The following is a 57,671-nucleotide window of genomic DNA, read 5'->3' on the forward strand; positions in this document are numbered from 1 at the left end:
CATGACTTACCGCCGACTCGCAGACGGCGAAGGCGGAACCGGTCGCCGCGGCGGCCGTCCGCACGCTGGCGCTCGGCGTCGAGCGGTAGCCGGGCGGGGCGGCCCCGGCGCCAACCGGGGCCGCCCCGACGGGAGTTACTTCGCCGGGCACTCCTTCCACGCGACGTGGTAGATCGTCGAGAGCTCGCCGTCCGTCGAGTCCATGGTCATGAAGCTGACCTTGCCCGGCGACTGCGACCCGGCGGTCACCCGCACCTCGGTGTTGACGTTGAAGTTGCGCTGGACCCCACAGGGCGCCCACACGAGTTGAGCCCACTCGGTGGAGTCGGTGGCCTGCCAGTTGTCGGTGAGGGCGCCGTTGAAGCTGTGGCTCTTGGCCACCGTCTGCGGGGACCCCTGGAAGTAGTACGAGGCCCGCTGCATGCCGCTCGCGCCGGGCTGAAGGGACGCGAAGCCCCGGTAGTCGACGCTCGCGATCGCGTAGGTGAAGCCGCCGGGGACGTGGACGACCATGCTGAGCTGGCAGTTCTTGCGGAACGCCGTCGGGTCGGAGTTGCCGCCGGCCTGCGCGAGGTAGTCGCTGTAGGTGACGGTGAAGGCGGTGTTGTCCTCGGAGACGGCGACGGCCGCGGTGCCCGCGGGGCAGCCGGAGCCGTTGATGGTCGCGAGGTTGATGACGATCTTGTCCGGCGGCGGGTCGACGAACACCGGGTCCGCCTGGGCGGGGAGCGCCGTGGCGAGGAGGGCGGCAGCCGCGCCGCCGAGCAGAAGTGCACCGGTTCTCATGGGGTCTCCCGTGAAACGGTCCGTGGGGGGTGGTCGCGCCCCGGCCGGAATCCTGTGGAGAATCTGTGCGCTTTCCGTGAAGGCCGGGGCGAACGCATCGTAGGGACTGGGGAGTTCGGCGCCTACGTCGAACTCCGGCCATTCACAGGAGTCCCGTTCACATACGGGTGCTACGTGAGTACTACACGGTTACGGCTCAAGGGCTACGCGGAGCTGTCCCGGGGGGGGCGGCGTCTCAGGGGTTCTCCCAGGCCGCCGGTTCCGCCGCCAGCGCCCGTACCGGACCCGGCAGCGCGTCCCGCGCGAGGTCCGCGATCGTGACCCCCTCCAGGATCCGCCGCACGTTGGCCCGCAGCGCGATCCACAGCGGGAGCAGGGGTTCGGCGGTCCCCTTGTACGACAGCTCCGTCGGCCGCTCCCCCCGTACGGAGACGATCGGCCCGTCCACCCCCCGGATGACGTCCGCGACGGTGATCGCGGCGGCGTCCCGCGCGAGCCGGTAGCCCCCGCCCCCGCCGCGCCGGCTGTCGACGACGCCCGCGCGGCGCAGATCGCCGAGGATCCCTTCCAGGAACTTGTGCGGAATGTCCTGCGCGAGGGCTACGGTCTCCGTCTTCACCGGGTCGTCCCCCTGGCGTACGGCGATCTCCAGTACCGCCCGTACCGCGTAGTCCGCCCGTGCCGAGATCCTCATGCGCCCATTGTGGGGGCAGTCTCCGGCACGGGCGGAACGGGGCGGGCACGCCTCACGCGAGGCGGATGACGTTCCAGGAGAGCGGCTCCAGGACGGCGGTGAGGGTGCCGTCCGTCAGCGCGGTGCCCTCGGCCGCGTGCGGGGTGACCCGCTCGGGCTCGGTGAGGGTATTACGCGCGTCGGGGTCGGCGTCGGCGAGGACGCTGTGCTCGACGACCCGCTCGACGCCGAGCCCCCCGAGAGCTACTTCCAGCGGTAGCTCCTCGGTACGGCTCCGGTTCACCGCGAACACGGTCACCGACCCGTCCTCCCCGCGTACGGCGGTGGCGTGCAGCAGGTCGGTCTCGCCGAACTTCTGCGTGTCGTACGTCGGTGAGTCCACCCGTACGTCGAGGACCTCGCCCCGCCCGTACCGCGCGGCCTGCGCGAACGGGAAGAACGTGGTCTGCCGCCACGCGGGCCCGCCCGGCTCGGTCATGATCGGGGCGATCACGTTGACCAGCTGGGCGAGGCAGGCGACGGTGACGCGGTCGGCGTGCCGCAGCAGGGCGACGAGCAGGGAGCCGAAGACGACGGCGTCCATGACGCTGTAGTTGTTCTCCAGGAGGCGGGGGGCCTCGGCCCAGTCGCGCTCGCCGGAGTTCTCGATCTCGTGCCACTCGGAGATGTACCAGACGTTCCACTCGTCGAAGGAGAGGTTGATCTTCTTCTTCGACTTCAGCTTCGCGCCGATGTGGTCGGCGGTGGCGACCACGTTCTCGATGAAGGACTCCATGTCGACGGCGGAGGCCAGGAAGGAGTCGACGTCGCCGTTCTCGGGCTGGTAGTAGGCGTGCAGGGAGATGTAGTCGACGAGGTCGTACGTCTCCTCCAGGACCGTCGCCTCCCAGGCGGCGAAGGTCGGCATGGACTGGCTGGAGGAGCCGCAGGCGACGAGTTCGACGCCCGGGTCGATCTGGCGCATCGCGCGGGCGGTCTCGGCGGCGATCCGGCCGTACTCCTCGGCGGTCTTGTGGCCGGTCTGCCAGGGGCCGTCCAGCTCGTTGCCCAGGCACCAGAGCTTGATGCCGAAGGGCTCCTTGTCCCCGTGCGCCACCCGTAGCTCCGCGAGGGTAGTACCTGAGGGGTGGTTGGCGTACTCCTGGAGTTCCAGTGCCTCGGCCACCCCACGGGTACCGAGGTTGAGGGCCATCATCGGCTCCGCCTGGGGGCCGAGCTTGCGCAGGAAGGCGATGTACTCCGAGAGGCCGAAGCGGTTGGTCTCGGTGGAGCGCCAGGCGAGGTCGAGGCGGCGGGGGCGGTCCTCCACCGGGCCGACCGAGTCCTCCCACTTGTAGCCGGAGACGAAGTTGCCGCCGGGGTAGCGGATGGTGGTGACACCGAGTTCGCGGACCAGGTCGAGGACGTCCTGACGCAGGCCCTCGGCGTCGGCGGCGGGGTGGCCGGGCTCGAAGATGCCGGTGTAGACGCAGCGGCCGAGGTGTTCGACGAACGAGCCGAAGAGCCGGGGGCTGACCTCGCCGACCGTGAAGGCGGGATCGAGTGTGAAGCGGGCGGTGCGCATGTCTTCCTTTCGTGCTGCGGTGCTGTGGGCCGGGGCGTGCAGTGGTGCTGTGGTAGTGCGGTACTGGGCCGGGAGGGCTAGACGACGTGCGGCCAGCCGTCCCTCGTCCAGTCCAGCCGGTTCAGTCCCAGCTTCGGAACGCCGTTGTCGTCGGCGTCGTAGTAGTGGTACGCCAGCCAGTCCCGTCCCCGGTCCCGGAAGACCGACTCGCCCCCCGTACCCACGTACCTCCCGTGGCTCTCCAGTACGAGGTCGCCGCCTCCCTCCAGCATCGGACGGCCCTGGCTGTCGGTATAAGGGCCGGTCACCGAGGTGGCGCGGCCCACCCTGATCTTGTACGTGGAGTTCACTCCGGCACAACAGGCGTCGTAGGAGGCGAAGAGGTAGTAGTACCGGCCGTGCCGGACGATGGACGGCCCCTCGACCGCGTACGGCGCGTCGGGGCGGGTCGCGAGGTGGTGGACCTCGGCGCCGGGGACGGCCCGGCCGGTCCTGCGGTCCAGTTCGACCATGCGGATGCCGGTCCAGTACGAGCCGAAGCTCATCCACAGCTTCCCGCCGGCCCGGATCAGCGCCGGGTCGATGGCGTTGAAGGTGTCCGTGCGCTCGGAGGTGAACGCCTTGCCGTGGTCGGTCCAGGTGCCGGGCAGACCGGAGGGGGAGGTCGCGAAGCCGATCGCGGAGTGGTTGGTGCCCCAGGACGAGACCGCGTAGTACAGCCAGTACGTGCCGCTGCGGTAGGTGATGTCGGGCGCCCAGGGGTCGCCGGTGTCGTTGTACTCGTACCACCAACTCGGGGGCGTCGCGAAGGCGTTGCCCGCGTCGGTCCAGTGGACGCGGTCCTTGGAGAGGCGGGCGCCGATCACGCCGCCGGTCGAATAGGCCGCGTATCCGCCGGACTTGAGTCGGATGACGGTGGGGTCGTGGATGATCTGCTGGCCGGTGACGGGCTGGGGGTCGGGGTAGACGGGGGCGGCGCTCGCCGTCGTAGCGGTGGCGCTCGCCGTCGTGGCGGTGAAGGCGAGCAGCGCGGCGGCCAGAAGTGTCGCCATCCTCAGGCGCATGGGAGCCCTTCTCACTGTCCCGCCAGACCGGTGTGGGCGACGCCGCGCACGATCTGGCTCTGGAAGAAGACGAAGACGATGATCAGCGGCAGTCCGGCGATGAGGCCGCCGGCCATGAGCTGCGGCCAGACGATGCCGAACGCGTTCTGGACGGTGGCGATGCCGTTCGGCATGGTCATCAGGTCGGGGTTGTTCGTCACCATGTACGGCCACAGGAAGTTGTTCCAGGACGCGATGAACGTGAAGATGCCGACCGCCGACAGGGACGGCTTGGACAGCGGCAGCACGATCGTGAAGAAGATCCGCCAGCGTCCGGCGCCGTCGATGAACGCCGCCTCCTCCAACTCCCGTGGCAGGGACTGGAAGAACTTGTACAGGATGTAGACCATCGCGGCCGGCGCGCACTGCGGGAGGATCATCCCCCAGTACGTGTCGACCATGCCGAGGGACTGGACGGTCGTGAAGAGCGGCACGCCGAGGATCGCCGGGGAGAACATCAGGCCGGCCATGGTCAGCGCCAACAGGGCTGATTTTCCCCGGAATTCGGTGCGCGCGAACCCGTACCCGGCGAGGGCGGAGACGATCAGGACGATGAAGGTGACGCAGACCGACACCACCACCGAGTTCACGAACCAGTTGGGGATGTTGCCGGCCTCGAAGACCGCCTTCCAGGACTCCAGGGTGAAGTCCTTCGGAATCCAGTGGGGTGCGGCGACCGACTCCTCGGTGCTCTTGAGGGACGTCGACAGCGCCCAGACGAGCGGTGCGAGCCAGATCAGGGAGAGGCCGGCCGCGACGGCGGTCAGCGCGACCTGTCCGGGCGTCCAGGTGCTACGGGGCTTGCGGAGCACGGGAGTTGGCGTGTCGCTCATCGGGTGCCCGCCTCCTCTCGGTTGCGCAGCAGCCACATCCGGCCGAGTGCGACGGCCGCGACGATGACGAACAGGACCATGGAGATCGCCGAGGCATATCCCACGCGGTAGTTGGTGAAGCCCTCTTCGAGGGTGTACTGCACGAAGGTGCGCGTCGATTCCTCCGGGCCCGGCGTGAACTGGTACATGACCACCACCTGGTCGAACACCTGGAGCGAGGCGAGGACTTGGAGCGAGACGACGAGCCCGGTGATGTTCCTGAGGCTCGGGACGGTGATGTACAGCAGCCGCTTGAAGGCGTTCGCGCCGTCCAACTCGGCGGCCTCGTACAGGTGTTGGGGTACCGCCTGGAGCGCGGCCAGGTAGAGGAGGAAGGAGAAGCCGACCGTCCACCACAGGGTGGCGATCACGACCGCGAGCATCGCCGTGGACTTCTGGGTGAGCCAGGGGGTGTCGAGGCCGAGGACGTGGTTGACCATGCCGTTCGTCGGCTGGAACAGCCACCACCACAGGTTGCCGATGACCGCCGAGGGCAGCAGGAACGGGGCGAAGAAGCACAGCCGCCACACCCACTTGAAGTGCGCGGCGTGGTGCGCGATCAGGGCCATCAGGAGCGCTACGACAACGATGGCGGGGACGACGTACAGGGTGAACTCGACGCTGTGCCACAGCGAGGACCAGACGAGGGAATCCCCCAGCGCCTCACGGTAGTTGGCGAGCCCGACGAAGCTCGTGCGGTCGCCGGAGATGTTCGCGTCGGTGAGGCTGAGGTAGAGGCCGCGCACGACCGGCAGCAGCACGAACAGGCCGTACAGGACGAAGAAGGGGGCGACGAACCAGCCGCCGTGCTGGAAGCGGCGGCCCCAGCGGGCCCTGGCCGAGTCGGCGGCGGTGGCGGTACGGGGGCGCGCGGTGCGGGCGCCGAGGACGCCGGTGCTGCTCATGCGTCAACTCCCTTGCGGTATACGGCTCTCACGCGCCCTCCCCCTTCGCCTCCTGTGCGGCGGTCAGGCCGTCCATCGGGTTCTTCGACTCCAGCAGCTTCTCCAGCGCGCTCTTCATACGGCGGGCCGCAGCGGCGGGCTTCGTGGAGCCGAGGTTGGAGGCGGCGATGATCGGGCCGACCTTGTTGGCCAGGACGCCGGTCGACCCCGCGAACCAGATGTGCGGTTCGGTCGCCGGGTGGTCCATCGCGGGCCGGGAGTACTCGTTCTGCGGACTGAGCTTGAGGTACTCCGGATCCCTGAACGTCGGGAGATAGGCGGGGACATGGCCGCCGCCCGCCCACGCGGTGGCGTGTTTCACGAGGTACGCGGCGAGCCGGTGCGCCCCGTCGTTCGCGGCGCCGCCCCGGTCGGACTGGTGGGGCAGGACGAAGGAGTGCGACTCGACGTGCGTGGCGGGCCTGCCGAAGACGGGCGGCAGGGGCTGCGCCCCGAACTCGACCTTGGCGCTCCCGTAGTACGGCACGGACCAGTTGCCCTCCCACGCGAACGGCGACCCGGCGATGAACGCCTCGCCGTCCGAGGCGCCGACGGTGACGTACCCGTCGGTGACGTGCTTGCGGAGGAACTCCAGCACCTCGGTGGCCTTTTCGGTGTCGAAGACGGTGTCGGTGCGCGCGTCGTCGAAGTAACTCCCGCCGAGCTGCTGATAGAAGGCGACGAAGAACCACCAGGAGAAGTTCTGGTCGTTGGCGTGCAGCCCGAGCGTCTGGACGCCGGGCTTGAGCTGTTTCCTGGCCGCTTTGAGGACGTCGAACCAGGCGTCGACCGAAGTCGCCTCCGGCAGGCGGTCGTTGGCGTCCAGGAGCCCGGCCTTGCGGCAGACGTCCTTGCGGTAGAAGTTGAGCTGCGCGTGGATGTCGAGCGGCAGGGCGTACAACTCCCCGCCGACGAGGCCGCGTTGCCACAGCACCGGGTTGAAGTCGGCATCTTTCACGCCGTACTTGGTGAGGAGGTTCATGTCCCAGGGGTCGAGCAGCCGGCCCGGCGCGAAGCCGGGGACCCGGCCCTGGTGCATGATCCCGAGGTCGGGCGCCCGGTTGCCGGCGGCGGCCATGGCGAGCTTGGTGTAGTAGGGGCCGCCCCAGGAGAGGGTGGAGTCCTTGACGTCGACGCCGGGGTCGGCCTTGCGGAAGGCGTCGACCATGGCGACCATGTTGCCGCCGTCGCCCCCTTGGAAGAGGTTCCAGTAGCGCACTCGCGGCCGTGAGCCGGAGGCGAGTGCGTCGGCTCCGCTGCCGAGCGCGGCGAAGCCGAAGCTGCCCGCGACCACGAGGCCGCCGGCCGCTGCGAGAAGTTGCCTGCGATTCAGGTCAGGTCGTCCCATTGCCTGCCCTTGCTCTTCGAGTCCCGTTTATTTTGTCCGAAATATCGAATAATGCTCGTAACTTCGAACAGGGACCGTAGGTTCACTTCCGTCTCGCGTCAATGGGTGCGACGCGACTCGCACCGAACGTGAACACCGGGAGGAAACCTCGCCACCTCGTTGATCGTCTTGCAGTTCCCCCGGTTCAGAGAGGACCCTCACGATGCCCGACCTCCCCCCGGAAGCCGCGGCCCTGGCCCGCTTCCTCACGGCGTCCCCGGCCGACCGGCCCGCGCTGGCCCCGACCGTGGCCGAGGCGGTCGGCGCCGAGCGGCTGGAGGAGGTCGTCCGGGCGACCCTGGAGCGGATCGGCGGCTTCGAGGCCGTCGAGGACAGCCCCGACGGCCTGCTCCTGCGCGGCGGCGGCCCGGACCGGGTCCGGGCCTGGGCGGCGACCACACCCGACGGCGAGCTGACCGGCCTGCTCTTCGAGCACGCTCCCTACGCCCCGGCCCGCCCGGTACGACGCCTGCCCGCGCCCCTGACCTGGGCGTTTCTCCTCCTCCCGGTCGCCCTGTGGATCGTCCTGCCGCTCTGGGGCGCCGACGACCGCCTCACCTGGCTCGGCGACCTGTGCGTCCTCGCCGCGCTCCTCGTCCTCGCCGGCGGCTGGGGAGCCCCCGCCCAGCAGCCGCGCACCCCGCGCCGGCTCGCCGTCACGGCGGCCGTCGCCACCGCCCTCGCCTCCGCCGTACGCCTGCCGGACCTGCCCACGGGTAGTCCTGAGGTACCCCTGGTCCTGGGTACGGGTCTCCTGCTCGGCGCCGTGGCTCTGGTGACGTACGCGCGCCGCTACCGCTGGGGTATGAGCCTGTCGAGGCCGCTGCGCTTCCCGCTGGACGGCACCTGGTACGTGCTCCAGGGTGGCGGCGCGCTGATCAACCACCACGCGCGGGTCCCCGAGCAGCGCGGCGCCGTCGACCTCGTCGGCCTCGGCCCGCTCGGCACCCGTACCGGGCCGGGCCGTGACGCGTCCGCGTACGCCGCGTACGGGCGGGCCGTGCACGCCCCCTGTGACGGCCGGGTGGTCTCCGCGGCCGGCGCGATCGGCGACCAGCGGCCCGGCGAGATCCGCTACCAGCCCCTGTACGGCAACCACGTGTTCCTCGACACCGGGCACGAGATCGTCAAACTCGCCCACCTGCGCCCCGGTTCGGTCACCGTGCGCCCCGGCGACATCGTCCGCACCGGCCAACTCCTGGGCGAGGTCGGCAACTCGGGCAACACGACCGAGCCGCACCTCCACCTGCACGCCGAGCGCGACGGCGTCGGGTTGGACCTGGTCTTCACGGACGTTCCCGGCCGGCTGTACCGGGGGCGGACGATCCGCCGGTAGGGCAGCGCGATCCGTCGGTGGGGCCGCACGATCCCCCGGTGGGACCGCGCGATCCGCCGGTGGGGGTGGCGTCGATTTCCGCCGTTCCCTCATGACGCGGACACATCCACCCGCGTAGTCTCGGACCGGCTGCCGCAGGGCAGTCAGAAGGGGGCACCGATGGACATCGCGGGCTCGGCCCGGTTCACCTCCGCGCTGCGGCGGGCGAGGACCGGCTCGGCCATGCGCGGGCTCACCTCCGACCTGCTGGAGGGGCTCGGCCGACGCGACCGACGCCCGTCCGGCGCACGGGAGTTGTGCCACGCGCTGTGCGAGGAGATGACCGCGCGGCGGGGCGGGCGGCGGGTCGAGGTCCGGTTCGAGCGCTTCCCCGACGAGATCGACGTGACCGGACTGTGGGTGGAGTTCCAGGAGTCCGACCTGGTCATCGTCGAGGAGCGGGCCGAAGAGGTGCAGCAACTCGTCATCCTGGGGCACGAGTTGTGGCACCTGCACGCCCGGCACCGGCATCGGCACGCCGCCGTGGACGCGCTGTCCGGCTGGGAGGGCGTCCCCCTGACGGCCGCCGCCCGTGACGGCTCCCGCAAGGTCGACGAGGCCGAGGCCGACGACTTCGGCCACCGGCTCGCCGCCGCCGTACGCCCCTATCTGCGCCCGGAGGGCGGCGAGTTGGAGCCCGGCACCGTCCAACGGCTGCTGGGATACCCCGGGTTCGGGGGCCGGAGCCGATGAGGGTCGATCCGGTCGCGGTCTCCTTCTGGGTGCCGACCGTCATGCTGTGCGCGGCGCTCGCCATCAAACTGCCGACGATCGTACGGCTGTGGCGCGACCCCCTGCTGCGCGCGGTCGGCGGTCTGCTGCTGCTCGCCTGCGCGGTGTTCGTGTTCGTGGCGCCGTCGACGATCCGCTGGACGAACCGGGTCACGGGCGTGCCCAACATCTCGGCGCCGTGGTGCTATTCACTGCTCACCGCGTTCGCCGGTTCGTGTCTGCTGCTCATCATCGCCTGGCGCAACGGCCTTTCGGACCTGACGCCCTCGACGCGGCGCGCCATGCGGTGGGTGATCGGCGTCTACTCGGGGGTCATCGCCGCGCTGTGGGTGCTGTTCCTCCTCGCGGACGTGCCCGTCGAGCGGGTCCGCGACCTGGACACGTACTACGCCAACACCCCTTTCATGCGGGAGGAGATCGTCCTCTACCTCCTCGCGCACTGCGTCGCCGTCCTGGTCACGAGCCGGCTCATCTGGAACTGGGTGCGCACCGAGGGCCTCGACGCGTGGCTGCGCTCCGGGCTGGTGTTCCTGGTCATCGGCTACGCCCTCAACCTGGTCTTCGACGCCCTCAAACTCGCGGCGGTCGTGGCCCGTTGGACCGGCAACGACCTGGACCGGCTGAGTACGACGGTGGCGCCGCTCGTCGCGTGTCTGTCGGCGGTGCTGGTCGCCCTCGGCTTCATCCTCCCGCACACCGGCCAATACCTGGGCGAACGCTGGCTGTTGCACCGCACCCGCATCGAACTGCGCCCGCTGTACGTGCTGTTGAAGCGGGCACAGGGGTCCGGTGTCCCGTTCACCCTGCGCGCGGGCGCCGAACTGCGCCTGATCCGGCGGGAGACGTTCATCCGGGACGTCCTGCTCACGCTGACCCGCCGGCTGGACGGGGCCCGGGCGGGCCGCGCCTACGAGGCGGCGGTGGCGCTGGGGCACCCCGCCGAACGGGCCCGCGCGCTGGCCGCCGCCGTCGCGATCGAGGACGCGGTGGCCCGCCCGGCGGACGGCGCGTGGTCCGAGGCCGCCGACCATCCCGACCCGACCGGCCTGCTCCAGGCCATCCTCGACGTCTCCCGCGCGCTGCGCCGGCCGGACGAGGTCGCCGCGGTGCGCGCCGCGGCCCGTCGGACCCGCGATGCCCAGGAGCCCGCCGCGCCGGAAGCCTTCGGCTCCGCTGCCGGTCAAGAGCCCGGCGCCGCCCGGACCCCCGCCGCTTCTCAGGAGGCCACCGCCTCCGCCGCTCCGCAACGACCCGCCTCCGCCCGGAGACCCGCCGTCTCCGGGAAGCCCGCAGAAAGCAACCGCCCATGACCAGCACCGCCGTAGTCCTGGGCGGCTCCCTCGCCGGGCTTCTCGCAGCCCGCGCCCTCGCCGAGACGGCGACCGAAGTCACCGTCGTGGAAAGGGACTTGCTCCCCGACGGCGCCGCTCCCCGCAAGGGCCTCCCGCAGGCGCGCCACGCCCACCAGCTCTGGTCCGGCGGCGCCCGCGCCCTCACCGACCTCGTCCCCGGCATCGCCTCCCGCCTCGCCGAGGCAGGCGTACGGCGCCACCCGGTGACCGCCGACATGGTGGTCCTCTCCCCGCACGGCTGGTACCGCCGCTGGCCGGAGTCCCACCACATGCTGCTGGCGAGCCGGGATCTCCTGGACGCGACGGTCCGCGAGGCGGTCCTCGCCCATCCCCACGTCCAACTCCTCCAGGAGACTGAGGTGTTGGGGCTGACGGGGACACGGCAGGCGGTCACCGGCGTCCGGGTCCGCCACCGGGACGGCACCGAACGGGCCCTGGAAGCGGCCCTGTTCGTGGACGCGACCGGCCGAGCCTCCCGAACTCCCCACTGGTTCACGGAACTCGGCCTCCCCGAACCGCAGCGCCGCGAGGTCGACTCCGGTGTCGCCTACGCCACCCGCCTCTTCCGCGCACCCGAGGCCGCGCACGGGCCGTTCCCCGTGGTCAACGTCCAGCCCGACCCGCGCACCCGCGAACCCGGCCGGGGCGGGGTCCTGCTCCCCATCGAGAACGGCACCTGGCTCGTCACCCTGTTCGGCAGCCGGGGCGCCGAACCCAGCTCCGACACCGAGGAGTTCAGCGCCTACGCCCGTACGCTGCGGCACCCGGTCATGGCCGACCTCATCGCGCGAGCGACCCCGCTGACCGACGTCTCCTTCACCCGGACCACCGCCAACCGGCGCTTCTTCCATGAACGTTCCCGGGTCTGGCCGGACAACTACGCCGTGCTGGGGGACGCGTTGTGCGCCCTCAACCCGATCTACGGTCACGGCATGTCGGTGGCCGCGCAACAGGCCGTGATCCTGCGCGATGTGACACGCCGTCATGGTCTGGGCGCGCCGGGCCTGTCCCGCCGGGTCCAGAAGGCGGTGTCCCGCCCCGCCTCGGCGGCCTGGGACCTGGCCCTCGGCATGGACGTCTTCTACCCCGGGGCCACGAAGACGGGGCCCACCCTCAGGGACCGCGTCCTCGCGGCGTACGTGGGCCGGCTGCTCCAGACGGCGACGGGCAACGGGCGGATCGCCCGGGCGGTCACCGACGTGACCGCGCTGGAGCGAGGGGGCCATGTACTGCTGGCCCCCTCGGTGCTGCTGGCCGCCGCGATCGGCCCGCTCCAACCACCGCTGACGGACGCTCCGTTGACGACGGAGGAACGGAAGCGGGCGGGGTTGGAGTAGCGGGAGCCTGGAGACAGGGGGCGCCCGGCGGAGGTCGGAGACACGGGCAGCGAAGGCCGGGAGAGGCGAAGGCAGGGCGCGCGATGCCCGCAGTCCCGGGTTCCGCCGCACGCCCCGCCATCAGCCGCGCCCCGTCACCCCGCGAACGCGGGAAGCGCCAGTCCCTTCCCCGCGCCGGGCACCACCAGCAGCGATCCGGCGACCGGGTGCGGGTCCGTGAGGCCGATCCGCGCGGTCGTGATGTACAGGTCGCTCAGGTCGGCCCCGCCGAACGCGCAGGCGGTGACGCGCGGTGTGGGCAAGGAGATCACCCGGTCCAGTTTCCCCCCGGGGGTGTAGCGCCGTACCGCGGCGCCGTCCCACAGGGCGACCCACACGCAGCCGTCCGCGTCGACCGTGAGGCCGTCCGGGAAGCCGGCGCCGTCCTCGATCGTCACGAACTCCCGCCGCCCGCCGACGTGTTCGCCGTCGTAGTCGAAGACGTCGACGCGGCCGGTGGGCGAGTCGACGTAGTACATGAGCGTCCCGTCGGGGCTCCAGCCGGTGCCGTTGCTGACGGCGACGTCGTCAAGGACCGTCTCCAGCAGGCCCGTTGGGCCGAAGCGGGCCAGCGTGCCGCCGCCCGGTGCCTCGTCGTAGCGCATCGTGCCGGCCCACAGCGTCCCGTCGGGGGCGACGGCCGCGTCGTTCGCGCGCCGGCCGGGGACGACCTCGCGGTGCAGCCAGCGGAAGGTGTCGTCGGGGTCCAACAGGCCGACCCCGTCACGGAGGTTGAGGACGAGCCCGCCGCCGGCCCTGGGTTTGGCGGCGCCGACGTGCTGGTCGGTCGTGCGCAGGGTCTGCCGCCCGCTCGACGGGTCGTACGTGTTGACCCGCGACCCGAGGATGTCGAGCCAGATCAGCCGGCCCGCGTCCGCGTCCCAGGTGGGCCCTTCGCCGAGGGTCGCCTCGGCCCGTACCGCTACTTCGTACCCCATCACGCCACGCTCCGGTATCCGAGCCGCTCCGACAGGTCGACGGCGCCCTTGGCCGCCAACTGCTCCAGTTCCACGCGCCGTTCGTCGCTCCACCGGATCATCGGGACGGAGATGGAGAGCGCGGCGACGACCTGCCCGGTACGGTCCCGGACCGGCGCGGCGACACAGCTCACGTCGGGGTTCGACTCCCGGCTCTCCACCGCGAGACCCCGCTCACGGATGACGGCGAGCGCCTCCCTCAACGCCCCTGGTTCGGTGATGCTGTTGGGCGTCATCCGCACCAACTCGGCGTCCACCGGCAGCCGCAGGCTCAGCTCGTGCTCGGAGAGCGAGGCGAGCAGCATCTTCCCGACGGACGTGCAGTGCGCGGGAAGGCGCCGTCCGGCGGCGGAGACCATCCGCACCGCGTGCGTCGAGTCGACCTTGGCGATGTAGATGACGTCCGTGCCTTCGAGGATCGCGACGTGCACGGTCTCGTCGCAGGTCTCGGCGACGGACCGGGCGACGTTCTGCCCCTCCGCCGCGAGGTCGAGCTGTTCCGCGTACCGGCTGCCGAGCTGGTACGGCCGTACGCCGAGCCGGTACCGTCCGGGCTGGCCGGGCACCGGCACGATGTACGACCGGGCAGCGAGGGTGGTGACGAGTTCGTGCACGGTGGTGCGCGGAAGCTGGAGCCGGCGCACGATGTCGGGGGCGGAGAGCGTGCCGTCCCCGTCGAGGAAAAGCTCCAGAATGTCCAGAGCCCGGGTCACGGCAGGTACCAGACGTCCCACGGCCGGCCCCCTCCCTTAAGTGTGTTCGATATTTCAACAGGCGATCGGGATGACGAACACAGGCTAATCAGAAGCCACCGACCGGGCAATGGTCGTGAAAAGACCCGATCCACATCGGTGCCGACGAGTGCCGATGAGACCCGTACCCGGGAGGTACGCCATCGGGGACGATGGAGGCATGCCGTCCACCCCGCACCCCTTCACCCCGCTCGACTTCCAGCTCGTCCTGCTGCGCCGCATGGCCGACCACAACCCCGGCCTGGTGGAGGAGGCGCGACACCGGCTCGGCGCCTCCGCGGGGGAGATGCGTGAAGCGAACAAGCGCTGGCAGGCGATGCGGCACGCCCCACGGGGGCGCGCGGCGGCGAGCCGCTACCGCACGTTCCTGGGCGCCCCCGAGACCACGTCCACCCGCCGTATCGGCGACCTCACCTGCGAGTCCTGGCTCTGGCCGGTCCCCCTGTGGCCCACCCTGCGCTTCGAGGTCCTGCTCTCCCCCACCGGCGCGATCTGGAACGAATGGCTGATCCGCTCCCCCGGTACCCCGCCCCCTACCCTGGAGGGACTCGCCGACCTCACCCCCTGGTCCTGCACGGTCGACGAGGCCGCCACCGCCTTCGCCCCCGCCCGCCCCCTGGAGGGCACCGCCCCCACCCGCTGGGGCCTGTCCTTCACGGCCCCCGACGAGCAGGGGGTACCCCGTCAGGTGGTGGCGGAGTTCACCTGGGGCCTCCTGCAACGGGTCGCGGTCAGGGACTGACCCGGCACACAGGCGCGGCCGGGGGCTGACCGGGCACACAGGCGCGGCCAGGGGCCGACCGGGCGCACGGCCGGGGGCTGAACCGGCCCGCGCTCACACCCGTTCCAGCACGGCCGCCACGACCCGGTCCACCGACCCGGTGTGCAGCGACAGGAACAGGTTCGGCTCGACGAGTTCCAGCTCCATCACGCAGGGCCGCCCGTCGTCCCCGTCGACGAGGTCGACCCGCGCGTACAGCAGTTCCCCGCCCCCGGGTACGGCGGCCAACGCCCGCTCGGCGGTGGCGAGTTCGGCCTCGGTCGGCTCCCACACGGTCAGCCCGGGATGCGCGACCTTCCGCGCGTCGTACGCCGTCCCCAGCGCGAGCACCGCCCCCTTGCGGCTGGCGTGCAGCAGCCGCCCCCCGAAGAACTGGAGCGCCCGCTCCCCCCGCGCGTCGATACTCCGCACGTACGGCTGGACCATCGCCGTGAACCCCTCGGCGTGCATCCGCGCGATCTGGCGTACGGCGGTGTCGTGGCCGTCGGGGGTGTAGCGGGCAGCGAAGCGCGCACCGGCGCCGGAGGTGGGCTTGACGACGTACTCACTCCCGAGAGGTAGCTCCGCGGTCTCACCCGGCGCCACATACCTGGTGGGGACGGTGGGAACACCGGCCGCCGCCAGTTCCCCCAGGTACCGCTTGTCGGCGTTCCACCGCACGATCTCCGGCGGATTCGCGAGCCGCGTCACGCTCCCGCACTTCGCCGTCCAGGCCAGGAACTCCGCCGACCGCCAGGAGTAGTCCCAGGTCGACCGTATGACGGCGAGATCGAAGGACGCCCAGTCCACCTCGGGGTCGTCCCAGACCACCGCCTCCGCCTCGGCCCCGGCCGACCGCACCGCCGCGACCAGCCCCGGCAGATCGGGATCGGCGACGACCTCGGGTCCTGGACGGCAGGTGACGAGCGCGATACGAGGCACGGGACCCCTACTTTCGTACGACGGTATGAGCCACAAACGCCCCTGCACTGTAGATCCCGGCCCGCGCCCACGGCCAACGCTCATCCCGTAGCCCTCAGGTACGGCATACCGCCCGGCCCGGCGCTTGACCTTCCCCTTCGGTGAAGCCCCAGCATCGACACCGGACCGACCCCGAGCCCTCCGCGGGCCGCACCCCGAAGGAACCGGATGACTCTGCTGACGATCGGCGCCTTCGCCCGGGCCTGCCGCCTCTCCCCCAAGGCCCTGCGCCTGTACGACGAACTCGACCTGCTGCGCCCCGCCCGGGTCGACCCCGGCACCGGCTACCGCCGTTACGCGCCGGAGCAGTTGGAACAGGCCCGCCTGGTGGCGTGGCTGCGCCGCCTCGGCATGCCGCTCGCCCTCATCCGCGACCTGCGGGACCTGCCGCCGCCGGACGCCGCCCGCGAGATCCGCGCGTACTGGTCACGGGTCGAGGCGGAGACGGCCGTACGCCGCGACCTCGCGGAATTCCTCGTGGACCACCTCTCCGCCCCACCGTCCAGAAAGGACACCACCATGCTCGAACTCCGCTGCCACGCACGCTCCGACCGCGGCCTCGTCCGCCCCGCCAACCAGGACACCGCCTACGCCGACCAGCGCCTTCTGGCCGTCGCCGACGGCTACGGCGCGGCGGGCGACACCGTGAGCGGCGCGGCCGTCGCCGCCCTGCGCACCCTCGACACCGGACGCCTCCCCGCCGGCGGCGTCCTCGGCCTCCTGGAGGACGCCGTCACCTCCGCGACCGAGGCCGTCCGCAACGCCGCCGAGGGCGGCCGGGGCAGCGGTACGACCCTGACCGCCCTGCTGTGGACCGGCAGCCGCCTCGGTCTGGTCCACATAGGTGACTCCCGCGCGTACCTCCTGAGGGGGACGGGTCTCTTCCGCATCACCCACGACCACAGCGTCGTCCAGTCCCTCCTGAACGAGGGACGCCTCACCGAGGAGGAGGCCCTCTCCCACCCGGACCGCATGCTCCTGCTGAAGTCCCTCGACGGCAGGGGAAACACCACGGGTACTCCCGACCTGCACCTCCACGAGGCCCGCCCCGGCGACCGCTACCTGCTCTGCTCCGACGGTCTTACCCGGGTAGTACCCGAGGACCAGATCCGCGCCGTCCTCACGACGGCCACGACCCCGGCCGACGCCACCCGCACCCTGATCGACGCGGCCAACGCGGCAGGCGGCGAGGACAACGTGAGCTGCGTGGTCGCGGACCTGACGGAGACGGCGGAAACGACAGAGACCGCGGCGCCGGAAGAGACCGCGGCGCCGACGCCCTAAGCGTCCTCGGCCTCCGCCTCGGCCGGCTCCCAGTCCAGCAGCCGCACCTTCGCCACCGTACGGACATGCGTACGCATCGCGGTCGCCGCCTTGCGCGCGTTGCGCTCGGCGACCGCGTCGAAGATGGCCTGGTGCTGGGCCCACGAGCGACTCGGCCGACCGGGCTGGCGCAGCGACTCCGTACGGCTCTCGGCGATCTGCTCGGCGATGGACCGCATGAACTCGGCGAGCAGCGCGCTGTGCGCCGCCGCGGTCACCGCGGAGTGGAAGAGCCGGTCGCCCTCGATGCCGTGCCCGCCGGCCTCGATCTCCTCGGCCATGTGCGCAAGGGCGGCCCGCATCGCGTCAAGGTCCTCCTCGGTGCGCCGCTCGGCGGCGAGTTCGGCGAGTTTCGTCTCCAGCGCCTCGCGCGCCTCCAGCACGTCCGGCAGCCGCCTGCGCCGCTCGACCATCCGGTCGACGGGTTCGACGTCGAGGCTGTCGCGCACGAGGTACGTCCCGCCGCCGTGCCGCGCCTCGACCAGGCCCTGCACCTCCAGGACCACGATCGCCTGCTTGACGGAGGCCCGGCTGACCCCGAGCCGCTGTGCGAGATCCCGCTCCGGCGGGAGGCGGTCCCCGGCGGCGAGTCCGCCGTCGACCACGTACTGCCGCAACCGGTCGAGCACCTGCTCGTACAGGCGCTGCTTGGTCATCGGCCGCAGGGCGTCGTTCACGGGGTCCCCCTCTTTCGGGCGGGAGCCTAGCATCGGGAGGTCGGCCCGAAGTGGCTCGGTGGACGAGTGGCTGGGTGGCTGAGTGGTCAAGTGGCTGAGCCAATTCTCGCGCACCCTCTTGACGGCCGTCGAGCCACGCACTCTAATCAGCCGACACAAGAAAGTGGCTGAGCCACTGGACCACTCGCGAAAGTGGCTGAGCCACTCAGCCAATGAACCACTCGGCCGCTTGGCCGGTTGGGCGCTGGGCCGCTGGGCCCGCTTGGGCGAGTGGCTCAGCCACTCAGCCACCTGGCCACTCGACCAGCCAGCCGCCCAGCCACCCCTCCACCCCCACCCCCACCCCTGTCGCTCCGGGACCCAACGACGGGAGCCCGTATGTCCCCCGAACTCGTCTCGATCCTCGTCCTGGTGGTCGTGTTCGTCATCGCCACCACTCGTTCCGTCAACATGGGCGCGCTCGCGTTCGCCGCGGCCTTCGGCGTCGGTGAACTCGTCGCCGACCTCGACGCGGACGGCATCTTCGCCGGCTTCCCCGGCGACCTGTTCGTCGTCCTGGTCGGCGTCACGTACCTCTTCGCCATCGCCCGCGCCAACGGCACCACCGACTGGCTGGTGCACGCGGCGATCCGGCTCGTGCGCGGGCGGGTCGCGCTCATCCCGTGGGTGATGTTCGCGCTGACCGGCGCGCTGACCGGCATCGGCGCGGTGAGCCCGGCGGCGGTCGCGATCGTCGCGCCGGTCGCGCTCAGCTTCGCCGCGCAGTACGGGATCAGCCCGCTGCTGATGGGCGCGATGGTGGTGCACGGCGCGCAGGGCGGCGGCTTCTCGCCGATCAGCATCTACGGCACGATCGTCAACGGCATCGTCGAACGCGAGAAGCTGCCCGGGAACGAGATCGCGCTGTTCCTCGCGTCGCTGTTCGCGAACCTCGTCATCGCCGGGGTGGTGTTCCTGGCGTGCGGCGGGCGGAAGCTGTGGCGGCAGGGGGTGGTGCCGGTCGGGGGTACGGGTATGACGGGGCCGTCCGCCGGGGGGTCCGGTACGTCCGAGGGTGCGTCAACTGGGGGGTCCCCCGGAGGTATTACGGGTACTACGGGTGGAAACGCCCCCATCCAGACCATTCCCCGGACAGTGGCGGCGGACACGTCGGACGGGGTCCGGCTGAACCCGGCGCGGATCGCGACCCTCGTCTCGCTGGTCGCGCTGGTGGTCGCCGTGCTGGCGTTCGACCTGGACGCGGGGTTCACCTCGATCACGCTGGCCGTGGTGCTGAGCACGGTGTGGCCGGCGGACAGCCGCAAGGCGGTCGGGGAGATCGCGTGGTCGACGGTGCTGCTGATCTGCGGGGTGCTGACGTACGTCGGGGTGCTGGACCAGATGGGCACGATCACCTGGGCCGGTGAGGGCGTCGGCGGCATCGGGGTGCCGCTGCTCGCGGCGGTGCTGCTGTGCTACATCGGCGCGCTGGTCTCGGCGTTCGCCTCGTCCGTCGGCATCATGGGCGCGCTGATCCCGCTCGCCGTGCCGTTCCTCGCGCAGGGCGAGATCGGGGCGGTCGGGATGGTGTGCGCGCTGGCGGTGTCGGCGACGGTGGTGGACGTGAGCCCGTTCTCGACGAACGGCGCGCTGGTGCTGGCCGCGGCGCCGGACGTCGACCGTGAGCGTTTCTTCCGGCAGTTGATGATCTACGGGGGGATCGTGGTCGCGGTGGTACCCGCGGTGGCGTGGCTGGTGATGGTCGTGCCGGGCTTCGGGTGAGCCGCGTGGTACCCGTCATACCCGTAGTACCCCTAGTACTTCCGGGCTACGGGTATGACCTCCGCCGAAGACCGAACACCTGACACCGAACACTTGACACCGAACGCCAGACGCCCGACACCCGCCGCCAGACGCCTGCCGCCCGACGCCGAACAGCAAGGAGTACGACGCGTGTCCCCTCTCTTCCCCGCCCTGACCGACGGCCCGTCCGACCGGCCGGCCCTCTCCTTCGGACCGCGTTCCCTGACGTACGCGCAGCTCGCGGCGGCGGCCGGGGCCGTCGCGCGGCGGCTGGCAGAGGGGCGCCGGGTCGCGGTGTGGGCGACGCCCGACCTGGAGACCGCCGTCGCGGTCGTGGGGGTACTGCTGTCGGGCGGCGCCGCCGTGCCGCTGAACCCGAAGTCGGGCGACAAGGAGCTGCGGCACATCCTCTCCGACAGCGCCCCCGCCCTGGTGCTGACCGCGCCGGGCACCGAACTCCCCGAGGCGCTGCGGCAGTTCGAGCGGGTCGAGGTCGACGTCCGGGCCACCGGCACGCTCCCCGAGGACGGCTTCAGCCCGGACTCCCCCGCCCTCGTGGTCTACACGTCCGGTACGACGGGCCCGCCGAAGGGCGCGGTCCTGCCCCGCCGGGCGCTCACCCACACCCTCGACGCGCTCGCCGACGCCTGGCAGTGGACCGGCGAGGACGTCCTGGTGCACGGCCTGCCCCTGTTCCACGTGCACGGCCTGGTCCTCGGCACCCTCGGCCCCCTGCGGCGCGGCGGCGGCGTCCGCCACCTGGGCCGCTTCTCCACCGAGGGCGTGGCGAAGGAGCTGAACGACGGCGCGACGATGCTGTTCGGCGTCCCGACGATGTACCACCGCATCGCCGAATCCCTCCCGGACGAACCGGAGTTGGTGAAGGCCCTGACCGGCGCCCGCCTGCTGGTGAGCGGTTCGGCGGCGCTCCCCGTGCACGACCACGAGCGGATCGCGCGGGCCACGGGCCGCCGGGTCGTCGAGCGGTACGGCATGACGGAGACCCTGATGAACACGAGCGTCCGCGCGGACGGCGAGGCCCGCGCCGGAACCGTCGGACTCCCGCTGCCCGGCGTCGAGTTGAGGCTGGTCGAGGAGGACGGCACGGCGATCGACGGCTACGACGCGGAGCGTGTCGGCGAGATCCAGGTGCGCGGCGCCAACCTGTTCACCGAGTACCTGAACCGCCCCGACGCGACCGCAGCGGCGTTCACCCCGGACGGCTGGTTCCGCACGGGCGACATGGCGGTGCGCGACCCCGACGGCTATGTCCGCATCGTCGGCCGCAAGGCCACCGACCTGATCAAGAGCGGGGGTTACAAGATCGGGGCGGGTGAGATCGAGAACGCCCTCCTCGAACACCCGGGGGTGCGGGAGGCCGCTGTGACCGGGGAGCCGGACGCGGACCTGGGCGAGCGGATCGTGGCGTGGATCGTGCCGAGCGACCCCGAACACCGGCCGTCGGCGGACGAGTTGGCCGATCACGTCGCTTCCCGGCTGGCCCCGCACAAGCGTCCCCGGATCGTCCACTACCTCGACGCCCTGCCCCGCAACGACATGGGGAAGATCATGAAGCGGGCGCTGGCCTCGTGACCCGCTTCTCCGCCCGCGAGGTCATCGCGCTCGTCACCGACACGTTCGCCGAACTCCCGTACCCCGAGAAGGAGTCGGCGCCCGACGGCCCGCTCGGCTGGGCGGGCTACGGCGCCTCGCTCGCCCGCGCCGCCGGGCGGACGGGGGAGAGCGAGTCCGCGGTCTGCGGCACCGCGGACATCGAGGGCACCCAAGTCGTCCTGATCGCCTTCGAGTTCGGCTTCCTCGGCGGCTCCCTCGGTGAACGCGCCGGCGACCGGCTGGAGTCGGCGTACCGGCACGCCCGCACGCACCGGCTCCCGGTCGTCCCCCTCGTCGCCACGGGCGGCAGCCGGATGCAGGAGGGCATGCTCGCGCTCACCCAACTCCAGCGCGTGGCCCGCGAGTCGGCGCTCACCCGGGCGGCGGGCCTCCCCCAGATCGCGGTCCTGCGCGACCCGACGACCGGCGGCGGCTGGGCGACCCTCGGCGCGGGCGCGGACCTGATCCTCGCCCTGCCGGGCGCCCAAGTCGGCTTCGCGGGCTCCCGCGTCCGCCCGCCGGACGCGGATCCGGCGGCGTACACGGCGGAGGCGCAGGTGGCGGCGGGCTCGGCCGACGCGGTCGTACGTCCGGAGGAGCTGCGGGAGACGCTGGGGCTGTGGCTGCGGCTGCTGAGCCCGCCTCGGGCCGACGCGACGCCGTCACCGGAAACACGGCCCGAATCCCTGCGGTCGGCGAGCACTTCAACACCCCCACCACCCCACCCCGCCCCGGTCCCCGCCCCCCTCGGCGCCACGGACCTGCCCGCCTCCGGCTGGGACGCGGTCCAGCGTGCCCGTTCCCCCCAACACCCGCGCGCCCACACCTACTTGGACGCCTACTTCACCCACCGCGCCGAGATCAGCGGCGACCGCTGCGGCGGCACCGACCCCGAGGGCATCGTCTGCGGGTTCGGGCTGCGGCCGGACGGGCAGGCCGTCGCCTTCGCCGCCCAGACCGGCGCGGCGACGCGGCCCGCCGGATACCGCACGGCGGTACGGCTGATCAGGCTCGCGGACCGGCTCGGCATCCCGGTGCTGACGCTGGTGGACACGCCGGGCGCGGCGAACGACGCGGAGGCGGAGCGGCAGGGGGCGGGCGCGGCGATCGCCGAACTGTTCGCGGCCGTCGCCGAGGTGAGCACGCCGGTCACGACGCTCGTCATCGGCGAGGGCGGCTCCGGCGGGGCGCTCGCGCTGGCCGCGCCGGGGCGGACGTGGGCGACGCCGGACAGCTACTTCTCCGTCATCGCACCGGAGCTGGCCGCCGCGATCCTGAAACGCCCGCCGCGGGAGGTCGAGGCGACGGCCGGTCAACTCCGGATCAGGCCCCAGGACTTGGCCGAACTCGGCGTGATCCGAACAGCTGACCGCCGGCCATGAGAAACCCACTCTCTTCGCAAGAGGAACACAGAGGACCGCGCGACAACCTCAAGTACCGTACGTAACAATGGGAGTGCACTGAGGCACGTACTACGGGGGCATCATGGAAGGGCTCGTGGAGTTCAAGACGGAGGACGGCGCGGTCGTCGCCGTCGAGGCCGTCGAGGAGCGGGCCGGTTCGCGGCTGGCGTCGCGGGACGGCACCGTGCAGGCGGCGAGGACGTTCGAGGCCGCGCTGGACGGCGTACGGACGGCCGCGCAGTCGGCGCTGCGGGTGTTCCGGGACGGCGCGCTGAAGCCGGACGGCGTGGAGATCGAGTTCGGGGTCAAGCTCTCCGCTGAGGCGGGCGCGATCATCGCCAAGGGGACCAGTGAGGGCCATCTGGTGGTGAAGCTGACGTGGGGGGCGTCGCCCTCGGACTCCCCCGCTACCCCCGCAGAGTGAGAGCCGCCGATGAAGAGCGCCGCGTGGCACGCCCGGGTCGAGGCGTCCGGCAAGGTCCTGGGCGCCGGTTTCCTGGTGACCCCGGACACGGTCGTGACCTGCGCGCATGTCCTGGACGGCCGGGTGGAGGGGCTCGCGGTGTCGTTCACCGAGCGCCCCGGCACCGACCCCGTACCCGTACGCCTTCTGGCCCACGGCGGCTGGAGCGCGCGGGCGGGGCACGATCGGGGGGACGTCGCCGTACTACGCCTTGAGAGGGATGCCGGTGTCGCTCCGGCGGTGCTGGCCCCGCCGGACGCGGTGCACGGCAGGGCGGCGGACGGGGGGCCGAGGAAGCTCGTCGTCTACGGGTTCCCCGCCGGTTTCGACGAGGGGACGCTCGCCGAGTACCGGGTGACCTCACGGCAGTTGATCAGCGACGAGTGGAACCAGCTGGAGTCCTGGCAGCAGGGCGGGCAGCCGCTCGCGCCCGGGTTCAGCGGGGCGGCGGTCGCGCTCGCGGACACCGGCGAGGTCGTCGGCATGGTGACGGCCGCCGCCGGGGCGCGCGGGGTGTCCAACGGGCGGATGATGCCGGCCGAGGTGATGCGGCGGTACTGGCGCGACCTCGACGGGCTGATCCCGGTCCCCGGTCACCGCCCCGCCGACCGGGCCCGGCTGTACCGGCTGGTGGAGCGGGCCGAGTCGGCCGGCCTGGGCGGCCATTGGACGCAGCTCTACAACGCCGTACGCGACCCGCTCGACCCGAGGCCGCCGGAGGGCGGCTTCTCCTCCCTGCGGTCGGCGGCGCTGTTCGTGCTGTCGGAGCTGGAGGGCGAGGAGGCGGTGGGGACGGTGATCCGGTTCGCGGAGCGGCTGGAGGCCCTGCTGTCCGCGTCCGGCACACAACTCGCCCCGCCCAGCGCCCCGTTCCCCGCCTCCGGCCCGCACCCCACCTCGACTCAGGCTCCGTTCACCCGGTCGGACACGCAACTCCCCCAGCCCAGCTCCCCGTTCACCCCCGCCGGCGCACCCCCCGAATGGACCCCCATCCTCGTCGACCTCCACCACAGCGGCGCCGGCGACGACCGCGTCCGGGTCGAGGTCTCGGCGTACAGCGGTGGCCGCCGGCACCCGATCGGCTCGGACACCGTGCCGAAGGACGGGCTCGCGGAGTACGTGCAGCGCCAGATCGAGGCGGCGTTCCCGTTCCTGACGCCGGGCGCGGACGAGCTGATCGCGTTCGCGCTGCCCCGCAACTGGCTCGACCTGCCGGTGGATCGGTGGCCCAGCGGCCCCGACGACGAGACGCCGCTGGGCTGTTCGTTCCCGCTGGTGGTCACGGACCACGCGCGCCGCAAGAACAGCACCCGGCACGTCCTGACCCGGGCGTGGAAGCGGCTGGATTCCGTACCGGGCGCGCGAGTTCACCGCGTCGAGTGCGGGAGCGCCGAGGAACCGGTGAAGCTGCGGATGCGGCTGCGCAGACCGGACGCCTGCCTCGCGGGCTTCTCCGCCGCCCCGGCCGCGCAGCGCACCCGCGCGCACTTCGACGTCACGCTCGTCGCGCCCGCGCCGATCGTCGTGTGGTCCCGCGAGGGCTGCGACAGCGGCCCGCAGGAGGAGTGCGCGGGCGGCGCCGGCTGCGCGGGCAAGACGTTCCTGGACCAGCTGGACTCGCGCGTGTCCGGGGTTCCGCCCGCCGAACTGCCGCGCCACATCATGGAATTGCGGGAGGAGGCGGCGGCCGAGGAGGAACACTGGGCGCGGGGCATCCAGCTTCTGTGGGACGACCCGCGGCTGTTCCCCGACCTGCCCGCGGCCCACAGCCACTCGCCGGTGGCCTGACCGACCCGACCCACGAGAAGAGCCCACCTCGCATGCCGCACTGGTCCGTCTACACCGGCTCGAACCAACCCCACGCCGGGATCCGGGAGTTGCCCGCTCCGCCGCCGTGGCGCGCCTTCGACGGTACGCCCGTCCTGCCCGCGCCGCGCGACACGGACGACGAGGCGGCGGTCTCCCCCGACCGCGTCCACCGCGCCCGTACGTACGTCGCGACCCCGGAGAGCGTCGAACTCGTCAACGCCGCCCTGATCCTGCGCCGCCCGCTCCTGGTGACGGGCCCGCCGGGCACCGGCAAGTCGTCCCTCGCGTACGCGGTGGCACGGGAGTTGGGGCTCGGCCCGGTGCTGCGCTGGAACATCACGAGCCGCAGCACCCTCACGGACGGCCTCTACCGCTACGACCCGCTGTCCCGCCTCTACGCGGCCCGCAGGGACGACGCGCACGACGGTGTCGAGGACCATCTGCGCCTCGGCCCGCTGGGCACGGCCCTGCTGCCGTACGAGCAGCCGCGCGTCCTGCTGGTCGACGAACTCGACAAGAGCGACCTGGACCTGCCGAACGACCTGCTGAACGTCCTGGAGGAGGGCCAGTACGACATCCCCGAACTCCTGCGCGCCGCGCGGAAGTCGGCGGCCGACGGCCCGACCGTGGAGGTCCTCGCGGACGGCTCCGAGACGCCCGTGGAGATCACCCGGGGCCGGGTCCGCTGCCGTGCGTTCCCCTTCGTCGTCCTCACCAGCAACGGCGAACGCGAGTTCCCGCCCGCGTTCCTGCGCCGCTGTGTACGGCTGCGGCTGCGGCGTCCCGACCGCGCCCAGCTCACCGACATCGTCCGCGCGCACCTGGACACGCCGCCCGCCGAGGTGGAGCCGTTGATCGAGCGTTTCCTGGAACGCGCCGCGAACGGCGACCTGGCGACCGACCAGCTCCTCAACGCCCTTTACCTGACCGGGGTCACGGGCCTGGACGCGGCCGACCGCAGCGAGCTGGCGGAGCGGCTCATGCCCTACCTGGACGCGGTGGCGGACGCGGATGGGCTCTGAGGGCGCCCTCGCGCGGCTGGCCGCCCTGCTGGACGCCGCCGCCGAGGGAACGGGACCGACCCCGCGCGAACTGGCCGAAGTGCTGTGGTTCGCGCGGCAGTTGAGCGACGACACCGAGACGCCGTCGCCCGACTACCGTACGTCCCCCGCCCCTTCCGAATCACCCGTCCCGTGGCCCGCCCAGTCCGACCCCGCCGTCGCCCTCCCCCCGACCCCCGATCCGCCCCGCGTCCCCCTCCACCTCCCGGACGCCAGCCCCACACCGGCCCCGCCCTCGACGCCCGCCCCCGCCCCGTCCGAGCCGCCCGCCGACGCCCGAACTCCCGCGGGCGGCACGCCACTCAGCATCCCCGTCCCCCCGATGCTCCCCCACCCCCTGACCCTCCAGCGCGCCCTCCGCCCCCTCAAACGGACGGTCCCCGCACCCCACGCGCGGCTCCTCGACGAGCCGGCGACCGCCGACCGCATCGCCCGTCTCGGCGCCTCCCCCGAGGTGTGGCTCCCGGTCCTGCGGCCGGCCCGCGACCGCTGGCTGCGCGTGTGTCTCGTGCACGACACGGGCCCGACGATGCCCGTATGGCAGCCGCTGGTACGGGAGTTGCACACCGTGCTCGCCCAGTCGGGCATCTTCCGCACGGTCTCCCTGCACCCCCTCACGCCCGACGGCCGCACCCGTGGCGTCGTCGCCCCGGCCGACGGCCGCACCGCGATCCTCGTCCTCAGCGACTGCATGGGCCCGCAGTGGCGCCCCGGCCCGGCCGGCGACCGCTGGTACGGCACCCTGCGCCACTGGGCAACTCACGCCCCGCTGGCCGTTGTTCAGCCTCTCCCCGAGCATCTGTGGCCGGCCACCGCGCTCCCCGCCGAACCGGGCCTGTTCGCCTCCCCGGCCCTCGCGTCCCCGGCGTCACGGCTCGCCTTCACCCCGTACGACCCCGACGTCACCGCCCCCTCGCCGGACGCCGTCGCACTGCCGGTCATGGAACCGGACGCGCCCTGGCTCGCCAACTGGGCGTCGCTGCTGACGAGTCCGGGCGGCGGCCGGATCCCCGGCGCGGCGGCCTGGCTGACGACCGGGCCCGCCGTCCCCGAAGAGGCGTCGGACATACGGGATCTGACGGCTCGTGAGATCGTCCTGCGGTTCGAGTCGACGGCCTCCCCGGAGGCGTTCCGGCTGGCCGGGCACCTGTCGCTGGCGGCGCCCTCGGTGCCGGTGATGCGGCTCGTGCAGCACACGGTGCAGAAGGACCCCCGGCCCCAGCACCTGGCCGAGGTGATCCTCAGCGGGATGCTCACGGCCGTCGACGGACCGCCCGGCTCGTACGCGTTCCGGCCCGGGGTGCGGGAGCTGCTGCAACGCACGCTGCCCCGGACCGTGCGCGGACGCACGAGTGAATTCCTCGCGCGGATCGGCGAGTTGATCGACGTACGCGCAGGGTTCACGCCCGGGGCGTTCCGCGCGCTCGGGGGCGGCGGGGCAGGGGACGGGGAGGCGTTCGCGACCGTACGCGGCGAGACCGTCGACCGGCTCGGCGGGACGGCGGAGGCCACGCTCGGCGAGACAGCGGAGACCGCGCCCCTTGACGGGACGGCGGAGGCCGCGCTCGGCGGGACGGCGGAGACCATGCCCGGCGGAACGGCGCCGGCCGAGCTCCTCGGCGGGCGGTACCGGGTGCTCGGGCAGCGGGGTCCGGGGCAGCGGGTGCGGGAGGCGGTGGACACGCGGACCGGGGAACGGGTCGTCGTCCACCTCTACCCCGAACAGCCGGAGCATCTCGACCGGTTCACGGAGGGCGCGCGGGCGCTCGCCGGGGTCGACAGTCCGTACGTGACGCGAGTCCTCGACCATGGGGTGGAGGGTCAAACGCCTTACCTGGTAGCGGAGTTCGTGGAGGGGGTGACGCTGTCCGAGCTGCTGCTGGGAAGCGGGCCCGGGGTGTGCCTGCCGGTGTACGCCGCGCTCGTGGCCGACGTCCAGGAGGGGCTGCGCGCCCTGCACGCGGCCGGCCTGGTGCGGGGGCAGACCGGCGGCAACGGCCTGTTGCTGCGCGCGGACGGCACCGTACTCATCAGCCGGTTCGCGCTGGGGCAGGAGTCGGTGGGCAAGGGCGCGCCGGGGGACGCGGTCGAATTCCACCGCCTCGCCGAGGAGTTGACGAGGCGCTCGCCGGACGTACAGGACTTCCGGGCCCGGCACCCCGAGCAGTCGGCTCAGTCGCTCCGGCGGGCCCGCCGCACCGAGCACCTCCAGATCCGGACGACCGCCCCCCTCCGCGTCACGCGAGGGTCCGTCTCGCAGGACATCCACTCCCCCGAACTGATGGCGCTGCTGGTCAAGCTGCTGCACGAGCGGGGCCGCCGGGTGACGTCCGGCGAGCTGGCGCGCGTCCTGCCGGAGGGGAACCGGTCCCCGTCCCGTATCAGGGAGTTGATCGCCGAGCTGGCCGTCGGTTTCCTCGGGCCCGGCACCGTCGCCGAGGTCACCGACGGCTATGTCCTGCACCTCCCGGCGGTCCGGGTCCGCGCCCCTCAGCCCCTCCACTTCGAGACCCTCACCCCCCTCACCCCCGAGTCCCGCATCACCCTGGAGTACGTGGTGGACGAGGTCCTCTCCCGGGGCGGCCTCACCCCCGCGGAGTACGAGACACACGTACTACCCCAGGGCTACCGGGTCGACATCTCCCCCGACACCTACCTCGTCCCCCTCCTCGCGGCGGCCGTGCGCTGGCTCCCCGGCCCGCTCGCCGCCCTCGCCGACCCGCCCCGCCTCCACGTCACCTTCGGCGGCGCCCCCGCCGCCCCGCCCGGCGCCGCCCAGGCGACCGTCACGGTCCCGCCCGCGCTCCACGAGTCGTTCGCCGGGAGTTCCGCGGCGTACGGCCCGCACCGCTTCCGCCCCCTGTACGGCGAGGCCCTCGACTCCCCGCCGCTGGCCTGGTACTGCCCCCTCCCGGCCCCCCGCCCCGAGGACGACGACCGGGACCTGGTGAAGGGCCCCTACCTCGCCCGGGACCTGCGCGAGCTGCACCTCCCGGCGGCGGGCCGCTCGGCCGTCGTCCACGCCCTCCCGGACGCCCCCCTCACCCTCCTCAACCCGGCCCAGCCGTACGGGAACCGGCGGCCGGGCCGGGCGACGTACTACGAGGTGGACCTCACCCCGCAGAGCTCGACGCGCGAGCTGCGCCTGCCCAGTTCGGGCAAGGCCAGGTTCGCGGCGTCCGCGCGTCTGACGTGGCGGGTGACGGACCCGGTCGCGTTCGTCCGCGCGGAGGTCCCGCACGTCGCGGACGCGCTGTTCGCGTACGTCGCCGAGCGGGCGCCGGGCATCACGCGCCACCACTCCCACAACCGCCCGCAGGGTGCCGAGCGGGCGCTGGGCAAGGAGCTGACGCGGTGGCCGGTGCCGGGGCTCCAGGTGAGCTGCGAGGTGCGGATAGTGCCGTACGCGCAGCAAACGGTTGCACAACAGGCGGCGCCCGACCTCAGGGCGCTGCTCGCCGCGCCCACCGTCCTGCTCGGCTTCGACGGCCCGCTCACCCGGCTCTTCCCGGCGGCGCGGGCCCGCGAGGCGGCGCTCGCGCTGCTGGCGGTGGCCGCCGAGCACCGGAACCCGCAGGACGCCCTGGCCGGCCGGCCGTTCGGGACGGCGCAGGCCCAGGGCGGAGTCGTCCATCCCCTGGAAGTACTACGTACCTACGCCCACGACCCCGTCGGGCCCCTCCTGCGGGCGCGGCTCGACGAGCTGGAGCTCGCCGCCGTACCGGACGCGCCGACGACGCACAACGCGGTGGCGCTGGTCCGGGCGCTGCACGCGGCGGGGAAGCGGGTTCTGGTAGCAACCGATTGCTGCGAGGAGGCGGTGCGGCGGTACGTGGCGCCGTACCGGCTGCCGCTGGCCGGGGTCCACGGGCGGGCGGACGACCCGGCGGCCCTGATGCCCGACCCGGACTGCCTGCGGCGGGCGCTCGGCGAGGAGGCCGGGCACGCCGTGTTCCTGGGGTCGACGGTCGCCGGGCTGACGGCGGCTCAGCGGGCGGGGCTGCCCTTCATCGGGCTGGCGCGCAACCGGACGGTGGAGCAGGAGCTGCGGGAGGCGGGGGGCGAGGTGGTGGTGCGGTCGCTGGCGCCGGTACTGGAGGCGGCCCGCTCGCTCGGTCGCGGCTGACCGCGCCGGGTGATACCTGAGGGGTAACGCACTACCCCCGAGGTAGGGGACATTTCGGACAAATCATCCGTTCGGTCGTTCCCTGCCCGGCCCATCCCAGCAGGCGCCCCCTCCCGCGCGCCCGCACGATGCGAAGGAGGCCGCCGACCGGCGGTCCCACGGTCGTGCTCTCGGGAGGACCTGTCCATGACCGCCAGCTTGGAGCAGTTGCGCCGCTGCCACTTCGCCGTCGACCTGGGCGCGGCGCGGACGCGGGTGTACGTGAAGGGGGCCGGGCTCGTCGTCGACCAGCCGTCGGCCGCCGCCGTCAACACCCGTACCGGCGCGCTGATCGCGGTCGGTGAGTTCGCCGAGAAGATGACCGGGCGCACGCCCGACTACATCCGGGTGGTGCGGCCGGTGTCCGGCGGGACGGTCGTCGACATCGAGATGGCCCAGCGGATGCTGCGCCACCTCCTCGGGGACAAGGTCCGCCGCCAACTGCGCTACAAGCCGCGGCTGCGGGCCGCCGCCTGCACCCCGCACGACGCCGACCCGCTGGCGCAGCGCGCGACGATCGAGACGCTGGTCGGGCTCGGGGCGCGGCGGGTGGAGCTGGTGGACACGCTGACGGCCGCCGCGATCGGCTGCGGGCTGCCGGTCGAGCGGCCCGAGGCGACCATGATCATGGTGTGCGGTGCGGCGGCCACGCAGGTCGCGGTGCTGTCCCTCGGCGCGATCGTCACCGCCGAGCGGGTTCCCGTCGGCGGGGTGGCAGTCGACCACGCGATCGTCCAACACCTGCGCCACCAGCACGAGTTGATCCTGCCGAGCCAGTCGGTACGGCCGCTCCAGCTCGCGCTGTCGGGCAACGGCCTCTCCCCGCACGGCCCTTCGTCGACGGAGATCCACGGCCGGGACGTCGCGACCGGCCTCGCGCGGTGCGTCCAGGTCGACACGGCCGCCGTCCGGGACGCGATCGAGACGCCGCTGACCGCCGTACTCGACGGCATCGGGCGGGTGTTGCGCAACTGCCCGCCCGACCTGGTCGCCGACCTCGCCGACCGGGGGATCATGATGGTCGGCGGTTCGGCGCTGCTGCCGGGCTTCGACCAGATGCTCCGCGAGGCGACCGGCATGCCGGTGCACATCGCCGACCGGCCCGACATCTGCGCGGCACAGGGGCTCGGCATGATGCTCGAAGGCCGCATCCAGCCCATGGAGTTGGCCCCGCTGAGCGCCTGACGCCGGTGCGGCTCGACGCGCTCCTGGCCATCGGCACCGACCTCGAACTCGCCGCGACCGTACGGCACATCGTGGACGCGGCGGCCGAACTCACCGGCTCCCGCAGCGCCGTTCTGGAGACCGGGCCCTGCGACGCGCCCGTCCTGCACGTCCCCGTCGAGGGGTACGGCCGCCTGCATCTCGCCGGCGGCCGTCCCTCCCCCGCCCTCGACGTCCTCGCCGCCCGGGCCGGCGCCGCCCTCGCCGGCGCCCGCCTCTACGAGGCCGCACGCCAGCGCGAACGCTGGATCGAGGGCGCCGCCGCCGTCACCACCGCCCTGCTCGGCAACGCCGGTTCGGCCGACCCCCTGATGACCGTCGCCGACCGCGCCCGCCTCCTCGCCGACGCCGCCGCCGGCGTCGTCCTCCAGCCGACCGCCGAGGGCGGCATGGAGATCGTCGCGGCCTCCACGTACGACGACCCCGGTGACATCGTCGGTACGACGATCCGGCCCGGCAGCGCCGTACTCGTCCAACTCCTGGGCGGTGAGCCGGTGTTCATCGACGACTCGGCGACCGACCCCCGGATGACCACCCACGTGCGGCACCGGTTCGGGCCCAGCATGATGCTGCCCCTCCAGGCCGACGGCCGCCTCATCGGCACCCTCGCGCTGCCCCGCCGGCACGCGGGACGCCCCTACACCGAGACGGAGAAACACCTCGCCGTCCAGTTCGCCTCCCAGGCCGCCGTCGCCCTCCTCCTCGCCGACGCCCGCCACCGCCGCGAACGCCTCGCGGTGTACGAGGACCGCGACCGGATCGCCCGGGACCTCCACGACCTGGTGATCCAGCGCCTGTTCGCGACGGGGATGATGCTCCAGGCGACGGGAAGACGAGCGGCGAGCACGGCCCTTCGGGAGACAGGAGCCGGAGAGGACCACGCGGGGAAGCCGCGAGCGGCAGAGGCACGGGCCGGAGACCAGCGCGCCGGGAAACCGCGAGCCGCAGAGGCACGAGCCGACGATCAGCGCGCCGAGGAGCCGCGAGCCGCTGAGACGCAAGCCGGGGACCGCCGTATCGGAAAGCCGCCGACCGCACAAGCGCGAGCCGCGGACGCCCGCGCCCGGCACGCCATCGACACCGCCGTCACCGAGCTGGAGGCCACCGTCCAGCAGATCCGCACCGCCATCTTCCGCCTCCAACAGCCGCCCGCCGAACCGCCGTCGGGCCTCCGCGCCCGCCTCCTGCGGGAGGCCGCGGCAGCCCTCGGCACCCAGCCCTCCGTACGCTTCACCGGCCCTGTCGACGCGCTGGTCCCCGACCACCTCGTCCCCACCCTCCTCGGCGCCCTCCGCGAAGCCCTCGCGGAGCTCACGGACGCGGACATCGAGGTGTTCGCGAACGGCCGCAAGGGCGTACGGCTGACGGTGAACGGCCGGACGGCGTGGGAGGCAGCCGTCGAGTGAACTCCCCTACTTTTTCAGGCGTGTTCGTACGTCGACCGCGCTCAGCGCCAGCGCCAGCGGCCCCGGCACCAGGAACGCCAGCGGCAACAGCATCCACGCGCACAGCGCGCCCGTGGCCACCGCGAGCAGCACCAGCCCACTCCCCCCGGCATCCCGCACCGCGTCCTCGGCGGCCCCCCGGACCGCCGCCCGCCAGTCGCTCACCGACTCCGGCCGCCCACAGGCCCGCAGCCCCACCAGCAGCGCACAGCAGCCGATCACCGCAGCCACCACGGCGAACACCCCGCCCCCCGGCAACCCGGCCCGGGCCAACGCCAGATCGGCCAGGACCAGCAGCACCCCCGCCACGACGACCCCGCCCGCGACCAGATCGCCGACGCGCAACCGCCGCCCGAGCGCCGAGAAGTACCGCCCCGCGCCGGCCGGCCGGTCCTCCCCGGCGCCCCGCAACACCGCGCAGGCGGTGGACAGTGCGGCCGGGATCGTCACAACGGGCAGACAGGCCACGGCGGTTGCCAGCCCGACGCTCATCGTGTCGGCGAACAGGGAGAACCGTGGCCCGAACACCTCCCCCGGCTCCCGCACACCGCTCACGCCCTCACCCCTTCAGCCCCGAACTCGCCATGCCCTCCACCAGGAACCGCTGGAAGGCGAGGAAGAACAGCACGATCGGCAGCAGCGCGATCACCGACATCGCGAACATCGGCCCGAACGACGACTGGCTGGACGCGTCGACGAAGGACCGCAGCGCCAGCGTGAGCGTGAACTTGTCGGGGTCGAAGAGGTAGATGAGCTGCGTGAAGAAGTCGTTCCAGGTCCAGATGAACGTGAAGATGGCCGTGGTGATCAGCGCGGGCCGGGTCAGCGGCAGGATGATGTGGAAGAAGCTGCGGAACGGCCCGCACCCGTCGATCCTCGCGGCCTCCTCCAGCTCACGCGGCAGCCCGCGCATGAACTGCACGATGAGGAAGACGAAAAACGCCTCCGTGGCAAGGAACTTGGGCAGGATGAGCGGCCAGTACGTGTTCACCAGGCCGAGCTTGTTGAAGATGATGTACTGCGGGATCAGCACGGCGTGGTGCGGCAGCATGATCGTCGCGATCATGAACGCGAACAGCGGCCCGCGCATCCGGAACCGCAGCCGCGCGAACGCGTACGCGGCGAGCGAGCAGCTGATGACGTTGCCGAGGACCGCACCGCCCGCGATCACCAGGGAGTTGGTGAGCAGCTGGGTGACGGAGACGCCGTTCACGCCGTCGAGTGCCGTGGAGTAGTTGGACCATTCGAGATGGCTGGGCCACAGGTCGAGGCTGGCGATGACCTCGTTCGCCGGCTTCAGCGAGGTCATCAGCAGCCAGGCCAGCGGATACAGCATGACGAGCAGTGCGGCGAGGCAACTGACATGCAGGGCAACCCTGTTACGGCTCATCGCTCCCCCTCCGACGCGTAGAAGACCCAGGCGCGCGACGTACGGAACAGCACCGCCGTCACCACCCCGATGACGACCAGCAGCACCCACGCCATCGCCGAGGCGTAACCCATGTGCGACGCGACGAAGCCCCGGTCGTAGAGGTACATCGTGTAGACGAGCGTCGAGTCCGCCGGCCCGCCCTTCCCCGCGCTGATCGCGAACGCGGGCGTGAACACCTGGAAGGCCTGGATGGTCTGGAGGACCAGGTTGAAGAAGAGGACGGGGGACAGCATCGGTACGGTGATGGAGACGAACTGCCGCCACCGCCCCGCCCCGTCGACGGCCGCCGCCTCGTACAACTCCCGTGGTATCTGCTGGAGTCCGGCGAGGAAGATGACCATCGGCGCCCCGAACTGCCACACCGTCAGCAGCGCCACGGCGAGCAGGGACCAGCCGGGTTCGTTGACCCAGCCGCCGGTGCCGAAGAGGTTGTCGACCGTGCCGCCGTCGTTGAAGATCGCCCGCCAGACGAGGGCGATGGACATCGACGCGCCGAGCAGGGACGGCGCGTAGAACGCCGAGCGGTAGAAGGCGCGTCCGCGTCGCATCGACTTCAGCGCGAGCGCGACGGCGAGGGCCAGGGCGAGCTGGAGGGGGACGGCGATCACGACGTAGGTGAGGGTCGTGACGACCGAGCGCCAGTAGCGGGGGTCCTCCGTGAACATCTGCGTGTAGTTGCGCAGGCCCACCCAGTGGGGCGGGTTGAACAAGTCGTAGTCGGTGAAGGAGAGATACAGCGACACGGCCATCGGGACGAGCGTGAGGCCGATCGCGCCGAGCACCCACGGGGAGAGGAACACCCAGGCGGCGCCCTCCCGTTGGCGTTTCGGCCGAGCGACCGCAGGGGACGCCTCAGCGGGCCGGGTGATGGTGGTGGTCATGACCTCAGCTCCGCCTTCGCCTCGGTGACGTAGTTCTCGGCCGCCTCGCGAGGAGACATCCGCTCGTACGACACCTGGTCGTAGTCGCGCTGGAAGGTGGTCTGCAACGCGCTGTCGCCGGATGGCGGGGCCTGCGGCGGGTCCTTCAACTTCCCTTCCAGGGACGCCTGGTAGTCGGAGATCGTCCGGTCGAAGTCGGCGAGCTGCGGCTCGATGGCCTTGCGGACGGACTCGTTGACGGGGATGCCCCGGGTGGCGCCGAGGATCTCCGCCGCCCCCGGGTCGTTGATCATGAAGTCGATGAACTTGGCCGCCTCGGCAGGGTGTCGGGTGTCCGCGAAGGCGCCGAGGAACATCGACGGCTTGAAGTACTGGCCGGGCGTGCCGTCCTGGCCGGTCGGCATCTGCGCGAGGGCGACGCCGCCTTCGAGGAGCGCTTTGAACCCGCTCGCCGGGGCGTCCCAGTTGGCGTCGGTGACGGACTTGCCGCGCCCGAGCGGGGTGTTCTCGACCGTGCCGTCGAGCTGGGTGGTCTGCTGGGCGGGCGAGACGACGCCCTCGCGGCGCAACCGGTCGGTGAACGTCCACCACTTGGTCAAGTCGTCGGCGGTGAACCCGAGTTGGTTGTCCTTGGTGTAGAGCGGCTTGCCCTGGCCGCGCAGCCAGACCTCGAAGCAGTCCTCGCTCCAGCCGGGGTCGGTGGCGCCGGGCTTGCCGGTCGCCTTCGTCAACTCCCGCATGGTGTCCGCCCATTGGTCCCAGGTCCAGGGCCCCTTCGGGAGCGGTACGCCGGACTCGGTCCACGTCTTCACGTCGTACGCGACGGTCTCCGTGCCGCGTCCCTGGGGGATCGCGTACTGGACGTCGTCCACGCGGCCGGTGGCCAGCAGCCCCGGGTCGATCTCCGAAGTCCGCAGCGCCGCCCGCTCCTTGCCGAGGTCGAGCAGGATCCCGCCGTCCGCGTACTGGTCGATCTGCCGGTAGTCCAGCTGCATGACGTCCGGGGCGTCGCCGCCCGCCGCCTGTGTGGCCAGCTTCTGCTTGTAGGCGTCGTATCCGGAGAACGACGTCTGGATGTCGATCCCCGGGTTCGCCTTCTCGAACAGTGCCACGGCCTTCTCCGTGCGCGCGGCCCGGTCCGGGTTGCCCCACCAGGTGTAGCGCAGGACAACCTTGCCGTCCGCCGAGGCGGAGCCGCCGCAGCCGGCCAGCGTCGCGCACAGCAGCAGCGCGGCGGCGGCCGACAGTCCCTTCGTCCGGTGCATGCCTGCCTCGCTCTCCTCGTGCCTCAGTGCCTCAGGTCCAGGTGAGTCCCGCGAGATGGCCGGTGACGCGTTCCCGGTCCCAGGCGCCGTCCGCGAACACCACCCGGTAGCGGTAGGCGAACGACTCCCCCGGCGGCAGCTCGAACTCCTCGAAGAACGCCCAGGAGAACGAGACCGTGGGGATGGGTTCGGCGCGGACGAACCAGTGGTGCGTGGCACCGTTGTCCGGCCCGTGCTCGAAGACGAGCGTCGAGTGGCCGTCCACGTCGTCGTGTTCGCCGCTGTACGCGAGCCACCGGCCGCGCGTGCCCATCAGCTTCTCGGCGCCGTCCCCCTCCGGGGCGAACGCGGCGCCGCCCGTGAAGTCGCGGGGTCCGCGCCAGTGCAGCCCCGTGTACCCGGCGAGTTCACGTCCGGCGGTGGTCGGCGAGCCGAAGGCGAGGGGTACGTCCCTGAGGTTGGTGAGCCGGATCGACCAGTCCAACGCCCAGGCGCCGGCGGCCTCGTCGACGGAGTGGACGCGAACTCCCCTGGTTTCCCGGGCCCATTCGGCGCCGCCGTTCTCGATCCAGGTCAACTCCTCGGTGAACGCGAGCTGTTGCTCGTCGGCCGTGAAGTCGGTGAACCCGTCGTGCCGCATCGAGCCGACGATGTCGGGCAAGTCGAGGTAGCCCTCGCCGTGCACATAGCTGTGCCCGCCCCAGAAGTTCTGCCCCGAGAGGTGGCTCGCCGTCATCTGAAGGCCCTTGTGCCACCGGTGGTCGCTGGGCCGGTACCCGCTGACCAGCCGTCCGCCCAGGGTCCGCAGCGGATGCGCGTACGGTTTGCGCGCCTCGTACGCCTCCGGATCGGGGCGGTACACGTACCGCATGATCTCGACCCCGTTCGCGGCCTGCACCGCGATGTGGTCGCCGTGGACATGGGTGACACGGATGGTCATGCGAACTCCCGCCGGAACCAGAGAGAAAGCGCTTGCTCGCGTGACCCTAGAGGCGGACGGAATGTCAGGACAACCCCTGTGCAGGGACCGGCCGGAAAGAAACGGAAGGAATCCTTCACGGCCGGCACCCTGAAGGGATCAGAGGATGATGCGGTACGGCCCCCAGCTGGTACCGGCCTGGTAGCGCGTACCGAGCGTCTCCATCCCGGCCTTCCCCGTCCCCGGGTACACCCAAAGCGTGCCGTCGGACGCCTGCCGGGTCAGCACGTCCGTCAGCCCGTCGCCGTTGAAGTCACCGGTCCGGGTGACGTCCTGCGTCTGCCAGCTCCGGCCGATCTGGTACCGCGTACCGAAAGCACCCGTCGTCCTCCCGGTTCCCGGGTACACCCACAGCGTGCCGTCCGACGCCTGCCGGGACAGCACGTCGATCCGTCCGTCGTTGTTGAGGTCGCCGGTGGCGATGGCGTCCTGGCTCTTCCAGCCGGTGCCGACCTGGTAGCGGGTGCCCAGGACCACGGGGCCGGACTCCTTGGTGCCGGGGTAGACCCAGAGGGTGCCGTCGGACGCCTGCCGGGTCAGCACGTCCGTCAGCCCGTCGCCGTTGAAGTCACCGGTCCGGGTGATGTCCTGCGTCTGCCAGCTCCGGCCGATCTGGTACCGCGTACCGAAAGCACCCGTCGTCTTCCCCGTACCCGGGTACACCCACAGCGTGCCGTCCGACGCCTGCCGGGACAGGAGGTCGCCGTTCCCGTCGTTGTCGAGGTCGCCGATGGTCACGGCGTCCTGGCTGTTCCAGCCGGTGCCGGCCTGGAAGCGGGCGCCGAAGGTGGCGCCGCTCGCGTTCCCCGTGCCCGGGTAGACCCACAGGACACCGTCGTCCGACCTGATCGCCGGGAGGTCGGCCTTGCCGTCGGCCGTGAGGTCGAGCGGGTTGCGGGAGACGGTGTGCTGGACCCAGGCGCCGATGTCGTCGACGCGGGTGTCGACGGCGCCCGTACGGGTCTCGGCTGGGTCGATGCCGAGGCAACCGCCCTGCCAGGAACGGGAGTTGACGGCGACGAGTTCCGTGACGCCGTTCACCGTGCGCAGGGCGGGGCCGCCCGCGTCGCCCTGGCAGACGGTCGCGGAGCCGTCGAGGTTCACGTCCGTGGCCGTGGTGGAGGCGACGGTGAACGAACCGGCGTGCAGTTTGTCCGGCACCCACTCGGTCTTCGTCCGCCCGAAGCCCGCCAGCGTCAGCGTCTCGCCCGCGGCGGCGGGGGTGGTCGCCAGCGGCACGGGCTTCACCGCCGGGTCGGTCACCTTCGCGGCGAGCTTGAGGAGCACCAGGTCCCGGTCGGCGTGCGGGACGAGCCGGATCGCCGGCAGGACGGTGCCGGTGGTCTGCGTCAGGTCGGTGCGGCCCACGGTGACCGTGGTGGCCACGGCCGGTCGGCCGGTGGGGAGTTCGCCGACCGTGCCGAAGCAGGAGGCGGCGGTCAGCACCCACTGCGGGGCGACGAGGGTGCCGGTGCAGGCGCTGTCCTCACCGACGTTCACCTTCGCGACGTACGTCAGCTGCGCCGCGGCGTCGGTCCCGGCGAGCGCCGGGGTGCCGTTCACCGCCGTGGCCGGGAGGGTGCTCAGCGCGAGAGGGGCCGCGAGCAGCGTGGCGGCCAGCGCGGAGAGGCGGGAGCGTCTGGACATGTGCGCGGACGTGGACTTCCCGGCCTCCCCGGCAGCGCCGGGAGCCTCCTGCGCGAGCGCTCCTCGCGCGCGCCGTCTCCGTGGTGATCCCACGGACGATCTGCTGTGTTCCTTCATCGCGTCCCCCAGTTCGTCGCTGACAACCGGACGTACGTCACGGTCCCGGGTTCGCGTCCACGATGAGGAAGGCAGTCCCCGCCTCTCGCATCGAGAGGCCCCCCGGTCTCGGTGATTGTCATCCGCCTCGCCATACCAACACGAAGCGCTCCCCAGGTCGAGCACCGAAAAACACCACACAACGCGTCAATCCCTACGCATCGCCTGTGATCCGCACCACTTCGCAACTCACCCTTCGCACGAGCCCCGTTCACCCCGCACGAGGCGCCGGCCGCCGGCGACCTGGACGATCGGGATCGCCGGGCAGCCCCCGGAGATCGCCCAGCCGACACCGAAACGGCACCACGACGGCGGTGACGCGGAACGTGGCCGTCGCGACGGGACCGGCCAGGTTCAGCCGACCGCAGCCGTTGAGCCCGTGCCCCGACGTACAGCCACCGGCCAGCCGGGCGCCGAAGCCGACCAGGACGCCGCCCACGAACAGCAGGACGCCCATGACGACCGGGTTGCCGGTCACCACGTCCCGGCAACCCGCCCCCAGGTCGAGGCGGAGCCGGAACCGCCCGGAGGTGACGGCGACGACGAGTCCGCCGACGAAGACCGAGACCAGCAGAACGGCCTGGGTGACCAGCGGGGCGGGGCACGGCGGCCCACCCCGGCGGCGTACGGCCGGTGCCGGGACGGCGGCCGGTGCCGGGACGGCGGCCGGTGCCGGGGGCTCGGGTGTGGTGCCGAAGTGCTCGGTGGTGGCCTCGGCGTGGGCGGCGGCCAGGACCCGTTCGTCGGCGAACCGCGCCTCCACGCGCTCCAGTTCGGCTTCGCGCCGCCAGTGGAGCGCGCGCTCCCAGGCGCCCGACACGCCGAACGACCGGCCGGTGGCGAGGGCGTGGCCGATGGTCAGGACGGCGAGCGCGACAGCACCCGCCCACCAGGGCCAGTAGGCGGTCATGCGCTGCCCTTCATCCACCCGGCCAGCCAAGCCCACCAGCCCCGTCCGGGCTCTTCGGCGCTCTCCGGCCGCTGTTCGGCCCCGTCGGCGGGCGTGGGCGTCAGCGCCAGGCAGCGGGCGTGCCGTCCGTTGGGCAGCAGGCGTGGCGGGCACCCGCTCGCCGGAGAGCACCACCTCGTAGCGCGCGCACGCCAGTCGGTGGGCAACAGTTCGAGGCGTACGGCGGGGAGCGGCGGCCACGATCGTCCGTGTCCGGCGAACCGGCCCCCGCCGACCGGAGGGGTCCCATCGACCGACCGGCGGGGTGCCTCCCGCAGCCCGACGGATGGTCGGCCGCCGGCCGCCCGGGCAACGTTGTGCCGGTGATCGAGATCGAAAGCACCGAGGGCACGACCCCCCGGCCCTGGCCCCCATCGGAGTCCGTCTCCGTGACGGTCTGTCAAGGGGGCGCCGGAATCCCCGGCTCCTGACCGGAATCCCCCGCTTCTGAACGGAATCCCCGGCTTCTGAACGGCGCGCTTCCCACCGCACCGGCCCTCGCCGCCCTTGAGCCCCCACCCCCGCTCGACATCCCCCGCGCGCACCCCCGGGAACACGCGGCCTTCCGCCCCCCTCCCCCACCGATCCAAGGACCTTCGCCATGGACGCCGTCCCCACCCCCCGGAGCCCCACCCGGCCCGAAGCTCCGGCGCGATGGGCGCGATGGGAGCGCTGGGAACTCCCGGCGCTGGCCGCGGTGCTGGTCGTCGCCGCCCTGCTGTACGCCTGGGGCATGGGGCACGCCGCGATCCACCCCTACTACAGTGCGGCGATCCGGTCGATGGCCACCGGCTGGCAGACCTTCTTCTTCGGCGGCCTCGACGCCGGCGGTTCGATCACCCTCGACAAGCTGCCCGGCGCGTTCTGGCCCGACGCCGTCTCCGTGCGGATCTTCGGGCCGCACACGTGGGCGGTCGCGCTGCCCCATGTGATCGAGGGCGTGCTCGCCGTCTGGCTGCTGCACCGGATCGTACGGGCCTGGGCCGGGCCGTTCGCGGCGCTGATCGCCGCGCTGACGCTCACCCTCACCCCGGTGACCGTGGTGCTGAACAGGGCCACCATCCCGGACACCGCGCTCACCCTGCTGCTGGTGGCAGCCGCCGGAGCGCTGCTCAAGGCGGTACGCACCGGGCGGCTGCTCCCGCTGATCACGTGCGGTGTCTGGGTCGGGCTGGCCTTCCAGGCGAAGATGCTGCAAGCCTGGCTCGTCCTGCCCGTGTTCGCCCTCATCTACCAACTCGCCGCGAGCGGCCCGGCGTTGCGGAAGGCCCGGCGCCTCCTGCTGGGCGGCGCGGTCACGCTGGCCGTCTCCTGCTCGTGGGCGCTGATCGCGTGGCTGACTCCCACGGGCGACCGCCCGTACGTCGACGGCACGTCGAACAACAACCCCTTCAGCCTGGTCTTCGGCTACAACGGCGTGAGCCGCTTCAGCGGCGACGGCACCGCGCTCGGCGCCGTCCCGGCCACCGCCGCCAGCCGTACCACCGGGAACACCGGCTGGGGGATGCTCGTCAACCACACCGTCGGCCCGCAGATCGCCTGGTTCCTGCCGCTCGCCGTGCTCGCCGTCGGCACGGCCCTGGTCTGGCGCGCCCGCGAGCCGCGGACCGACCCGCTGCGCGCGGGTTTCCTCCTGTGGGGCGGCTGGCTCGCCGTCCACGCCGTGGTGTTCAGCGTCTCCAACGGCAATCACCCCTACTACACGGCCGTCCTCGCCCCGGCCGTCGCCGCGCTCACCGGAGGCGGGCTCGCGCTCTTCAGGTCCGCGTACGAGGCGTCCGCGTACGAGGCGTCCGCGTACGAGGCGTCCGCGTACGAGGCGTCCGCGTACGAGGCAGGCGGCCGACGGCGGTTGTGGCTGCCGGCGGCGATCGTGCTGACGGTGGCCTGGGCGCTCGTCCTCGACCGGCCGACCTGGTTCGCCCCCGGGCTGCTGGTGTTCGCCGTGTTCTTCGCGGCCTGCGGGGCGTTCGGCCTGTGGTCCAGCGGGCCGCGTGCCTCCCGGCGCCGGGTCCACGGCTCCCTGGCCGCCGGAGTCGCGGCGATGCTGCTGGTCCCCGCCTGCTGGGCCGTCTCGTCCCTCGACCCGCGCTACGCGGGCGCCGCCACGTCCCCGACGGCCGGTCCGGTCGGCGATTTCCACCACCGGGCTCTGCACGACCCGGCCGCGCTGCGCCGGGCCGAGCTGGGCCGGCCGAGCGCCCGGGACACGGCCCTGCTGGACTACCTCGTCGCGCACCGCGAGGGCGAGGAGTACCTGCTCGCGACCCAGGCCGCCTACCCGGCGGAGCGTCTGCTGCGCGCCCAGGACCGGCCCGTGCTCGTCATGGGCGGTTTCACCGGCAGGACGCCCTTCCCCAGCGCCCCGCAGCTCGCCGACCTGATCGCCGCCCGCCGGCTCCGCTTCGTCCTGCTCACTCCCCTGCGCCCCACCACCCCCGCCACGACCTGGGTGAAGTCCCATTGCCAGCGCGTCCGCTCCGGGGAGTACGGCTGGCGCGCCAAGGGCAACTTCGGCCTCTACGACTGCCGCGCCACCGCCGGGCCGAGTTCCCCCCTCACCTCTTCACCCGGCATCGGCACCCCTGGAATCGACACCCCTGGAAAGGACTTCTCTTGACCACCAGTGAATCCCCGATATCCGAGCGGGGCCCGGCACGGCGTCGGGCGGACATGGCCGTGCTGGGAGGGGTGCGACCGCCGCTGGCGGCCCTGCCGGTGCTGCTGGCGCTCGTCGCGGGCCTGACGGTGTTCGCCGTCGGCAGCGACACCGAACACGGCGTCCCCGAGGCCGTCCTCAGCTCCCAGCAGCACATCGCCGAGGACGGGGCGGTCGCGCTCCAGGCCGCCGTCGACCAGAGCGTCACCGACCTGCGGACGGCGGCCTCGGAGGTCACGGCCTCCGGGTCCGTACCGGCGGACCGCGTGCTGGCCCGCCTCGACCGGCCGCACCGCAAGTGGCGCGGCAGCGCCGTCGTCGACCAGGCCACCGGACGGCTGCTCGCCGCGCAGGGCGAGGCCCTGCCGCTGGGGAAGGTGAACGTGCGCGGGCTGCCGGCGAACCCGCCTCCGGCCCTGGTGCGGGACGACTCGGGCGTCACCCGGCTGCTGGCCTTCGCGACGCTGACGCAGGGCGGCAAGCAGCAGGTGCTCGTCGCCTCCCAGAGCGTGAAGCTCCCCGGCATCACCGTCGGCAAGGAGCACACGCTCACCGTCGTGGACCGGGACGGCAACCCCCTCACCTCGACCGGCCCGGCGCCCGGCGTCGTCCGCGCCAGACCGCTGGCCGTGACCGCCGCCCGCCAGGCGCAGAGCGCGGGCCCCTCGGACACCGCCGTCGCGGCCGGCGGCTTCGACGGTCCGAGCGGCAGCCTCGTCGGAGCGGCGGACGGCGACCACCGGACCGCCGCGGGGTACGCGGCGGTGGCCCGCGGGCTCGCCACGAAAGAGAGCCCGAGCAGCGGACTCGGACTGACGGTCGTCACGACGGTCCCGGCCGAGGGGCACGGGACCGGGACCGGTGACCTGCGGCTCGCCCTCCTCGCCGCGGCCGTCCTCGCGGCCCTCGCGGCCGGGGTCACCGCCGCCCTCCATCTGCTGGTGCAGCGCCCTGTGCTGCTGCTCCGCCGCGAAGCGCGGCGGCTCGGCTCGGGTGACCTCACGGCCCCCGTCCCCGTCCCCCGCTTCGGGGAACCCGCCCGGATCGGCGCCTCCTTGGAGGCACTGCGCCGTCAGCTCCGGGGCGAGGACGGCCCGTCCGCGCAGGCGCCGGCCAGAAGACGGCTCGGGCTGCGCACCGTCGTCGCGGTGAGCGCGTTCGCCCTGATCGCCTGGCCCACGTCGATGCTCCTGACCCTCAGCAGCACCCTGCCGCGCCCCGCCGACGCCGTACCCCGGCTGATCTCCGACGACCAGCGGCAGCGCACCGTGACGGCGGCCGACCGGATGCGCCGGGGCATCAACGACGCCTACGCGGACCTCACCCGGCTCGCCACGGTGGTCGACGCCTCCCGGCCGGAGAAGGCGCGCGAGGTCCTCGGCAGGTCCCTGGAGCGGCACGGCCGCTACCGGTCCCTGTACGTCGTGGACAGCGCGGGCGGGATCCTCGCCCAGGCCGGCGGCGAGCCCCGCACCCCGAAGAAGGCCCGCGTCCGGAGCGGGGTCACGCAGACGAACACCTCCGGTACGGAACCGGTGCTCGCGGCCGTGGCCGCCCAGCCGGTCGCGGGCGGGCCGAAGAAGGGCGAACGCCGTTATGTCGTGGGCGAGTTCAAGGTCCAGTATCTGACGGGGATCCTCAACCGGCCCGGTCTCGGCTCGGTGTGGCTGGTCGACTCCGAACAGCGGGTCATCGCGTCCAACAAGGGGTTCGTGGCCTTCGACCGGGTCCCCGACCGCCGGCTGCGGAGCCGGCTGAGGGACGACCGGACAGCCAAGGGCTCCGCCGATGTGCTGGTCGGCCGGCGGGATCCGGCGATCGCCGCGGTGGCGCCGTTCAGCGACAAGCCGGGCGTCGCGAGCAAGCTCGGCTGGAAGGTCGCCTCGATCCGGCCGGTGTTCTGGATCGGCCTGCCCCAGTACGAGGCACAGCGGCGGATCATGCTCGTCGGTCTGCTGGGGATGACCGCGGGCGCCCTGTGCGTCGGCTGGCTGTACCTCGTCGTCGTCCGTCCGCTGCGGGACGTCGCCCGGGGCGCCGAGGCGCTGGCGGCCGGGGACCGCGCGGCGGTGCTCTACCCGCGCCATCACGACGAGGTCGGCTCCATCGCCCGCGGCCTCGAAGTGATCAGACAGCGCCTCCCCCGCACCGACACCCCGTCCAGTCCCGGTCCCAGGAGCTGACCCACCGTGCTCTTCCTGTACTGCGTCCTCGCGCTGTGCTGCGCCGGCCTGCTCGTGGCAGGCGTCGTCGAACAGCGCCGCCACGACGCGAACCTCGCCGTCATCCCCACCCGCGTGCTGGTCAACGGCATCCGCGGCAAGTCCTCCATCACCCGGCTGTGCGCGGGCGCGCTGCGCGGCAGCGGCCTGGTGACCGTGGCCAAGACCACGGGCACCGCGGCCCGGTTCATCCACCCCGACGCCACCGAGGAGCCGGTCTACCGCAAGTTCGGCATCGCCAACGTCGTCGAGCAGATCGGCATCGTCCGGCGGGCCGCCGGCTACCGGCCCGACGTCCTGGTCATGGAGTGCATGGCCGTCATGCCGGCGCTCCAGGAGATCAACCAGACCAAGCTGATCCGCTCCACCATCGGCGTGCTGTGCAACGTCCGTGAGGACCACCTCGCCGAGATGGGGCCGACGCTGGACGACGTGGCCCGCTCCCTGTGCCGGTCGCTGCCGGTGGGCGGCGTCTGTGTCACCGCGGAGAAGGAACGTTTCCACATCCTCCAGGAGGAGGCCGACGCCCGGAACTGCGAGCTGGTCCACGCCGACCCGGACACCGTCACCGACGAGGAACTGCGCGGCTTCAGCTGGTTCACGTTCAAGGAGAACGTCGCCATCGCGCTCGCCGTCGCCGAACTGCTCGGCATCGACCGCGCGACCGCGCTCAAGGGGATGTACGACGCGCCGCCGGACCCGGGTGTGCTGTCCGTCGAGCGGTACCGCACCCCTGACGAGAAGCGGCTGCGCTTCGCGAACGTCTTCGCCGCCAACGACCCCGAGTCGACGCTGATGAACATCAACCAGCTGCTCGAACTCGGCGCGATCCAGCGCCCGTTGCACGTCGTCATCAACTGCCGTCCCGACCGGGTGGAGCGCAACGGGCAGATGGGCGCGCTCATCCCCCAGCTCGACCCGGAGACGGTGTTCCTCATCGGCCACCCCACCAAGTCGGCCGCCGACGCGATCCCCGCCCACTGGAGCGGGAACGTCGTCGACCTCGGCGGCGAGCGCCGCGACCCCGACCGGCTCACCGAGGAACTGCTGGCCCACCTGGGGCCGGAGTCCTCCGTCGTCGCCATCGGCAACATCCACGGCCAGGGCGAACTCTTCCTGGAGCGGCTCGCCGCGCTGGCACCCGACCACACCAACTCCCCCCATGGAGAGCTCCGTTGATCCCCGCAGTCGTCACCCCCCAGATCGCCGCCATCGGCATCGCGCTCGGTCTGGTGTTCTCCCTCCTGTGCTACCTGACCACGAACCTCTCCCCGGGCGGCATGATCACCCCCGGCTGGCTCGCCCTCACCCTCGTCGGTGACCTGCGGCGCGCCGCCATGGTCGCGGCCGTGGCCGCCCTGACCTACCTGCTGACCAAGGTGCTCCAGCGGTTCGTGATCCTCTACGGCAAGCGGCTGTTCGCCGCCGTCGTGCTCATCGGGGTCCTGCTCCAGGCCGGTCTTTCCCTGCTGCTCCACCAGCAGTTCCCGCTGCTGTTCGCCCACCAGGCCCTCGGGTTCATCGTCCCCGGCCTCATCGCCTACCAGCTGGAGCGGCAGCCCAAGACGGCGACGGTCCTCTCCACCTGCGCGGTCACCTTCGCCACCTACGTGATCCTGGTGTCCGGACTGCTGCTGGGCGCCCTGCCGACGACATGAGCCACGCCCCCGCCGCTCTCCTTCCCCCTTCATCGGAGTGACCAGTGAAACGCCTCCTGACCAGGAACACGGTGCTGTTCCTCGTGACAGCCGTCCTGTTCACGGCGACCTGCGGGCTGGCCCTACAGCTCAGACACCGCGGCGACACCCGGGCGGCGGCGCCGGTACCGCCCACACCATCGGCGCCGCCGCCCGCCGAGATCCAGGCCAGGAGCGGCACGCTGCTCTTCGAGCGGATCAGCAGCCCCGCCCGCACGGTCGCCCGCGACCAGAGCGGCACCGTCGTCGCCACCTTCACCGACGGCGCCCGTACGGCCGTCCTGACCGGCCCCGGCCGGACCTTCGCCGAGCCCCGCACGACGGACGCCAAGGTCGTCACCAAGAGCTGGGTACGGCTGCTGCCCACGCCCTGGACCCAGGGCGCGGAGCGCAGCGCCTGGTTCACCCCCTGGCTCACGTCCCGCCTCGCCGACCGCGGTCCGGACATCCTCGCGACGGCCTTCGAGTACGTCGCCGGCGCCCCGACCCGGAAGACGGCGGCCGGGGTCGCCTACAGCGGCGCCGCCCGCTACACCCCGGACACCACCGGCGGCTCCGCGCGCGCGGGCTCGGACTTCTACGACTACCTGGGCGTCCCCTGGACCTTCCCCGACACGGTCGTCCGCAGCCCCGAGAAGGACCGCGCGCGCTCCGTCGACAGCTCCGGCTATGTCCGGCTGGTGTACGGCTACCGCGCGGGCGTCGCGCTGGACAGCAGGGACAACGCGACGGGCGGCGGGTTGCAGCGGTCCCCCGACGGGATCGCCCGCGGGCGGCTCGGCGTGCCGGTGATCCCCCTCACGGACCGGCGCCCCGCCGTCATCCAGCAACTCCAGCCCGGCGACCTGGTGTTCTTCAGGGCACAGGAGCAGTCCGGCAAGCGGATCGACCACGTCGGCATCTACCTCGGCCTGGACACCGCCGACCACCCGCGCTTCATCTCCAGCCGCAAGAACGCGGGCGGGCCCACGATGGGTGACAAGGGCGGCACCTCGCAGCTCGACGGCGGCGGCTACTACGCCCAGGCGCTGCGCGCGGCCCGCCGCGTCTGACGGCGCCCTCCGCCCCGTACCCGCCCCCTGGCTCCCCACGGCCAGGGGGCGCTTCGCGTCCGGTTTCCCTGTACTTAGCCGCTCACCCGCCGCACGGGCGGAAAACGGCCGCTCGCCCCTGGCACGATGCGACGCAGCGGCACGCGAAGCGAGTTGAGGAACGAGTCGGGAAACGGAGGAAGGTGAAGATGATGGACCCGCGCGACCGGACACAGGCCAGGCGGGCGACCCACAGGCCCCCGCCCGGGCCCCGGTCCTGAGACGTCTCACGCGCCGGTCCCGCGTCCGCTCGACCACCGGCGAACACGTTCGACGTGCGTCTCCCGCGCTGCCGGGCGCCCCGCCCACAGGGCCGGCACCGCTGCCGGCCCGGCGGAAATGATCACGCGCCCGGAGTCGCCGGCGGCCGGCCGGGGGGCGGAGATCCTCCCGGTCGAGAACCCGCGCCGAACGCCCTGTTGAACGTCCTGCTGAACGCCTTGCTGAACATCCTGCTGAACGCCCTTCGCATGCCCTGAAGCGCCTGCGGGCGTTTCTCCCTGCCCCGCACCGGCCTCGGACATCGTCGTCCGGCACTCGTCTGCCCGTGCTCCGGCCTCTCCTCGCCCGGCGGCGCCCACCCGCGCCCACCCGCGCCCATCGGCGCCCACCCGCGCCCACCCGCGCCCATCGGCGCCCATCGGCGCCCGCCGGAGCCCACCGGAAAGTTGGAACCCCATGAATGTCCTGGTCGCCACGTTACTGATCGTGGCGGCGGCACAGCTGGCCGCCATTCTCACGCTGTCGCTGCGTCCCCAACCCCCTGCCTGGGAACAGCGTTTCCCTTTCGCGGTGCACGCCCTGTGCCTCGGCGCGGCCGTGCTGGTGAGCGTGGCCCTCGGGGGCTCCCTCACGTGGGGGCTGCTCACCGCGCTCGCCCTGGCGGCGCTCGGCTTCGTGGCCCGCCGCCGGCTGACCGCCTTCCGGCCCCTCGGCGCCCTGTTCGTCGTGACGTGCGCGCTCCTGAGCGTCCTGCCGGTGGTGTGGCTGGTGCCGTTCGCGCTGACAGCGGTCGACTCGGGAGCGAGCCCGGTGACCCTCGCCCTGGTCACGCTGAGCTCCCTGGTGACCATCGTGTGCCTCCCGTCCGACCTGCTCGACGAGATCACGGGCTCCGAAGTGCTCCTGCGCTCCCGGTGGCGCAGGGCCGGAGCGACGGCGCGCCCGAGGCCGGCCGGGTTCGCGCCGATGGTCTCCGTGCAGCTCCCGATCCACTCCGAGCCGCCCGAGGTGGTCATCGGCACGCTCGACGCCCTGAGCCGGCTCGACTACCCCGACTACGAAGTGCTCGTCATCGACAACAACACCGCGGACGACAGTCTCTGGCGGCCCGTGCAGGAGCACTGCGCCCGGCTGGGCGAGCGGTTCCGGTTCCTGCACGTCGAGGGGATCACCGGGGCGAAGGCCGGCGCGCTGAACTGGGCGCGGCCCCACATCTCCCCCCGCGCGGAAGTGGTGGGCGTGGTCGACGCCGACTACATCGTCGAACCGAACTGGCTGGCCGACACCGTCGGTTACCTGGAGGACCCCGACACGGGCTTCGTGCAGTGCCCGCACGCCTACCGGGACTACGAGTCGTCGGCCTTCACGAGGATCGCCAACGCGGAGTACGCCTTCTTCTTCGCCGCGCACATGGTCTCGCTCGACGAGAACGGGGCGGGCCTCACCGTCGGCACGATGTCCGTCATCCGCCTGGCCGCCCTCGACAAGGCGGGCGGGTGGGCGGAATGGTGCATGACCGAGGACTCCGAACTCGCCATCCGCGTCCACGCGAGCGGGTACAAGTCCGTCTACCTCAAGCATCCGCTCGGCCGGGGCCTCGTACCGGAGACCTGGAACGGCTACAAGAAGCAGCGGTTCCGCTGGACCTACGGCCCGGTGCAGGAGATCCGCGCCCACGCCCACCTGTTCCGTCCCGGAGCGGGCCGGACCTCCTCGCGGCTGAACGCCGCGCAGCGGATCTACCACGCCAACCACGGCCTGATCAACGCCTTCCGCGGCCTCCGCTTCGCCGCTCTGGCGGTGCCCCCGGCGATGCTGCTGTCCATGGTCGCGCACGGCGACGTGTGGCCGGTGCCGGTGACCTGGTACGTGCCGTTCCTCTTCGTGATGGCGGGCAGGCGGCTGTTGCAGTGGACGGTGTACCGCAAGGTCATGGGCTTCACCGCCCGCGAGTTCGCCGGCGCGATCGTGGCCCAGCGCGCTCTCTTCTACGTGATCGGGAAGGCGGCCCTGGTCTCGCTGCTGAACCGGCCCGCCCTCTGGACGCGCACCGACAAGTTCCGCCGTCTCCAGTCCAGGCTCCAGGCGTTCGGCAGCGCCGGCGCGGAAACCGTCCTCGCCGTCCTCTTCCTCGCCTTCGCCGTCCTCGCCCTCACCGCCCTGCCCTTCGGCGTGGTCTCCGTCGCCCTGGCACTCACCCACCTCTACCAGGCGCTCAGTTTCAGCGCGGCCCCGGCACTCTCCTACCTGGCGGAACGCGAGATACGCAAGGAGCGGACACCCACCCGCGTCACCTGTGTGTCCGCTGGCTCTTGATCCAGCCATTGTCATGGCGCAGCGTGGCCAGGGCGCCTGACCCGGCGGAATATGGGAACCCGGTTCTGGGCGGCGACGCGGAACACGTGGCACTACTACTTCCGTAGCAGACGGACTGCCCCCTTCGGCTCACTTACGCGGGCGCACGTGGTGCGCCGGTCGCCACCCCCTTGTGCTCGGAGGCGCCCGCGCCATGGGATGGGCGTCGGCGGGGAGCTCCCGGCCGGTCCGGCTCACGACACGGCAGGAGTTGACCCGATGTCCCCACGTCGCGGTTCCACGCGTTCGCCCGGCGGTTCCGGGGAGCCCGTGCAGAAGGCACGGACAGGGCTGACACTGACCGTTCTGTCCGTGGCCGCCTTCATGGCCGGGCTCGACCTGTTCATCGTGAACGTGGCCTTCGACGCCATCGGCCGTGACTTCGACGGCGTGTCCCTCGCCGATCTGTCATGGGTCCTCAACGGCTACGCGATCGTCTTCGCCGCGCTGCTCGTCCCTCTCGGCCGGCTGTCCGACCGGCTCGGCCGCAAGCGGGTCTTCCTCCTCGGACTGGCGCTCTTCACCGCCGCCTCGGCGGCCTGCGCCGCGGCCGACGGGCTGTGGCCGCTGGTGGTCTTCCGGGTGCTACAGGCGGTGGGCGCCGCCGCTCTGACCCCTGCCAGCCTGGGGCTTCTCCTGTCCGTCTTCCCGGCCGAACGCCGCATGGGCGCCGTCCGGATCTGGTCGGCCAGCGGGGCGCTGGCCGCGGCAGCCGGTCCGGTTGTCGGCGGCCTGCTGGTCAACGCCTCGTGGCGGTGGGTGTTCCTGGTGAACATTCCGGTCGGGGTGGCGGCGCTGGTGGTGGCCCTGTGGGTGCTGCCCGAGTCGCGGGAGACCCGGGCCGGACGGCTGCCGGACCTGCTCGGTACGGCGCTGATCACCGGGGCGACCGGGGCACTCGCGCTGGGTCTGGTGAAGGCCAACGCCTGGCCCGCGACCCGGACCGCGGGTGTGCTGGCCGCCGGGGCCGCCGGCATCGTCTGGTTCTGGCTCCGCTCCCGGCGCCACGCCGCCCCGGTGATCGAGCCGGCGCTGCTGCGCGTACGGTCCTTCGCCTGGTCGAACATGGCGGCGCTCACCTTCAGTGTCGCCTTCGCGGCCAACCTCCTCGCCACGGTGCTGTGGATGCAGCAGGTCTGGGGCTACTCGGCCCTGCGTACCGGACTCGGCATCGCCCCCGGCCCGCTGATGGTGCCGGTCACGGCCCTCCTCGCGGCCCGTCTGTCCGGCCGTTTCACCCAGGGCCGGATCGCGGCGGCCGGCTGTGTGCTGTGCGCGACGGGCGTCGCCCTGATGGCGGCCTCGATCGGCCGGACGCCCCACTACGCCACGGAGTTGCTGCCCGGCTGGCTGATCGGTGGCGCCGGCGTCGGTCTGGCCCTGCCCACGATCCTGGCCTCGGCGACAGCGCAGTTGCCCGAGGACCGGTTCTCCACCGGAAGCGCCGTGGTCAACATGAGCCGGCAGCTCGGCAGCGTGCTGGGCATCAGCGTGCTGGTCGCGATCCTCGGCGATCCCGTCACGTACGACGCGACCCACCGTGCCTTCGTGCACGCGTGGCTCACGGTCGGCGTCTTCATGCTGGCCGGCGGTCTGACCGCGCTCGGCATGACACCCCGTTCCACCGCACCGCGCCCATCAGGCGGGCTCGTCGTCGAGCCCGCCGCCGAAGTTGCCAGGGGGAACCCATGAGAAAGACCCACGTCGTGTTCGTCGACTGCCTACCCGGTGTCGAACTCGGCGCCCAGATGTCCCTCGCCCGGTTCGGCGAGGTCCAGCTGGACCGCAGCCGGCCGGACGACTTCGAGCGTTACCTGCACGAACTCGAGCCCGGCAGTGAACTCGCCGCCGCGTTCGTCGGCTCGTCGTCCACCTCGGTGCCCGCGGCCGTGAAGAAGCTGCGCGGCCACGCCAGGTTCACCAAGACCCGGCTCTTCGTGGTCGGCGACGCGGCGGGCGGACCGGTGCCCGGCTGGGTCGAGGCGCTGGACGTGGAGGACATCCTCGCCCCGTCCGCCTTCGACGGCTTCGGACTGGCCGACACGGTCGGGATAGCGATGCGGGCCTACAGCTCGCTGACCCTCGACCCGCTGTACACCGACTTCTACCTCGACATGACGTGGAACAAGATCTTCGACTGGTTCGAGACCACTCGCTGGGACTGGAAGGAACTCGACCTCGACCGGCTGAACCCCGAGCTGATGAGCGAGGAGGAGACCGACTTCCTCACCGAGGCGGCCATCATCGAGTTCGGTACCCTCCCCGGCGCCCACAACTTCCTGCGGGAGTGGGAGGGCGAGACCAGCTTCTCCTCCTGGGCGCTCGCCTGGGGGGCGGAAGAGGCCCGGCACTCGCTCGTACAGGCCCGCTGCCTGGACAAGCTGGGGATCAAGGTGCGTTCCAAGCACGCCCTGTACAAGAGGGAGCCGTACCCCATCGGAAACAGCCGGACCGGCACCCTCGTCATGAACATCATCTCCGAGGCACGCGCCGCCGAGCTCTACCGCTCGCTGGCCGCGGAGACCAAGGAGCCGGTGGTCCGGGGGATCTGGAAGCTCCTCGGCCGTGACGAGTCCCGGCACGCTCGGGCGTTCTACGTCTTCGCCCAGGAGCTGTGCGACGCCAACCGCGAGGAGCGGATCGCCGCGCTCAAGATGGCCTACGTCTGGCTCGCCGACCGCAGCGACGGCCTCAAGCACCCCGCCGGTCACTTCTATCCGCACTCCACCTCGGCCAAGGGCATCCGCCGGATCGAGACCATCCAGGACGGGGCGACCGACGCCGCCGACAACAAGGTGCTGCAAATGGTGCGGCGCCTGGTCGAGGACGACTCGATCGAGTCGTCCCGCGACATCAAGCGCAAGCTGCGCTCCCTCATCCGGTGACCTGTCCCGTGCCCGTACTGAACGCGCCACCCGGCGAGCGAGGAGCGAGAGGTTGCCCGAGTCGATGAGCGAGGAGACGGAGAACCCGTCCAACTGCTTCGGCTGCGCACCGCACAATCCCATCGGGCTGCGGCTGGTCTTCGAGCGCAGCGGGACCGGGTACACCACCCGGTTCCGGCTCGGTGCCGACTACGAGTCGTTCCCCGGTGTGATCCACGGCGGCATCGTCGCCGCCGTCCTGGACGAGACCCTGGCCCAGGCGGTGTACCGCTCGGGCTGGGTCTCGGCCTTCACCACCGGTCTGCGCGTGCGCTACGGACAGCCCATGGAGACCGGCGCCGAGTACACCGCCCATGCCGAGATCACCAGGCGTGACGAGACGTCCGTACGGGCATCGGGCGAGATCCTGCGTGGCCGCGACCTGGTGGCCACGGCCGACGGAACCTTCCATCTGCTGACCGACGAAGTACTGGCCGCGCGGAGCGACCGGCTGCCCGACCGGCTGGTCGAGGCGCTGACCGCGGCGAACAGGAACACCAACCAGGGGGACTGACCACCATGGACCTCAAGTCCGAGATATACGCCACGATCGCCGCCGAGCTGGAGATCGACGCGAGCGGCCTCAGCGACGACCAGCACTTCCGCTCCCTGCCCAACTTCGACTCGATGCGGGTGCTCCAGATCATCGTCAGGACGGAGCGGGCCTTCGACATCGAGATCGACGACGAGGCCACCTTCAAGACCCAGACGATCGGCGACTTCGTCACCCTGGTCGACGGACTGCGCCGGCAGCGGGAAGCGGTGTGAACCTGGTCCGGGCACTGGGCGAGATCGCCGCTGGCGACACGGGCGCCCGCCACGGCCTGAGCCTGTACCGGGACGAGACGGAGGTCGAACACGTCACCTACCGGGACCTGTACATCTCGGCGGGACGCGTGGCGGACGGGCTGGTCAAGCACGGGGTGACGCCCGGTGAGCGGGTGGCGATCACCCTGCCCACGTCGGCCGGCTTCGCCCGGGCCTTCTTCGGCGTACTGGCGGCGGGAGCCGTCCCCGTGCCGCTCCCGCCGCCCGTACACTTCACGCGGCTCGAAGTCCACCTGAGCCGGATCGCGTTGGCCATGCGCCAGTCGAAGGTACGGCGGGTGCTGAGCGACGGGCCGCTGAGCAGGCTGATCGAGCCGGTGCTCGGCGGCACCGGCGGAGAGTTCGGCGTCCATGACGTGGCGGAGGTGGAGGCCGCCGCCACGAGCGAGGTGTACGCCCCGGCTCCCGCCGGGTCGCCCGCACTGATCCAGTACACCTCGGGCACCAGCAGGCAACCGAGGGGCGTGGTCCTCAGTCACGCCAACCTGCTCGCCAACATCGCCTCGATCACCGAAGGGCTCGACGTCACCGACCAGGACGTGTCCTGTAGTTGGCTCCCGCTCTTCCACGACATGGGGCTGATCGGCACCCTGCTCGCCCCGGTGCTGGCCGGCGCCGACTGCCTGCTGATGCCGCCCGAGGACTTCCTGCGCGATCCCGGCCGCTGGCTGCGCATGATCAGCCGGCACCGCGGCACCGCCACCACGGCACCCAACTCCGGCTACCTGTACGCCCTGCGCAGGACCTCGCCCGAGCAGGTGGCGGAGCTCGACCTGTCCTCGTGGCGGGTCGCGCTCAACGGCGCCGAACCGGTCGACCCGGAGCTGCTGCGCCGGTTCGCCGGCCACTTCGCCCCTGCCGGCTTCCGCGGCACCGCGTTCCTGCCGGTCTACGGGCTGGCCGAGGGCAGCCTGGCGGTGACCTTCACCGCGCTGGGCCGCCCCACGCGCAGTGTCTTCGCCCGCCGGGACCAGCTGGCGGTCGGCAAGGTCGAGATCGTGCCGGCCGGCGGTGCGAACGGCGAAGCCAGGGAACTGGTCTCCGTGGGTGTCCCCGTGGCGCGCACCGAGGTCAGGCTCGTCGGCGACGACGGTCTGGAGGTGACCGGCGAGGACCGGGTGGGTGAGATCCAGATCCGTGGTGCGGCGGTGATGCGGGAGTACGAGGCGGACGCTGCCGCCACCGCCGCCACCGTGCTGGAGGACGGCTGGGTCGCCACCGGGGACATCGGCTTCCGGCAGCGGGGCGAGCTGTTCATGGTGGGCCGCACGAAGGAGATGATCATCGTCTTCGGCCAGAACTACTACGCGTCGGACATCGAGGCGGTGGCGGGCGGCGTGCCGGGCGTGGCGGGCGGCGCGGTCCTCGCGGCGGCGCTGCGTACCGCGGAGGGTGAAGGGCTCGCCCTGATCGCGGAGACCAAGGAGTCCTCGCCGGAGGAACAGGCCGCGCTCGTGGCACGGCTGAGGCTGGCGGTGTCCGACGCGGTCGGGCTGTCCCCCCGCAAGGTGATCCTGCTGCGCCGCGGGCAGCTGCCGCGCACCTCCAGCGGGAAGCTCAGACGTCATGGGCTCGACGAGTTGCTGGCCATGGACGAAGCCTGATGGACGAAGCCTGACCGAGGACCGTGTCACCGAAGAAGGAGAGACTGAGTCATGACCGACGCCAACGCGTGGCTGATTCCCCTCGACGGCACCCAGCGGGAGGAACTGCTGCGCCGCTCCTGGATGGCCACCGACGGCCTCTGGTTCTACCAGACCGCGACGAAGAGCGGCATGGACGGTGCGAACGAGGCGAACATCCAGGTGGTCCGTGAGTTCGGCCGGCAGGAGATGGTCCGGCTGATGCGCAGCCAGGGCATCGAGAAGGTGGAGACCGTCGCCCAGTACCGGCAGTTGTTCGCGATGGCGGTGGAGCTCTATCTGGGGTCGCTGTTCGCCGCGGAGGAGTCCTTCGCCGACGGCACCCAGCTTCTGGAGGTCTCGACGTGCTTCGCCCACAAGGGCGTCGAACGGGCGGGCATCGAGAAGCTCTACCACTGCGGCCCCGGCGAGCGGCTCACCGGCTGGCTTCAGGCGATGGACCTGCCGGCCCGCATCGAACCCGGGGTGGGCCTGTGCCAGATGGCGCACACCGGCGCCTGTAGCTACCGGCTCAAGGTCGGTCTGCCGCAGGAGGCATGAGCCGGATCAGAGGATGCCGCTGTCCCGTGCCCGCCGGATGGCGTCCACCCGGGACACGGCCCCGAGCTTGCGGTAGATGTTCGTCAGATGCCGCTTGACCGTAGCCTCGGCCAGAAACAGCTCGTCGGCGATTCTCATGTTGCTCTGCGCCTGGGCGACTCGGCCGAGGATCACGGTCTCGCGCGGGGTGAGCAGCGGTGGCTGTCTCCCCGCGGTCAGCATCCTGGCCATGTTCCGGGAGACGGCGAGGGTGACCCGGTCCGGTTCACGCACCACCGACCGGACGGCCATGAGCAGTTCCTGCGGCGAGATGGACTTCAGCAGGTACGCGGCGACGCCGGTCTCCAGCAGTCTGCCGAGCAGCTCGGGTGTGTCGTGCATGGTGAGCACGACACACCGGGTACCCGGGCTGTGCCGGCGGATCTGCCGGACCGTCTCCTCGATGCCGGGTCCGGGCATCTGCACGTCGAGCACGGCGATGCCGGGCTGGTGCAGCCGGGCCAGCTCGATGGCCTCCGTACCGCTCCGGCCCTGCGCGACGACGTCCAGCCAGTCCTCCCGCTCCAGCAGACCGGTGAGCAACTCGCGGAACAGCAGATGGTCGTCCGCCACCACGGCCAGGACGGCCGGCGCTCCCGTCACGTCCGCGTCAGACACGCCCGTGCCAGCTCACCAGTGGGATGGCCACGCTCACCGTCGTGCCGGACCCGGGTGTGCTGCGGAACTCGGGCGAGCCGCCGAGCAGTGCGGCGCGCTCCCGGATGGAGGTCAGTCCGCCGGTCCCTCGCAGGAGCGTCCGGTCGACGTCGAATCCGGTTCCGTCGTCCCGCACCGAGGCCCGGATCAGGGGGCCGGTGATCGCCACGTCGATCCGGACGCTGCGGGGATCCGCATGGCGGGTGGCGTTCCTGACCGCCTCCCGGATGATGTAGTAGAGCTCTTCGGCCACCGGTGCCGGGAGCTGGGCCGCGTCGCCGGTCACGCCGCACTCGACGGTCACCCCCGGGGGCACGGTGGTCGGCAGGAAGGCCCGGATCGCCGCGTCGAGGCTCGCGCCGGTGACGGACGTCCGCAGTTCGTCGGCCAGTTGCCCGATGGAGTCCAGGGTGGCGCGCAGCGTCGCGGAGGCCGAATCGAGCCGGTCCCGGCTGTCGCCTCCGGGGTCGTACAGCTCGAGTTCGAGGAGCGACACGAGGATTTCGTGGGATATCCGGTCGTGCAGATCGCGGGCCAGCCGACGGCGCTCGTCCTGGTGCGAGCCGTGCAGCTTCTCCCGCAGGAACTGGATGTAGCCGACGCAGCCGAGGGTGATCTGTGTCATCACCGCGTCGTTGACCTGCTGAGTCAGACGGAGAAAGGCCGCGGCGTCGGGGCGGTCCGGCAGTAACTCGCGTATCAGCTCGGGCAGCGCCAACTCCTGGAAGAGGGCCGCCGCTCGCACCGCCTCGGTCGGATGGATGTCGAGGGACGCCCTGCGGGCGCTGAATTCCGCGGCGCCGCGGAGGGACTCCGCGCTCGGCCCCCTGTGGGCCTGCGCGCCCACGATGTCGTCCAGGAGCA

General features: G+C 72.2%; 47 protein-coding genes (1 of these 47 running past the window's edge). 27 read left to right on the plus strand and 20 right to left on the minus strand.

Going from position 1 to position 57,671, the window contains the following annotated elements:
• Positions 1-135: 135 nt before the first annotated feature.
• The 7 genes from PV682_RS21520 to PV682_RS21550 form a co-directional block, all read right to left on the minus strand.
• A complete protein-coding gene (locus PV682_RS21520) occupies positions 136-786 on the minus strand; it encodes a DUF4360 domain-containing protein (RefSeq protein WP_109363611.1) in 651 nt (216 codons plus the stop codon).
• Between the two features lie 235 nt (positions 787-1,021).
• Positions 1,022-1,480: an RrF2 family transcriptional regulator gene (locus tag PV682_RS21525; RefSeq protein ID WP_319732213.1), complete on the minus strand. Its 459-nt coding sequence runs from the start codon at positions 1,478-1,480 to the stop codon at positions 1,022-1,024.
• A gap of 52 nt (positions 1,481-1,532) precedes the next feature.
• Entirely contained in the window at positions 1,533-3,044 is a 1,512-nt protein-coding gene (gene arfA, locus PV682_RS21530; RefSeq protein WP_319732214.1) for an arabinosylfuranosidase ArfA, read from the minus strand.
• A gap of 77 nt (positions 3,045-3,121) precedes the next feature.
• On the minus strand, positions 3,122-4,108 hold the full coding sequence (locus PV682_RS21535) for an arabinan endo-1,5-alpha-L-arabinosidase (RefSeq protein ID WP_319732215.1): 987 nt from the start codon (positions 4,106-4,108) through the stop codon (positions 3,122-3,124).
• A gap of 11 nt (positions 4,109-4,119) precedes the next feature.
• A complete protein-coding gene (locus PV682_RS21540; RefSeq protein WP_319732216.1) occupies positions 4,120-4,980 on the minus strand; it encodes a carbohydrate ABC transporter permease in 861 nt (286 codons plus the stop codon).
• Entirely contained in the window at positions 4,977-5,924 is a 948-nt protein-coding gene (locus PV682_RS21545) for a carbohydrate ABC transporter permease (RefSeq protein WP_319732217.1), read from the minus strand. The genes PV682_RS21540 and PV682_RS21545 overlap by 4 nt, the downstream gene beginning before the upstream one ends.
• A gap of 28 nt (positions 5,925-5,952) precedes the next feature.
• A complete protein-coding gene (locus tag PV682_RS21550; RefSeq protein ID WP_319732219.1) occupies positions 5,953-7,311 on the minus strand; it encodes an extracellular solute-binding protein in 1,359 nt (452 codons plus the stop codon).
• A 202-nt stretch (positions 7,312-7,513) separates the two neighbouring features.
• On the opposite strand from PV682_RS21550, the gene PV682_RS21555 reads away from it, so the two are divergent.
• The 4 genes from PV682_RS21555 (at position 7,514) to PV682_RS21570 (ending at position 12,146) form a co-directional block, all read left to right on the plus strand.
• A complete protein-coding gene (locus PV682_RS21555; RefSeq protein WP_319732221.1) occupies positions 7,514-8,686 on the plus strand; it encodes a M23 family metallopeptidase in 1,173 nt (390 codons plus the stop codon).
• A 159-nt stretch (positions 8,687-8,845) separates the two neighbouring features.
• A complete protein-coding gene (locus tag PV682_RS21560; protein WP_319732223.1) occupies positions 8,846-9,418 on the plus strand; it encodes a toxin-antitoxin system, toxin component family protein in 573 nt (190 codons plus the stop codon).
• Positions 9,415-10,767 (plus strand): DUF6545 domain-containing protein, encoded by a 1,353-nt coding sequence (locus tag PV682_RS21565; protein WP_319732225.1) that lies wholly within the window; start codon positions 9,415-9,417, stop codon positions 10,765-10,767. The genes PV682_RS21560 and PV682_RS21565 overlap by 4 nt, the downstream gene beginning before the upstream one ends.
• Positions 10,764-12,146 (plus strand): FAD-dependent oxidoreductase, encoded by a 1,383-nt coding sequence (locus tag PV682_RS21570; protein WP_319732227.1) that lies wholly within the window; start codon positions 10,764-10,766, stop codon positions 12,144-12,146. Before PV682_RS21565 ends, PV682_RS21570 begins: the two co-directional genes overlap by 4 nt.
• Positions 12,147-12,280: 134 nt before the next feature.
• On the opposite strand, the gene PV682_RS21575 is transcribed toward PV682_RS21570, so the two are convergent.
• Positions 12,281-13,123: an SMP-30/gluconolactonase/LRE family protein gene (locus PV682_RS21575; RefSeq protein WP_319732229.1), complete on the minus strand. Its 843-nt coding sequence runs from the start codon at positions 13,121-13,123 to the stop codon at positions 12,281-12,283.
• On the minus strand, positions 13,123-13,896 hold the full coding sequence (locus PV682_RS21580) for an IclR family transcriptional regulator (RefSeq protein WP_055724673.1): 774 nt from the start codon (positions 13,894-13,896) through the stop codon (positions 13,123-13,125). The genes PV682_RS21575 and PV682_RS21580 overlap by 1 nt, the downstream gene beginning before the upstream one ends.
• A 178-nt stretch (positions 13,897-14,074) precedes the next feature.
• Between PV682_RS21580 and PV682_RS21585 the strand changes: the two genes are divergently transcribed.
• Positions 14,075-14,656, plus strand: a complete 582-nt coding sequence (locus PV682_RS21585; RefSeq protein WP_319732232.1) for a hypothetical protein — start codon at positions 14,075-14,077, stop codon at positions 14,654-14,656.
• 93 nt (positions 14,657-14,749) lie between these two features.
• Here the strand turns inward: PV682_RS21585 and PV682_RS21590 are convergent, their stop codons facing one another.
• Positions 14,750-15,616, minus strand: a complete 867-nt coding sequence (locus tag PV682_RS21590; RefSeq protein WP_319732234.1) for an ATP-grasp domain-containing protein — start codon at positions 15,614-15,616, stop codon at positions 14,750-14,752.
• Positions 15,617-15,823: 207 nt separating this feature from the next.
• Between PV682_RS21590 and PV682_RS21595 the strand changes: the two genes are divergently transcribed.
• On the plus strand, positions 15,824-16,939 hold the full coding sequence (locus tag PV682_RS21595) for a MerR family transcriptional regulator (protein WP_319732236.1): 1,116 nt from the start codon (positions 15,824-15,826) through the stop codon (positions 16,937-16,939).
• Here PV682_RS21595 and PV682_RS21600 read toward each other — a convergent pair.
• Complete coding sequence (locus PV682_RS21600) at positions 16,936-17,655, minus strand: FadR/GntR family transcriptional regulator (RefSeq protein WP_055721134.1); 720 nt, start codon at positions 17,653-17,655, stop codon at positions 16,936-16,938. The two genes, PV682_RS21595 and PV682_RS21600, sit on opposite strands and share 4 nt — an antisense overlap.
• Positions 17,656-18,033: 378 nt before the next feature.
• Between PV682_RS21600 and PV682_RS21605 the strand changes: the two genes are divergently transcribed.
• From PV682_RS21605 to PV682_RS21645, 9 genes are all read left to right on the plus strand, one after another.
• Positions 18,034-19,416 (plus strand): SLC13 family permease, encoded by a 1,383-nt coding sequence (locus tag PV682_RS21605; protein ID WP_319732240.1) that lies wholly within the window; start codon positions 18,034-18,036, stop codon positions 19,414-19,416.
• Positions 19,417-19,587: 171 nt separating this feature from the next.
• Positions 19,588-21,030: an acyl-CoA synthetase gene (locus PV682_RS21610; protein WP_319732242.1), complete on the plus strand. Its 1,443-nt coding sequence runs from the start codon at positions 19,588-19,590 to the stop codon at positions 21,028-21,030.
• Positions 21,027-22,433 carry a carboxyl transferase domain-containing protein gene (locus PV682_RS21615; RefSeq protein WP_319732244.1) on the plus strand — a complete coding sequence of 469 codons (1,407 nt, stop codon included), beginning with the start codon at positions 21,027-21,029 and terminating at the stop codon, positions 22,431-22,433. Before PV682_RS21610 ends, PV682_RS21615 begins: the two co-directional genes overlap by 4 nt.
• A 103-nt stretch (positions 22,434-22,536) precedes the next feature.
• Positions 22,537-22,878 (plus strand): CU044_2847 family protein, encoded by a 342-nt coding sequence (locus PV682_RS21620; RefSeq protein WP_055724645.1) that lies wholly within the window; start codon positions 22,537-22,539, stop codon positions 22,876-22,878.
• Positions 22,879-22,887: 9 nt separating this feature from the next.
• A complete protein-coding gene (locus tag PV682_RS21625) occupies positions 22,888-24,705 on the plus strand; it encodes a VMAP-C domain-containing protein (RefSeq protein ID WP_319732247.1) in 1,818 nt (605 codons plus the stop codon).
• A 32-nt stretch (positions 24,706-24,737) separates the two neighbouring features.
• Positions 24,738-25,748, plus strand: a complete 1,011-nt coding sequence (locus tag PV682_RS21630) for an AAA family ATPase (RefSeq protein WP_319732250.1) — start codon at positions 24,738-24,740, stop codon at positions 25,746-25,748.
• Complete coding sequence (locus PV682_RS21635) at positions 25,738-29,913, plus strand: SAV_2336 N-terminal domain-related protein (protein WP_319732254.1); 4,176 nt, start codon at positions 25,738-25,740, stop codon at positions 29,911-29,913. The genes PV682_RS21630 and PV682_RS21635 overlap by 11 nt, the downstream gene beginning before the upstream one ends.
• Before the next feature lie 186 nt (positions 29,914-30,099).
• The gene (locus PV682_RS21640) at positions 30,100-31,137 is read left to right on the plus strand and encodes a rod shape-determining protein (RefSeq protein WP_319732256.1); all 1,038 of its coding nucleotides are present in this window, start codon (positions 30,100-30,102) and stop codon (positions 31,135-31,137) included.
• Between the two features lie 5 nt (positions 31,138-31,142).
• The gene (locus PV682_RS21645) at positions 31,143-32,582 is read left to right on the plus strand and encodes a GAF domain-containing protein (RefSeq protein WP_319732259.1); all 1,440 of its coding nucleotides are present in this window, start codon (positions 31,143-31,145) and stop codon (positions 32,580-32,582) included.
• Positions 32,583-32,588: 6 nt separating this feature from the next.
• Here PV682_RS21645 and PV682_RS21650 read toward each other — a convergent pair whose 3' ends face one another.
• From PV682_RS21650 to PV682_RS21680, 7 genes are all read right to left on the minus strand, one after another.
• Entirely contained in the window at positions 32,589-33,176 is a 588-nt protein-coding gene (locus PV682_RS21650; RefSeq protein WP_319732261.1) for a hypothetical protein, read from the minus strand.
• A gap of 4 nt (positions 33,177-33,180) precedes the next feature.
• A complete protein-coding gene (locus tag PV682_RS21655; RefSeq protein WP_319732263.1) occupies positions 33,181-34,011 on the minus strand; it encodes a carbohydrate ABC transporter permease in 831 nt (276 codons plus the stop codon).
• On the minus strand, positions 34,008-34,934 hold the full coding sequence (locus tag PV682_RS21660; protein WP_319732266.1) for a carbohydrate ABC transporter permease: 927 nt from the start codon (positions 34,932-34,934) through the stop codon (positions 34,008-34,010). Before PV682_RS21660 ends, PV682_RS21655 begins: the two co-directional genes overlap by 4 nt.
• Positions 34,931-36,199, minus strand: coding sequence for an ABC transporter substrate-binding protein (locus PV682_RS21665; RefSeq protein WP_319732269.1), 1,269 nt, complete (start codon positions 36,197-36,199; stop codon positions 34,931-34,933). The genes PV682_RS21660 and PV682_RS21665 overlap by 4 nt, the downstream gene beginning before the upstream one ends.
• Before the next feature lie 31 nt (positions 36,200-36,230).
• Complete coding sequence (locus PV682_RS21670) at positions 36,231-37,139, minus strand: DUF6807 domain-containing protein (RefSeq protein WP_319732272.1); 909 nt, start codon at positions 37,137-37,139, stop codon at positions 36,231-36,233.
• Between the two features lie 138 nt (positions 37,140-37,277).
• Positions 37,278-38,825, minus strand: a complete 1,548-nt coding sequence (locus PV682_RS21675; RefSeq protein ID WP_319732275.1) for an FG-GAP-like repeat-containing protein — start codon at positions 38,823-38,825, stop codon at positions 37,278-37,280.
• A gap of 367 nt (positions 38,826-39,192) precedes the next feature.
• Complete coding sequence (locus PV682_RS21680; RefSeq protein WP_319732277.1) at positions 39,193-39,891, minus strand: YeeE/YedE thiosulfate transporter family protein; 699 nt, start codon at positions 39,889-39,891, stop codon at positions 39,193-39,195.
• Positions 39,892-40,531: 640 nt separating this feature from the next.
• On the opposite strand from PV682_RS21680, the gene PV682_RS21685 reads away from it, so the two are divergent.
• The 12 genes from PV682_RS21685 (at position 40,532) to PV682_RS21740 (ending at position 56,111) form a co-directional block, all read left to right on the plus strand.
• Positions 40,532-42,550 carry an ArnT family glycosyltransferase gene (locus tag PV682_RS21685; protein WP_319732280.1) on the plus strand — a complete coding sequence of 673 codons (2,019 nt, stop codon included), beginning with the start codon at positions 40,532-40,534 and terminating at the stop codon, positions 42,548-42,550.
• Positions 42,547-44,772, plus strand: a complete 2,226-nt coding sequence (locus tag PV682_RS21690; RefSeq protein ID WP_319732282.1) for a HAMP domain-containing protein — start codon at positions 42,547-42,549, stop codon at positions 44,770-44,772. The genes PV682_RS21685 and PV682_RS21690 overlap by 4 nt, the downstream gene beginning before the upstream one ends.
• A gap of 6 nt (positions 44,773-44,778) precedes the next feature.
• Positions 44,779-45,990 carry a poly-gamma-glutamate synthase PgsB gene (pgsB, locus tag PV682_RS21695; RefSeq protein WP_319732283.1) on the plus strand — a complete coding sequence of 404 codons (1,212 nt, stop codon included), beginning with the start codon at positions 44,779-44,781 and terminating at the stop codon, positions 45,988-45,990.
• Positions 45,987-46,469 carry a poly-gamma-glutamate biosynthesis protein PgsC/CapC gene (locus PV682_RS21700; RefSeq protein WP_010354781.1) on the plus strand — a complete coding sequence of 161 codons (483 nt, stop codon included), beginning with the start codon at positions 45,987-45,989 and terminating at the stop codon, positions 46,467-46,469. Before pgsB ends, PV682_RS21700 begins: the two co-directional genes overlap by 4 nt.
• A 44-nt stretch (positions 46,470-46,513) precedes the next feature.
• Positions 46,514-47,560 (plus strand): NlpC/P60 family protein, encoded by a 1,047-nt coding sequence (locus tag PV682_RS21705; protein ID WP_319732289.1) that lies wholly within the window; start codon positions 46,514-46,516, stop codon positions 47,558-47,560.
• 717 nt (positions 47,561-48,277) lie between these two features.
• The gene (locus PV682_RS21710) at positions 48,278-50,137 is read left to right on the plus strand and encodes a glycosyltransferase (RefSeq protein ID WP_319732291.1); all 1,860 of its coding nucleotides are present in this window, start codon (positions 48,278-48,280) and stop codon (positions 50,135-50,137) included.
• Positions 50,138-50,488: 351 nt separating this feature from the next.
• Complete coding sequence (locus PV682_RS21715; RefSeq protein WP_319732293.1) at positions 50,489-51,868, plus strand: MFS transporter; 1,380 nt, start codon at positions 50,489-50,491, stop codon at positions 51,866-51,868.
• Positions 51,865-53,061: a ferritin-like domain-containing protein gene (locus PV682_RS21720; RefSeq protein ID WP_319732295.1), complete on the plus strand. Its 1,197-nt coding sequence runs from the start codon at positions 51,865-51,867 to the stop codon at positions 53,059-53,061. Before PV682_RS21715 ends, PV682_RS21720 begins: the two co-directional genes overlap by 4 nt.
• A gap of 64 nt (positions 53,062-53,125) precedes the next feature.
• On the plus strand, positions 53,126-53,614 hold the full coding sequence (locus tag PV682_RS21725) for a PaaI family thioesterase (protein ID WP_319732297.1): 489 nt from the start codon (positions 53,126-53,128) through the stop codon (positions 53,612-53,614).
• Between the two features lie 5 nt (positions 53,615-53,619).
• The gene (locus PV682_RS21730) at positions 53,620-53,868 is read left to right on the plus strand and encodes an acyl carrier protein (protein ID WP_319732299.1); all 249 of its coding nucleotides are present in this window, start codon (positions 53,620-53,622) and stop codon (positions 53,866-53,868) included.
• Positions 53,865-55,532 carry an AMP-binding protein gene (locus tag PV682_RS21735; protein ID WP_319732301.1) on the plus strand — a complete coding sequence of 556 codons (1,668 nt, stop codon included), beginning with the start codon at positions 53,865-53,867 and terminating at the stop codon, positions 55,530-55,532. Before PV682_RS21730 ends, PV682_RS21735 begins: the two co-directional genes overlap by 4 nt.
• Positions 55,533-55,583: 51 nt before the next feature.
• Positions 55,584-56,111, plus strand: coding sequence for a DUF6125 family protein (locus PV682_RS21740; protein ID WP_319732303.1), 528 nt, complete (start codon positions 55,584-55,586; stop codon positions 56,109-56,111).
• A gap of 6 nt (positions 56,112-56,117) precedes the next feature.
• On the opposite strand, the gene PV682_RS21745 is transcribed toward PV682_RS21740, so the two are convergent.
• On the minus strand, positions 56,118-56,768 hold the full coding sequence (locus PV682_RS21745) for a response regulator transcription factor (protein ID WP_319732305.1): 651 nt from the start codon (positions 56,766-56,768) through the stop codon (positions 56,118-56,120).
• Positions 56,761-57,671 carry the 3' portion of a sensor histidine kinase gene (locus PV682_RS21750; RefSeq protein ID WP_319732307.1) on the minus strand. Its footprint extends 133 nt past the window's final position, so only the last 911 of its 1,044 coding nucleotides appear in the window; its start codon lies beyond the right edge, outside the window; it ends in the stop codon at positions 56,761-56,763. The genes PV682_RS21745 and PV682_RS21750 overlap by 8 nt, the downstream gene beginning before the upstream one ends.

It is taken from the genome of Streptomyces niveiscabiei, assembly GCF_033794345.1.
GTDB classification, from domain to species: domain Bacteria; phylum Actinomycetota; class Actinomycetes; order Streptomycetales; family Streptomycetaceae; genus Streptomyces; species Streptomyces niveiscabiei.

Coding starts and splice junctions, on each gene's coding strand:
- PV682_RS21520 (WP_109363611.1), bottom strand. CDS start 786: ATGAGAACCGGTGCACTTCTGCTCGGCGGCGCGGCTGCCGCCCTCCTC.
- PV682_RS21525 (WP_319732213.1), bottom strand. CDS start 1,480: ATGAGGATCTCGGCACGGGCGGACTACGCGGTACGGGCGGTACTGGAG.
- arfA (WP_319732214.1), bottom strand. CDS start 3,044: ATGCGCACCGCCCGCTTCACACTCGATCCCGCCTTCACGGTCGGCGAG.
- PV682_RS21535 (WP_319732215.1), bottom strand. CDS start 4,108: ATGCGCCTGAGGATGGCGACACTTCTGGCCGCCGCGCTGCTCGCCTTC.
- PV682_RS21540 (WP_319732216.1), bottom strand. CDS start 4,980: ATGAGCGACACGCCAACTCCCGTGCTCCGCAAGCCCCGTAGCACCTGG.
- PV682_RS21545 (WP_319732217.1), bottom strand. CDS start 5,924: ATGAGCAGCACCGGCGTCCTCGGCGCCCGCACCGCGCGCCCCCGTACC.
- PV682_RS21550 (WP_319732219.1), bottom strand. CDS start 7,311: ATGGGACGACCTGACCTGAATCGCAGGCAACTTCTCGCAGCGGCCGGC.
- PV682_RS21555 (WP_319732221.1), top strand. CDS start 7,514: ATGCCCGACCTCCCCCCGGAAGCCGCGGCCCTGGCCCGCTTCCTCACG.
- PV682_RS21560 (WP_319732223.1), top strand. CDS start 8,846: ATGGACATCGCGGGCTCGGCCCGGTTCACCTCCGCGCTGCGGCGGGCG.
- PV682_RS21565 (WP_319732225.1), top strand. CDS start 9,415: ATGAGGGTCGATCCGGTCGCGGTCTCCTTCTGGGTGCCGACCGTCATG.
- PV682_RS21570 (WP_319732227.1), top strand. CDS start 10,764: ATGACCAGCACCGCCGTAGTCCTGGGCGGCTCCCTCGCCGGGCTTCTC.
- PV682_RS21575 (WP_319732229.1), bottom strand. CDS start 13,123: ATGGGGTACGAAGTAGCGGTACGGGCCGAGGCGACCCTCGGCGAAGGG.
- PV682_RS21585 (WP_319732232.1), top strand. CDS start 14,075: ATGCCGTCCACCCCGCACCCCTTCACCCCGCTCGACTTCCAGCTCGTC.
- PV682_RS21595 (WP_319732236.1), top strand. CDS start 15,824: ATGACTCTGCTGACGATCGGCGCCTTCGCCCGGGCCTGCCGCCTCTCC.
- PV682_RS21605 (WP_319732240.1), top strand. CDS start 18,034: ATGTCCCCCGAACTCGTCTCGATCCTCGTCCTGGTGGTCGTGTTCGTC.
- PV682_RS21620 (WP_055724645.1), top strand. CDS start 22,537: ATGGAAGGGCTCGTGGAGTTCAAGACGGAGGACGGCGCGGTCGTCGCC.
- PV682_RS21625 (WP_319732247.1), top strand. CDS start 22,888: ATGAAGAGCGCCGCGTGGCACGCCCGGGTCGAGGCGTCCGGCAAGGTC.
- PV682_RS21630 (WP_319732250.1), top strand. CDS start 24,738: ATGCCGCACTGGTCCGTCTACACCGGCTCGAACCAACCCCACGCCGGG.
- PV682_RS21635 (WP_319732254.1), top strand. CDS start 25,738: ATGGGCTCTGAGGGCGCCCTCGCGCGGCTGGCCGCCCTGCTGGACGCC.
- PV682_RS21640 (WP_319732256.1), top strand. CDS start 30,100: ATGACCGCCAGCTTGGAGCAGTTGCGCCGCTGCCACTTCGCCGTCGAC.
- PV682_RS21655 (WP_319732263.1), bottom strand. CDS start 34,011: ATGAGCCGTAACAGGGTTGCCCTGCATGTCAGTTGCCTCGCCGCACTG.
- PV682_RS21660 (WP_319732266.1), bottom strand. CDS start 34,934: ATGACCACCACCATCACCCGGCCCGCTGAGGCGTCCCCTGCGGTCGCT.
- PV682_RS21665 (WP_319732269.1), bottom strand. CDS start 36,199: ATGCACCGGACGAAGGGACTGTCGGCCGCCGCCGCGCTGCTGCTGTGC.
- PV682_RS21670 (WP_319732272.1), bottom strand. CDS start 37,139: ATGACCATCCGTGTCACCCATGTCCACGGCGACCACATCGCGGTGCAG.
- PV682_RS21675 (WP_319732275.1), bottom strand. CDS start 38,825: ATGTCCAGACGCTCCCGCCTCTCCGCGCTGGCCGCCACGCTGCTCGCG.
- PV682_RS21680 (WP_319732277.1), bottom strand. CDS start 39,891: ATGACCGCCTACTGGCCCTGGTGGGCGGGTGCTGTCGCGCTCGCCGTC.
- PV682_RS21685 (WP_319732280.1), top strand. CDS start 40,532: ATGGACGCCGTCCCCACCCCCCGGAGCCCCACCCGGCCCGAAGCTCCG.
- PV682_RS21710 (WP_319732291.1), top strand. CDS start 48,278: ATGAATGTCCTGGTCGCCACGTTACTGATCGTGGCGGCGGCACAGCTG.
- PV682_RS21720 (WP_319732295.1), top strand. CDS start 51,865: ATGAGAAAGACCCACGTCGTGTTCGTCGACTGCCTACCCGGTGTCGAA.
- PV682_RS21725 (WP_319732297.1), top strand. CDS start 53,126: ATGAGCGAGGAGACGGAGAACCCGTCCAACTGCTTCGGCTGCGCACCG.
- PV682_RS21730 (WP_319732299.1), top strand. CDS start 53,620: ATGGACCTCAAGTCCGAGATATACGCCACGATCGCCGCCGAGCTGGAG.
- PV682_RS21740 (WP_319732303.1), top strand. CDS start 55,584: ATGACCGACGCCAACGCGTGGCTGATTCCCCTCGACGGCACCCAGCGG.